The 53,878-nt window shown below is 46.7% G+C and carries 54 protein-coding genes, 1 tRNA gene and 2 rRNA genes; 2 read left to right on the top strand and 55 right to left on the bottom strand.

Going from position 1 to position 53,878, the window contains the following annotated elements; all coding sequences use genetic code 11:
- The 14 genes from NFR98_RS08655 to spoIIE form a co-directional block, all read right to left on the bottom strand.
- Positions 1 to 353: ribosomal RNA gene (locus NFR98_RS08655) — 16S ribosomal RNA — on the bottom strand; the annotation flags it as partial.
- Between the two features lie 395 nt (positions 354 to 748).
- Positions 749 to 2,236, bottom strand: a complete 1,488-nt coding sequence (gene lysS, locus NFR98_RS08650; protein WP_014096545.1) for a lysine--tRNA ligase — start codon at positions 2,234 to 2,236, stop codon at positions 749 to 751.
- A 330-nt stretch (positions 2,237 to 2,566) separates the two neighbouring features.
- Positions 2,567 to 3,085, bottom strand: coding sequence for a 2-amino-4-hydroxy-6-hydroxymethyldihydropteridine diphosphokinase (folK, locus tag NFR98_RS08645; protein WP_017550858.1), 519 nt, complete (start codon positions 3,083 to 3,085; stop codon positions 2,567 to 2,569).
- Positions 3,078 to 3,446, bottom strand: coding sequence for a dihydroneopterin aldolase (folB, locus tag NFR98_RS08640; protein ID WP_014096547.1), 369 nt, complete (start codon positions 3,444 to 3,446; stop codon positions 3,078 to 3,080). The genes folK and folB overlap by 8 nt, the downstream gene beginning before the upstream one ends.
- Positions 3,424 to 4,260, bottom strand: a complete 837-nt coding sequence (folP, locus tag NFR98_RS08635) for a dihydropteroate synthase (RefSeq protein WP_014096548.1) — start codon at positions 4,258 to 4,260, stop codon at positions 3,424 to 3,426. The genes folB and folP overlap by 23 nt, the downstream gene beginning before the upstream one ends.
- 227 nt (positions 4,261 to 4,487) lie before the next feature.
- Complete coding sequence (gene cysK, locus NFR98_RS08630; protein ID WP_014096549.1) at positions 4,488 to 5,414, bottom strand: cysteine synthase A; 927 nt, start codon at positions 5,412 to 5,414, stop codon at positions 4,488 to 4,490.
- Positions 5,415 to 5,748: 334 nt separating this feature from the next.
- Positions 5,749 to 6,630, bottom strand: coding sequence for an Hsp33 family molecular chaperone HslO (gene hslO / locus NFR98_RS08625; RefSeq protein ID WP_017550859.1), 882 nt, complete (start codon positions 6,628 to 6,630; stop codon positions 5,749 to 5,751).
- Between the two features lie 15 nt (positions 6,631 to 6,645).
- Positions 6,646 to 7,416 (bottom strand): type III pantothenate kinase, encoded by a 771-nt coding sequence (locus NFR98_RS08620; RefSeq protein ID WP_017550860.1) that lies wholly within the window; start codon positions 7,414 to 7,416, stop codon positions 6,646 to 6,648.
- A 150-nt stretch (positions 7,417 to 7,566) separates the two neighbouring features.
- Positions 7,567 to 9,579, bottom strand: a complete 2,013-nt coding sequence (gene ftsH / locus NFR98_RS08615; protein ID WP_014096552.1) for an ATP-dependent zinc metalloprotease FtsH — start codon at positions 9,577 to 9,579, stop codon at positions 7,567 to 7,569.
- A gap of 166 nt (positions 9,580 to 9,745) precedes the next feature.
- Positions 9,746 to 10,294 (bottom strand): hypoxanthine phosphoribosyltransferase, encoded by a 549-nt coding sequence (gene hpt / locus NFR98_RS08610; protein WP_014096553.1) that lies wholly within the window; start codon positions 10,292 to 10,294, stop codon positions 9,746 to 9,748.
- Entirely contained in the window at positions 10,278 to 11,714 is a 1,437-nt protein-coding gene (tilS, locus tag NFR98_RS08605; RefSeq protein ID WP_014096554.1) for a tRNA lysidine(34) synthetase TilS, read from the bottom strand. The genes hpt and tilS overlap by 17 nt, the downstream gene beginning before the upstream one ends.
- Before the next feature lie 457 nt (positions 11,715 to 12,171).
- Positions 12,172 to 13,161: a serine/threonine protein kinase PrkT gene (gene prkT, locus NFR98_RS08600; RefSeq protein WP_014096555.1), complete on the bottom strand. Its 990-nt coding sequence runs from the start codon at positions 13,159 to 13,161 to the stop codon at positions 12,172 to 12,174.
- Positions 13,127 to 13,864, bottom strand: coding sequence for a VWA domain-containing protein (locus NFR98_RS08595; RefSeq protein ID WP_013858018.1), 738 nt, complete (start codon positions 13,862 to 13,864; stop codon positions 13,127 to 13,129). Before NFR98_RS08595 ends, prkT begins: the two co-directional genes overlap by 35 nt.
- Before the next feature lie 107 nt (positions 13,865 to 13,971).
- The gene (gene spoIIE, locus NFR98_RS08590; RefSeq protein WP_251459967.1) at positions 13,972 to 16,458 is read right to left on the bottom strand and encodes a stage II sporulation protein E; all 2,487 of its coding nucleotides are present in this window, start codon (positions 16,456 to 16,458) and stop codon (positions 13,972 to 13,974) included.
- A 205-nt stretch (positions 16,459 to 16,663) separates the two neighbouring features.
- On the opposite strand from spoIIE, the gene NFR98_RS08585 reads away from it, so the two are divergent.
- Positions 16,664 to 16,737 (top strand) — tRNA-Met (locus NFR98_RS08585).
- A gap of 174 nt (positions 16,738 to 16,911) precedes the next feature.
- Here the strand turns inward: NFR98_RS08585 and NFR98_RS08580 are convergent.
- The 29 genes from NFR98_RS08580 to metG all read right to left on the bottom strand — a co-directional run bounded on the left by NFR98_RS08580 (position 16,912) and on the right by metG (position 44,060).
- Positions 16,912 to 17,334, bottom strand: coding sequence for a S1 domain-containing RNA-binding protein (locus tag NFR98_RS08580; RefSeq protein WP_207369395.1), 423 nt, complete (start codon positions 17,332 to 17,334; stop codon positions 16,912 to 16,914).
- A 73-nt stretch (positions 17,335 to 17,407) separates the two neighbouring features.
- Entirely contained in the window at positions 17,408 to 17,803 is a 396-nt protein-coding gene (locus NFR98_RS08575) for an FtsB family cell division protein (protein WP_013858014.1), read from the bottom strand.
- A 49-nt stretch (positions 17,804 to 17,852) separates the two neighbouring features.
- On the bottom strand, positions 17,853 to 18,482 hold the full coding sequence (gene yabQ, locus NFR98_RS08570) for a spore cortex biosynthesis protein YabQ (protein WP_207369394.1): 630 nt from the start codon (positions 18,480 to 18,482) through the stop codon (positions 17,853 to 17,855).
- Positions 18,479 to 18,784 carry a sporulation protein YabP gene (gene yabP / locus NFR98_RS08565; protein ID WP_017553419.1) on the bottom strand — a complete coding sequence of 102 codons (306 nt, stop codon included), beginning with the start codon at positions 18,782 to 18,784 and terminating at the stop codon, positions 18,479 to 18,481. The genes yabQ and yabP overlap by 4 nt, the downstream gene beginning before the upstream one ends.
- Before the next feature lie 269 nt (positions 18,785 to 19,053).
- Positions 19,054 to 19,314, bottom strand: coding sequence for an RNA-binding S4 domain-containing protein (locus NFR98_RS08560; RefSeq protein WP_277613379.1), 261 nt, complete (start codon positions 19,312 to 19,314; stop codon positions 19,054 to 19,056).
- Between the two features lie 24 nt (positions 19,315 to 19,338).
- A complete protein-coding gene (locus tag NFR98_RS08555) occupies positions 19,339 to 20,412 on the bottom strand; it encodes a MazG family protein (RefSeq protein ID WP_168985801.1) in 1,074 nt (357 codons plus the stop codon).
- The gene (locus NFR98_RS08550; protein WP_014096564.1) at positions 20,393 to 22,012 is read right to left on the bottom strand and encodes a putative polysaccharide biosynthesis protein; all 1,620 of its coding nucleotides are present in this window, start codon (positions 22,010 to 22,012) and stop codon (positions 20,393 to 20,395) included. Before NFR98_RS08550 ends, NFR98_RS08555 begins: the two co-directional genes overlap by 20 nt.
- Before the next feature lie 186 nt (positions 22,013 to 22,198).
- Entirely contained in the window at positions 22,199 to 22,735 is a 537-nt protein-coding gene (spoVT, locus tag NFR98_RS08545) for a stage V sporulation protein T (RefSeq protein ID WP_014096565.1), read from the bottom strand.
- Between the two features lie 300 nt (positions 22,736 to 23,035).
- The gene (mfd, locus tag NFR98_RS08540) at positions 23,036 to 26,575 is read right to left on the bottom strand and encodes a transcription-repair coupling factor (RefSeq protein WP_251459965.1); all 3,540 of its coding nucleotides are present in this window, start codon (positions 26,573 to 26,575) and stop codon (positions 23,036 to 23,038) included.
- Between the two features lie 144 nt (positions 26,576 to 26,719).
- A complete protein-coding gene (locus NFR98_RS08535; protein ID WP_014096567.1) occupies positions 26,720 to 26,944 on the bottom strand; it encodes an anti-sigma-F factor Fin family protein in 225 nt (74 codons plus the stop codon).
- A gap of 141 nt (positions 26,945 to 27,085) precedes the next feature.
- Complete coding sequence (gene pth, locus NFR98_RS08530) at positions 27,086 to 27,643, bottom strand: aminoacyl-tRNA hydrolase (RefSeq protein ID WP_017550869.1); 558 nt, start codon at positions 27,641 to 27,643, stop codon at positions 27,086 to 27,088.
- Positions 27,644 to 28,153: 510 nt separating this feature from the next.
- On the bottom strand, positions 28,154 to 28,783 hold the full coding sequence (locus NFR98_RS08525) for a 50S ribosomal protein L25/general stress protein Ctc (protein WP_017550871.1): 630 nt from the start codon (positions 28,781 to 28,783) through the stop codon (positions 28,154 to 28,156).
- A gap of 191 nt (positions 28,784 to 28,974) precedes the next feature.
- A complete protein-coding gene (locus NFR98_RS08520) occupies positions 28,975 to 29,937 on the bottom strand; it encodes a ribose-phosphate diphosphokinase (RefSeq protein ID WP_026684016.1) in 963 nt (320 codons plus the stop codon).
- A 13-nt stretch (positions 29,938 to 29,950) separates the two neighbouring features.
- Entirely contained in the window at positions 29,951 to 31,327 is a 1,377-nt protein-coding gene (gene glmU / locus NFR98_RS08515) for a bifunctional UDP-N-acetylglucosamine diphosphorylase/glucosamine-1-phosphate N-acetyltransferase GlmU (protein ID WP_014096571.1), read from the bottom strand.
- 131 nt (positions 31,328 to 31,458) lie between these two features.
- Positions 31,459 to 31,917 carry a hypothetical protein gene (locus NFR98_RS08510; RefSeq protein ID WP_014096572.1) on the bottom strand — a complete coding sequence of 153 codons (459 nt, stop codon included), beginning with the start codon at positions 31,915 to 31,917 and terminating at the stop codon, positions 31,459 to 31,461.
- On the bottom strand, positions 31,914 to 32,522 hold the full coding sequence (locus NFR98_RS08505; RefSeq protein ID WP_017550872.1) for an ATP-binding cassette domain-containing protein: 609 nt from the start codon (positions 32,520 to 32,522) through the stop codon (positions 31,914 to 31,916). The genes NFR98_RS08510 and NFR98_RS08505 overlap by 4 nt, the downstream gene beginning before the upstream one ends.
- Positions 32,519 to 33,613: a DUF1430 domain-containing protein gene (locus NFR98_RS08500; RefSeq protein ID WP_026104554.1), complete on the bottom strand. Its 1,095-nt coding sequence runs from the start codon at positions 33,611 to 33,613 to the stop codon at positions 32,519 to 32,521. The genes NFR98_RS08505 and NFR98_RS08500 overlap by 4 nt, the downstream gene beginning before the upstream one ends.
- Before the next feature lie 520 nt (positions 33,614 to 34,133).
- The gene (locus NFR98_RS08495) at positions 34,134 to 34,490 is read right to left on the bottom strand and encodes a hypothetical protein (protein ID WP_017550873.1); all 357 of its coding nucleotides are present in this window, start codon (positions 34,488 to 34,490) and stop codon (positions 34,134 to 34,136) included.
- A 372-nt stretch (positions 34,491 to 34,862) separates the two neighbouring features.
- Positions 34,863 to 35,156, bottom strand: a complete 294-nt coding sequence (gene spoVG, locus NFR98_RS08490; protein WP_014096576.1) for a septation regulator SpoVG — start codon at positions 35,154 to 35,156, stop codon at positions 34,863 to 34,865.
- Between the two features lie 124 nt (positions 35,157 to 35,280).
- A complete protein-coding gene (locus NFR98_RS08485) occupies positions 35,281 to 35,655 on the bottom strand; it encodes a RidA family protein (RefSeq protein ID WP_035190717.1) in 375 nt (124 codons plus the stop codon).
- Between the two features lie 4 nt (positions 35,656 to 35,659).
- The gene (gene purR / locus NFR98_RS08480; protein ID WP_035183040.1) at positions 35,660 to 36,499 is read right to left on the bottom strand and encodes a pur operon repressor; all 840 of its coding nucleotides are present in this window, start codon (positions 36,497 to 36,499) and stop codon (positions 35,660 to 35,662) included.
- 160 nt (positions 36,500 to 36,659) lie between these two features.
- Positions 36,660 to 37,526 (bottom strand): 4-(cytidine 5'-diphospho)-2-C-methyl-D-erythritol kinase, encoded by an 867-nt coding sequence (gene ispE / locus NFR98_RS08475; protein ID WP_035190721.1) that lies wholly within the window; start codon positions 37,524 to 37,526, stop codon positions 36,660 to 36,662.
- A gap of 268 nt (positions 37,527 to 37,794) precedes the next feature.
- The gene (locus NFR98_RS08470) at positions 37,795 to 37,986 is read right to left on the bottom strand and encodes a small, acid-soluble spore protein, alpha/beta type (RefSeq protein WP_251459963.1); all 192 of its coding nucleotides are present in this window, start codon (positions 37,984 to 37,986) and stop codon (positions 37,795 to 37,797) included.
- A 194-nt stretch (positions 37,987 to 38,180) separates the two neighbouring features.
- Positions 38,181 to 38,432 (bottom strand): biofilm formation stimulator Veg, encoded by a 252-nt coding sequence (gene veg, locus NFR98_RS08465; protein ID WP_013857992.1) that lies wholly within the window; start codon positions 38,430 to 38,432, stop codon positions 38,181 to 38,183.
- A gap of 281 nt (positions 38,433 to 38,713) precedes the next feature.
- Complete coding sequence (yabG, locus tag NFR98_RS08460) at positions 38,714 to 39,592, bottom strand: sporulation peptidase YabG (protein WP_014096581.1); 879 nt, start codon at positions 39,590 to 39,592, stop codon at positions 38,714 to 38,716.
- A 110-nt stretch (positions 39,593 to 39,702) separates the two neighbouring features.
- Positions 39,703 to 40,590 (bottom strand): 16S rRNA (adenine(1518)-N(6)/adenine(1519)-N(6))-dimethyltransferase RsmA, encoded by an 888-nt coding sequence (rsmA, locus tag NFR98_RS08455; protein WP_014096582.1) that lies wholly within the window; start codon positions 40,588 to 40,590, stop codon positions 39,703 to 39,705.
- Positions 40,545 to 41,147 carry a ribonuclease M5 gene (gene rnmV / locus NFR98_RS08450; protein WP_014096583.1) on the bottom strand — a complete coding sequence of 201 codons (603 nt, stop codon included), beginning with the start codon at positions 41,145 to 41,147 and terminating at the stop codon, positions 40,545 to 40,547. The genes rsmA and rnmV overlap by 46 nt, the downstream gene beginning before the upstream one ends.
- Before the next feature lie 18 nt (positions 41,148 to 41,165).
- Positions 41,166 to 41,942 (bottom strand): TatD family hydrolase, encoded by a 777-nt coding sequence (locus NFR98_RS08445; protein WP_179234116.1) that lies wholly within the window; start codon positions 41,940 to 41,942, stop codon positions 41,166 to 41,168.
- 150 nt (positions 41,943 to 42,092) lie between these two features.
- On the bottom strand, positions 42,093 to 44,060 hold the full coding sequence (metG, locus tag NFR98_RS08440) for a methionine--tRNA ligase (RefSeq protein WP_046721639.1): 1,968 nt from the start codon (positions 44,058 to 44,060) through the stop codon (positions 42,093 to 42,095).
- Positions 44,061 to 44,515: 455 nt separating this feature from the next.
- Here metG and NFR98_RS08435 point away from each other — a divergent pair, with 455 nt between their 5' ends.
- Positions 44,516 to 44,878 carry an AbrB/MazE/SpoVT family DNA-binding domain-containing protein gene (locus NFR98_RS08435; RefSeq protein WP_014096586.1) on the top strand — a complete coding sequence of 121 codons (363 nt, stop codon included), beginning with the start codon at positions 44,516 to 44,518 and terminating at the stop codon, positions 44,876 to 44,878.
- 67 nt (positions 44,879 to 44,945) lie between these two features.
- Here the strand turns inward: NFR98_RS08435 and rsmI are convergent, their stop codons facing one another.
- From rsmI to rrf, 12 genes are all read right to left on the bottom strand, one after another.
- Entirely contained in the window at positions 44,946 to 45,830 is an 885-nt protein-coding gene (gene rsmI, locus NFR98_RS08430; protein WP_035190706.1) for a 16S rRNA (cytidine(1402)-2'-O)-methyltransferase, read from the bottom strand.
- A complete protein-coding gene (locus NFR98_RS08425; protein ID WP_026684029.1) occupies positions 45,793 to 46,086 on the bottom strand; it encodes a GIY-YIG nuclease family protein in 294 nt (97 codons plus the stop codon). Before NFR98_RS08425 ends, rsmI begins: the two co-directional genes overlap by 38 nt.
- The gene (locus NFR98_RS08420) at positions 46,070 to 46,816 is read right to left on the bottom strand and encodes a tRNA1(Val) (adenine(37)-N6)-methyltransferase (protein ID WP_035190703.1); all 747 of its coding nucleotides are present in this window, start codon (positions 46,814 to 46,816) and stop codon (positions 46,070 to 46,072) included. The genes NFR98_RS08425 and NFR98_RS08420 overlap by 17 nt, the downstream gene beginning before the upstream one ends.
- 79 nt (positions 46,817 to 46,895) lie before the next feature.
- Positions 46,896 to 47,279 carry a DNA replication initiation control protein YabA gene (gene yabA, locus NFR98_RS08415; protein ID WP_014096590.1) on the bottom strand — a complete coding sequence of 128 codons (384 nt, stop codon included), beginning with the start codon at positions 47,277 to 47,279 and terminating at the stop codon, positions 46,896 to 46,898.
- A 15-nt stretch (positions 47,280 to 47,294) separates the two neighbouring features.
- Positions 47,295 to 48,122 (bottom strand): PSP1 domain-containing protein, encoded by an 828-nt coding sequence (locus NFR98_RS08410; RefSeq protein ID WP_013857981.1) that lies wholly within the window; start codon positions 48,120 to 48,122, stop codon positions 47,295 to 47,297.
- Positions 48,115 to 49,116: a DNA polymerase III subunit delta' gene (holB, locus tag NFR98_RS08405; protein WP_014096591.1), complete on the bottom strand. Its 1,002-nt coding sequence runs from the start codon at positions 49,114 to 49,116 to the stop codon at positions 48,115 to 48,117. The genes NFR98_RS08410 and holB overlap by 8 nt, the downstream gene beginning before the upstream one ends.
- A 16-nt stretch (positions 49,117 to 49,132) precedes the next feature.
- Positions 49,133 to 49,573, bottom strand: a complete 441-nt coding sequence (locus tag NFR98_RS08400; protein ID WP_014096592.1) for a YaaR family protein — start codon at positions 49,571 to 49,573, stop codon at positions 49,133 to 49,135.
- A 15-nt stretch (positions 49,574 to 49,588) separates the two neighbouring features.
- Positions 49,589 to 49,918 carry a cyclic di-AMP receptor DarA gene (gene darA, locus NFR98_RS08395; RefSeq protein WP_013857978.1) on the bottom strand — a complete coding sequence of 110 codons (330 nt, stop codon included), beginning with the start codon at positions 49,916 to 49,918 and terminating at the stop codon, positions 49,589 to 49,591.
- A gap of 101 nt (positions 49,919 to 50,019) precedes the next feature.
- Entirely contained in the window at positions 50,020 to 50,673 is a 654-nt protein-coding gene (gene tmk / locus NFR98_RS08390; protein WP_014096593.1) for a dTMP kinase, read from the bottom strand.
- A 13-nt stretch (positions 50,674 to 50,686) separates the two neighbouring features.
- Positions 50,687 to 52,156 (bottom strand): aminotransferase class I/II-fold pyridoxal phosphate-dependent enzyme, encoded by a 1,470-nt coding sequence (locus tag NFR98_RS08385; RefSeq protein ID WP_251459961.1) that lies wholly within the window; start codon positions 52,154 to 52,156, stop codon positions 50,687 to 50,689.
- Between the two features lie 182 nt (positions 52,157 to 52,338).
- Positions 52,339 to 52,551 carry a sigma factor G inhibitor Gin gene (locus NFR98_RS08380; protein ID WP_014096595.1) on the bottom strand — a complete coding sequence of 71 codons (213 nt, stop codon included), beginning with the start codon at positions 52,549 to 52,551 and terminating at the stop codon, positions 52,339 to 52,341.
- Between the two features lie 1,254 nt (positions 52,552 to 53,805).
- Positions 53,806 to 53,878, bottom strand: a 5S ribosomal RNA gene (rrf, locus tag NFR98_RS15890); the annotation flags it as partial.

Below are 53,878 nucleotides of genomic sequence, written 5' to 3'. Positions count from 1 at the left end.
GTAGGAGTTTGGGCCGTGTCTCAGTCCCAATGTGGCCGATCACCCTCTCAGGTCGGCTACGCATCGTTGCCTTGGTGAGCCATTACCCCACCAACTAGCTAATGCGCCGCGGGCCCATCTGTAAGTGACAGCAAAAGCCGTCTTTCCTTTTTCCTCCATGCGGAGGAAAAAACTATCCGGTATTAGCCCCGGTTTCCCGGCGTTATCCCGATCTTACAGGCAGGTTGCCCACGTGTTACTCACCCGTCCGCCGCTAACCTTTTAAAAGCAAGCTTTTAAAAGGTCCGCACGACTTGCATGTATTAGGCACGCCGCCAGCGTTCGTCCTGAGCCAGGATCAAACTCTCAGTAAAGATGTTTGATAAAAGCTCAAAAAGAATTTGACGTTTCGTTTTGTCCAGTTTTCAAGGAACAATCTGTGTTGCTTTCTAAGCGACTTTAATATTCTACTACAAACGAATACTATTGTCAACAACTTTTTCAAATCTGTATTTCAGTAGGCATTTAATTAGCCAACGAATATTACTATACCATGCATTTGGCACGAATGCAATAGTTTTTCGCCATTTATTTTTCAAACAAGCTGAAGCCTGCTTCCTTTCACCAAAGCAGGAAAAAAGCTTACGGTTGGCCATAACAAACATCCATTCCCAAGAAACTGGCCACTTGAACGTTAATATTATATTAAAATAATGTTTTCAAAAAGCAGCGGTTCCTGCCCCGCTGCTTTTTGTAAGTTTTGCTTTGCTTAATCCCTGCTTTTCATTAATGGGAAGAGCAGCACGTCCCGGATAGACGGGGCATTGGTCAGCAACATGACAAGCCGGTCAACGCCGATGCCGAGTCCTCCTGTTGGCGGCATGCCGTATTCCAATGCTTCAATAAAGTCTTCATCCATTTGGTGCGCTTCGTCATTCCCCTGCTCGCGCTCTTTCAGCTGGTTCACGAAACGTTCGCGCTGGTCGATCGGGTCATTCAGTTCGGTGAAGGCATTGGCATGTTCACGGCCGACAATGAACAGTTCGAACCGGTCTGTAAACCGCGGGTCTTTTTCATTTTTTCTAGCAAGCGGCGAGATTTCGACCGGGTGCCCGTAAACGAAAGTCGGCTGGATCAGTTTTTCTTCTACCCTTTGCTCGAAAAATTCATTGACGATATGCCCGTATTCCATATGTTCCGTGATTTCAATATGGTGTTCTTTTGCAAGTGCCCTTGCTTCTTCCGTGCTTGTCACATTCCAGAAGTCGACGCCCGTATATTCTTTAATCGCATCGACCATATGCAGGCGGCGCCACTCCGGTTCAAGATTTACTTCGTGTTCGCCGTACCGGATGGTGGTTGTGCCAAGTACTTCTTTTGCTGTGTGGACAATCATGTTTTCAGTCAGCTGCATAATATCGTTAAAATCCGCATATGCTTCGTACAGCTCAAGCATCGTGAATTCCGGGTTATGGCGGGTATCGATTCCTTCATTGCGGAAAACGCGGCCGATTTCATAGACTTTTTCCAACCCGCCGACAATCAACCGTTTCAGGTGGAGTTCAATCGCAATCCGCATATAAAGGTCGATATCGAGCGCATTGTGATGGGTGATAAACGGCCGTGCAGCCGCCCCACCTGCAATGGCATGCATCATCGGCGTTTCGACTTCCAAATAGCCGTTCTTGTCCAAATAATTGCGGATGGACTGGATAATGCGGCTTCTTGTAATGAACGTGTTTTTACTTTCTTCACTCATAATCAGGTCGAGATAACGCTGACGGTACCGCTGCTCGATGTCCCGCAGGCCGTGGAATTTATCCGGCAACGGGCGCAGCGCTTTTGTTAACAGAATAAATTCTTTGACTTTGACGGACAATTCGCCCACTTTTGTCCGGAAAACCGTGCCTTTAAGCCCGACAATGTCGCCAAGGTCCGTGCTTTTGAATAACTCGTACTGTTCTTCGCCGACTGCGTCCTGGCGAATATAAAACTGGATTTGCCCTTTCAAGTCCTGGATATGGGCAAACCCGGCCCTTCCTTTCCGCCGTTTTGTCATGATCCGCCCGGCAATGGCAACTGGAATCTCTTTTTCTTCCAGTTGTTCTTCCGTGCATTCGCCGTATTTTTGTTTTAATTCTTCCGTGTCGGTTGTCCGTTCAAAACGCTTGCCGAACGGGTCCACCCCTTTTTCGCGGAGCGCCTCCATTTTTTCTTTCCGGACCAGATACTGTTCATTTATATTTTCGCCACTCATCTTTTTTCCTCCAATCGTTAAAAATGCCGGCCAATATGATAGAAAAGGAAAGACGCCTTTCCTTATTTTCCGCCCTCTTCAAGTATGAAAGGTTCTGCCGCCCAACATTAGCCATTATAGACGTATACCTCTATTATTGTACACAATCTTTCGCGTTCAGACATCCTTTCACCAGGTTTTTTCTTTGTATGTATACAAGCAAGTACTGCCGGGATTCCTCCGGCAGTACTCCGTTACATGGCCTGTCGTTGTTTCCGTACCGGTTATACACCAATCCGTATTTCAGTATAAAGCCGCCGCCGGGTTGTTTAAAATGCCCGGGGGTACCCTTTATGGCAAGAAAGCAGTATCCCCTGTGATCTGTTTCCACAGCCGGACACCATCTTTGTCTGTGCACTTTTTCAGCAGTTCCGCATACGGGGTTTTGGTTACAGGGTCGCAAAGTGCATGGTCCAATTCCGCGAGGGGAACCAAAACAAATGCCCGTTCATGCATGCGCGGGTGCGGAATGGTAAGATTCTCTGTTTTCATATTTTCCTGATTATACAACAAAATGTCAAGGTCTATTGTCCGCGGTCCCCAATGAATTTCCCTTTTTCTCCGTAACTTTTTTTCAATCTCAAGGCAGGCAGCGAGCAGGTCAAAAGGGGATAACCGCGTTTCAATTTGAACAGCCATATTTAAAAACTGTCCCTGCTCGGTGTAACCGACAGGATTGGTTTCATAAATGGATGAAACTTTGCAAACCTTTATGTCCGGGTTGTTTCTAAGTAACCGGATGGCGTGCTGAAGATAATCAAATCGCGGTTCAATATTGGATCCGAGTGCCAAATAAGCGAGATTATCCATTCTTTCTTCTCCTTGTAATTTCGACCGCAACGGACTTGTAATGGCCGGGAATGGGCGGGTCCGGTTTGGTTACTTTGACTGTGACTTCCGCAACTTTTTCGTATAAAGCGAGAATGGAAGCAGCCAGTTTTTCTGCGACAGCTTCAAGGAGCTTGAAAGGCTGCCCTTCAACAATTTTTTTCACGCATGCATAGACATCCGCATAACTGACGGTTTCTTCCAGCCGGTCGGTTTCGCCCGCCTGCTTTAAGTCCAAACCAAGCACGATGGATACACGGAAGCGCTGGCCCAGTTTATTTTCCTCGGGCAATACGCCGTGGTAACCGTAAAATTCCATATCATGAATATAAATTTTGTCCATCCTGTTCCCCTTTTCCGACGAGGGCGTCCATCATTTTCACCATTCTGCTTACAGGTTTTACATCGTGGACACGGACCATATGGCAGCCTTTCATGATGCCAAAGCAGCATACCGCCCCAGTGCCTTCCATTCTTTCGCCCGTCGGCAGCCCGAGCACGCTTCCGATCATGCGCTTCCTTGAGGCAGCAAGCAGAACGGGATAGCCGAGTCCAACAAGTTTGTCGAGGTTTCGCATCATTTCCATGTCTTCCTGAAAACCTTTCGCAAACCCGATACCCGGATCGAGGATGATTTGCCGGTCCTCGACGCCTGCTTTTTTTGCAATCGTGATGCTTTCATACAGGTCGTTCAGACAGTCCCGCATAAAATGTTCATACTGCGGCTTTTCGCGGTTATGCATTAAAATAATCGGAACGTTGTACTGTGCAGCAACATCGGCGATTTCCGGATCCCGTTTTGCCCCCCATACATCATTGATGATATGTGCGCCTGCTTTTATTGCTTCTTCCGCAGTTCTCGCTTTATACGTATCGACAGAAAGCGGCGCCTGGATTTTTCCTGCCACCGCGTGAATGACCGGCAAGATTCTCTCCAGTTCTTCCTCTGCTGACACCGGCTGATGCCCCGGCCTTGTCGACTCTCCGCCAATATCGAGCAGATCGGCACCGTCCTCTACCATCTGATACGCATGTTCCACCGCTTTCTCAGGCTGAAAAAAATTCCCTCCGTCCGAAAAAGAATCGGGCGTTACATTTAATATGCCCATTACATAGGTTTTACGGGTAAAATCGAACGTAAACGAACCACACTTCAACTGCTGTTCTCCCCTTTTTCAGTTCAATAATTATAGTCTATCACATCCGCGGCCATCGATTAATACGGAATACAAAGATGTGGGTCGCTGGAGCAGATCCGGGATCACCCCGGGCGCCCTACTAAAAAAGCTGCCGGATGCCAACTAGAGGCTGGCGTTTCAAACCAGCATAGATAGGCTGTGAAAAGAAAAACCCGCGGGGCGTTTCTCCGCGGGTTTTATCGTTTTTAATCTTCAAACTGGTAAAGCGGGGTGCTCAAATAGCGTTCGCCGGTATCCGGAATGATGGCAAGCACTTTTTTGCCTTTGCCGAGTTTTTTCGCCACTTCAAGGGCAGCGTAAACGGCAGCACCGGAAGAAATCCCGCCGAGAATGCCTTCTTTTGCCGCTGTATCTTTTGCCGCTTTGAAAGCCTGATCCGTTGTGACACGGATAATTTCATCGTAAATTTCTTTATCAAGTGTTTCAGGGACAAAGTTGGTGCCGATACCTTGAATTTTGTGCGGGCCCGGTTTGCCTTCAGACAACAGCGGGGAGTCATCCGGTTCAACAGCATAAATTTTGATACCTGGATAAGCTTCGCGCAGCGCCTGGCCAGCCCCTGTAATCGTTCCGCCGGTGCCGACGCCGGCAACAAAAGCATCGAGCTGATCTCCCATTTGTTCAATGATTTCTTTACCGGTTGTCAAACGGTGGATTTCCGGGTTGGCCGGGTTTTTGAATTGCTGTGGCATAAAATAGCCGTTTTCTTTCACGAGTTGTTCCGCTTTATTTACTGCGCCTTTAATGCCTTCAGAGCCCGGGGTTAAAACAAGCTTTGCCCCGTATGCACGCAGTAGGCTGCGACGTTCCATACTCATTGTTTCCGGCATGACAATGACAGCTTTGTATCCTTTTGCAGCCGCAATCATGGCAAGCCCGATTCCCGTGTTGCCGCTTGTCGGTTCAACAATGGTGTCGCCCGGTTTTAAGCGTCCTTTTTGTTCAGCGTCTTCAATCATCGCGAGGGCAATCCGGTCTTTTACACTGCTGGCCGGATTGAAATATTCCAGCTTCAAATACACTTCTGCATCATTTTCATTTGTCAGACGGTTTACTTTTACAACCGGTGTGTTGCCGACCAATTCAGCAACAGAGTTCACATACTTTGCCAAAATCATCCACCCCATATTCCGAGTATTTTTATTGGTTTAATATCTAAAAATTAACATCTTTTTACGCAATTGTCAACCAAAATGCCTTGCTATTCTATGACAAAGTGCCTAAGAAACAATGCCGGCAATATCGCTTTTTTAGCCACTGACGCTGGGCTTCTTGATCAAGCGACGGCTATTGCAACGGGACGGGGGCAAGCTTCCGTCAATCAAACAGGCCAGCCCCGATTAGACAACTTGGTTAAAAGTTGCCCATTCGCGCTCAAGGGGCCCGCATTCATCTGAAAAGGAAGGCCGTTTTGCCGAAAATCATCCTGCCCTCACGGCTTTCGCCTTACCCCTTTGCTTCTTCCAGCATTTGTTCCAGATCTTCACGGCTAAAATGGTATTTTTCACGACAGAAATGGCAGACGGCTTCAGCTTGCCCGTCTTCCTCGATCATGTCCCGGAGCTCCTGTTTGCCGAGGCCGATCATAGCAGAAGCAAATTTTTCTTTGGAGCAGGTGCATTCAAACCGTACTGCCATTTTCTCCAATATCTGCACATTTTCTTCGCCGAGCAGATTTGCCAATATTTCTTCCGGCGAAAGCCCCTGGCGGATAAGGTCGGAAATCGGGGCGGTATCAGAAATTTTATTTTCAATTTCCGAGATGACTTTCTCGTCTGTTCCCGGCATCAACTGGATGATAAACCCGCCGGAAGCCAGAATCGTGTTGTCGGGATTAACCAGCACACCGACACCGACTGCAGATGGCACTTGTTCGGAAGCGGCAAAATAATACGTAAAATCTTCGCCGAGCTCGCCGGATACAAGCGGAACCTGGCCTGAAAAATTCTCACGAAGCCCGAGATCTTTTACAACGGTAAGCGTCCCATCTGTCCCGACTGCACGCCGGACATCCAGCTTTCCTTTTTTGTTTAAATCAAAATGGGTTTGCGGATTGGTAACATAGCCCCGGACTTCCCCGTGTGCATTCGCGTCTACCAGAATGACACCGATCGGTCCGCCGCCTTCCACTTTGATCGTAATTTTTTCATCCCCCTTCAGCATGGCCCCCATCATCGCCCCCGCTGTCAACGTTCTGCCCAGCGCGGCGGAAGCTGTCGGCCAAGTGTAGTGCCTCCGTTGGGCTTCTCCAACGGTTTCCGTTGTTTCCGCAGCGTATGCCCGGACCTGCCCGTCATACGCTAATGCTTTAATTAAATAATCCGCCAAAAGAAAAATCCTCCTTTAATGCTGTAAGTTTCGGTTATAAATCAAGTGCAACCCTTTTAAAGTCAAAAATTGGTCGACGATATCAATGCTTTTTGATTCTTTTGCAATGAGGGGTGCATGCCCGCCTGTTGCAATGACGACCGGGTCTTTTTTACTTTTTGCTTTCATCCGGGACACGATACCTTCAACCTGTCCGACATAGCCGAAAACAATGCCTGCCTGCATGGCACTAACGGTGTTCCGGCCAATAATATCATCCGGGCTCGCGATTTCTATCCGGGGCAGTTTGGCTGCTCTCGAGTACAGGGCTTCCGCTGAGATGCTGATGCCCGGCGCAATCGCCCCCCCCATATACTGCTTTTCCTCGTTAATATAACAATAAGTAGTCGCTGTCCCGAAGTCGACAATAATTAACGGACTGCCGTATTCGTGGATGCCGGCGACCGCATTGACAATCCGGTCCGCCCCCACCTCACGCGGATTATCGTATTTGATGTCGAGCCCTGTTTTCACCCCTGGGCCGACGATAAGCGGCGAAACGTGGAAATATTTGCTGCACATCCGCTCCAGTGCGTACATAATTGGAGGCACCACAGAAGAAATAATAATGCCAGTAATATCGTTAAAGTGAATGCCGACATGGCGGAACAAGGCTTTCATAGACATGCCGTATTCATCTTCCGTTTTATCCCGGACGGTTTGAATGCGCCAATGATATTTTAGTTCATCTTTATCGTATACACCTAATACAATGTTTGTATTCCCCACATCGATCACCAATAACATTATGCTCACCACTTTGTTTTTCTGTTAGTTTTTATGCAACCATCATACCATAATCTCCGTGATTTAGAGAATGCTTTCATTTGGTTCCCTAGCCATAAAAAAGCACCGCCTTTTTTTCAGACGGTGCTTTTTTAAATGATTTGCAACCTATCAAAGTTGATCATCATCTGCCGGTCTTGATGGTCCCAGTTTCCCCGGCCGTTTTTCATCTGGCATCCCGGTATCCGAATTATTTCCGGCACCCGGATCCACTTCTTTGATGCCGCCCTGCTTCGACTGCAGGTTCACGCGCGGCTCGGTTCCACCGATTTCAGCCGGATCCTGGGATTTCGCAGGCTGTTCAGGCAACGTGCCATGTTCAAACAGATGCTTGATTTGTTTTGCATCCAATGTTTCCACTTCAAGCAGCGTTTTTGCGATCAGTTCCAGCTTATCGCGGTGTTCAAGCAAGATCTGCCGTGCCCGTTCATAACAGGTTTTAATGATATTTTGAATCTCTGTATCAATTTCGTAGGCAATTTTATCGGAATAATTTTGGTCATTGTTAATATCTCTGCCCAAAAATACCTGGCCTTGCGAAGACCCGAACTGGAGAGGGCCAAGCTTATCGCTCATCCCAAATTCAGTTACCATCCTTCTCGCAATGCCGGTTGCGCGTTCAAAGTCGTTGGATGCGCCCGTTGACACTTCACCGAACGTAATTTCTTCGGATACACGGCCGCCGAGAAGCCCCGTAATCTTATCGAGCAATTCTGGTTTTGTCATGAAATAACGGTCTTCTTTCGGTACCATCATCGCGTACCCGCCGGCCTGTCCGCGCGGCACAATGGTCACTTTCTGGACAATTTCCGCTTCATCGAGCACAAGCCCGATAACGGTATGCCCGGATTCATGGAAGGCCACAATATTGCGTTCTTTTTCCGAAATGACCCGGCTCTTTTTCGCCGGTCCGGCAATGACGCGGTCTGTCGCTTCATCAATATCCTGCATGTCAATTTTTTTCTTGGAAGCCCTTGCCGCAATCAACGCTGCTTCATTAAGCAGGTTTTCCAGATCGGCTCCGGAAAAACCTGGTGTCCGTTGGGCAATCGCTTTTAAATCGACGGACGGGTCAAGCGGCTTATTGCGCGCATGGACACGCAGCACAGCTTCACGCCCGTGGACATCCGGTCGGTCAACCGTAATCTGACGGTCAAAGCGTCCCGGCCGCAGAAGCGCAGGATCAAGAATATCCGGGCGGTTTGTTGCCGCAATAATAATGATTCCTTCATTGGCGCTAAATCCGTCCATTTCAACGAGCAGCTGGTTCAACGTCTGTTCACGTTCATCATGGCCGCCGCCGAGCCCTGCACCACGCTGGCGCCCGACTGCGTCAATTTCATCAATAAAGATAATACAAGGCGCGTTCTTTTTCGCGTTTTCAAATAAATCACGAACCCGGCTTGCACCGACACCGACAAACATTTCGACAAAATCAGAACCGCTGATGGAGAAGAAAGGAACGCCTGCTTCACCTGCAACTGCCCTTGCCAGCAATGTTTTACCGGTTCCCGGAGGCCCGACAAGCAGTACGCCTTTCGGGATACGGGCACCCAGTTCGGAAAACTTGCGTGGATCTTTTAAGAATTCGACGACTTCGACAAGTTCCTGTTTCTCTTCATCCGCGCCGGCAACGTCACGGAAACGGACTTTCTTTTTGTCGTCATTGTAAAGCCTTGCTTTGCTCTTCCCGAAATTCATGACACGGCCGCCCCCGCCCTGTGCCTGGTTCATCAGGAAGAAGAACAGAATGAAAATAATCACAAACGGAATAATGGATGTCAGGAAAGAAACCCATCCATTCGTTTCTTTTGCCTGGAGGACATCGACTTTCACTTTTTGATCGTGCGCCGCTTTATCGATCCGGTTCAGCATGGCCTGGTCATCCATAACATACGTAATAAACTGTTTATTGCCGTCTTTCAGCAGGCCCCGGATCTCATAAACGCCCCTTGAAGGCTGCGTTGTTATACTCTTTACACTGCCATTATCCAAATAAGAAACAAATTGATCATAGGATATCGTTTCCGTCGTTTCGCTGCTGCGGTTAAAAAAACTTACGATCCCGATCAGGACGACAAATAATAATACGTAGAAAATTGTATTTCTGAAGATCCGATTCATTCCTTACCTCCTCCAACGGTCTTAAAAAACTATATTCAATAGTACTATAGTGGTTTTTAATTTAACAATATTTTGCACCCGTTTTTCATCTTTTTTTCACAGACCGTTTGCTTTTCCATACATATAGCCTGAATTTCACAATGATAGTCCTCTTTTTTCGGAATTCTTACTCCCCCTCATGGGTATAAACAGCTGGCTTCAGGATGCCGATATACGGAAGGTTGCGGTATTTTTCCGCATAGTCAAGGCCGTATCCGACAACGAATTCATCCGGGACAATGAATCCGACATAGTCAGCCTGGATGTCCGCTTTCCGACCCGATGGTTTGTCGAGCAATGTGACGATTTTAATGGATTTTGCTTTCCGGTAGCGGAACAATTCAACCAGGTAACTGAGCGTCATCCCGCTGTCAATAATGTCTTCGATAATCAGGACATCGCGCCCTTCCACCGAGGTATCCAAGTCTTTTAAGATTTTGACTTCTCCGGATGAAACAGTAGAATTCCCGTAGCTCGATACGTCCATAAAATCCATTTCCAAATATGTATCCATATGCTTGACAAGATCGGCCATAAACATCATGGCGCCTTTTAATACCCCGATCGCAAGCGGAAATCTGCCATCATACTCTTTCGTCAGCTGCTCCCCCAATTCCTTTACTTTTCGCTGGACTTCCTCTTCTGTAATGAGGATTTTTTCAATATCCTGATTCATCTTGCGATTGCCCCCTAGAAGTTGTTTGCTTACAATAGTGCACGACATAGTAGGTTTCATCAGGTAAAATAAGCCCGGATTCAAACTTTGCTTTTTTCAGATTCGGAAGCCACAGGATGTTCCCTTTTGAATCGGTTACAACCGGCCACAAATCCCGCTCCGGCTTTGAAATTTTCTCATCAATAAATATATCTTTTACCTTTTTTGAACCATTTAGTCCTTTTGCTTCAATTCTGTCCCCCGGTTTCCTTGTACGGACAATAAGGGGGAGAGAAGTGTCGTTTATGTGTAATAATAGCATATTCTTTGGCAGGGATGAATATGAAATTTTGCTTTTTACAAGCTTTATCGTATACCCGTTCGGCAGATCAATCTTCATCCCTTCATCCAAGACATATTGATATGCAGAACGGGCGGGGCGGCGCCCAAAAGAAAAGGCCATGCGCCCGTAGTCCCTTACAGCCTTTAAGCCGCCGGGGAGATCGGCGCTCCCGGACGGATTGGAGCCTGAAGCCAGTTTTAAAACGGCATCTGTATGTATCGCTGTGACGTCTTTTATGTCTTCATTGTAAAGATATTTTAATATTAGATGAATCGCCCGCCTTTGTAAAGGCATAGGCATCCCTTTGAACTTCCGGAGATCGAGCGTGCAAGTTCCGGACCCTGTTTCCGCCATCTGCTTTAATTTTTCCTGCGCCAGCCCGTAAAGATAGATTTCATCTTCCAAAAGCTCTTCGCTGAATCTTTGAAAATGCAAATGGGCCCGCGGGTTTTCTTTCTTTAGAAAAGGCAGGACGGACGCTCGAAACCGGTTTCTTGCAAAGTCGGGGGATGCGTTGCTTTCATCGGTGCGTGGTTCGAGATGATAATGGGCGCAGTAATCTATGATTTCTTTTTTGGCCGTGCCCAATAGCGGACGGATGATTTCTCCCTTTGCAAACGGCCGGCGAAACGGAATGCCTGCCCTTCCCTTTCCGCCTGCGCCCCTTGTAAGCCGCATCAGTACCGTTTCCATCTGGTCATCGCCGTGGTGGCCTAATACAACTTTATTGGCGCCGGTTTTCTCCATTGCTTCAGCGAGAAAAGCATACCGGTATTTTCTCGCTGCTTCTTCAATGCCAAGGCCTTCTTCCTTCGCTTTTTCCAGCACCGGGATTTCTGCCGCTTCACAACCGATACGGTGAGATTCGCAAAAGCTTTTGACAAACAAAAGGTCTTTACAGGACGCTTCCCCCCTTAGCATATGGTTAACATGAGCGGCTGTTATCTTTACACGGAAGCGCTCCCTTCGCGAAGTGAGAAAGTGGAGGAGCGCAAGTGAATCCGGCCCGCCGGAAACCGCTACGAGCAAATGGTCTCCCGCCTCAATCAGCCTGTGTTTCCTGATAAAATGGAATACATTGTCCTCAAATGCGAGCATAAAACCTGTCCTTTTCGGTACCGTTTTGTTATTTCCATTGTAACATGGGCGTTTCCAAATTTCTAAACATATTCTGCTTTAAAGAATTTGTGCCGGTGTATTTATCCTGAATATTCATTTCCATCCTTTTGCTTGCATGGACGTTTGCGTAAAATTTGCGCTATAAAAAGGAACTTCAGTTTTTCCATCAAGCCCGACCATCGATTTCTACGAGAACTACTTTTTGCGGCAGGCAACAGAGCGGCAATATTTTGTTCATTTTATATAGCATTTTCATCATAAGGCAAACGGCCGGAAATTTATGCTTTCTTTATAAAAAGGCGCCCGTCCTGAAAAAAGCATAGACTTGCCATCCTTGCCAGTGCTGCGCTCGTTGTCGCTGCGCACTTATTTTCGGCCATGCTGTAATCCCGGATTAGGAGGCCGCCGCATTTTTCCGGCATAAATTTGTGGATATTTAAAAAGGGATGCTGATTTGTCCGTAAGTATAATACCAGTATAACACAGAGATCATCAAGATGATCATCATGGCAGCCATGAACTTTTTAAATTTTCTAAACCTCCGTCTTTTTGCCCGCGACTGTCCGAGTTTTGATTTTTCCGGCCTGTGCGTTGTTTTGGCTTTCTTCTTTTCTCTATGCGAAGTCAGCAGCATAAGCATGTCCTGCCTCATCTCAAAAGCTGTCCGATATCCTCCCCCCAGCGCTTTCCGCAGCACCGCCTCAAATTTGCACAGCCCGGCATGTTGCCTGACCGCCGCCATCAGTTGTGGGAAACCATTTGCCTGTTTTTTTAAAAACCGGTTCGGATAGGCAAGATTGATCATTACCATTGCAACGGAAAACAAATCATAGGAAGGCTCGGCTTTCCGCGATCCCAACCCCCAGTAACCTCTGTCGAAAAACTCCGTAAATTCTTTTACTGAACGTCCGATCTTTGTCATCCCGCCCGGATCAATGCAGCGGATCCTGTTTCCAGGGGTTCCAACCAGCAAGTTTTCGGGCTTCAAATCTCCGAAAATCCAGCCCTGTTCATGCAAATGTTGTAAATCGGAAAGAAGCTGGATCACAAGCACTGCCGCCCAGGAAAAACCTTTCCCGGTGACAAAGGAAAGCAGATCCGGGCCGTCTATATATTCCATGACATAAAAAGGAATGATCTCCCGCCCGCGCTCCCAGTCATCCGCTTCCAAAAAGGAAGGCCCGAGGGACTGCCCCCGGGCCTTGGATATGGTTTTTAGTACGCTGGACTCGGATGCCACCTGGGCAGTGCTCACACCGACTTTTAATGCAACCGGACCGGCCGCCGATTCCGCCAGATAAACAGCGCCATTTGCACCGGCCCCGAGGCGCTTTAGCAATCTGTACCGGTTTTTATGCCATTTCCCCGTCACAACCGTACCAGGCGGATCATTAAATGGATTCTTCAAAGTATTGTCCGTCATCATGCGTATGATATCCCCTCAGCTTCCTTTTCCGGTCAAAATGGCGGATCGCCTCATGAATGGCCGGCCCTGTCGGCGTAATCCCGCCTGTCTGCAGTTTCGGAAATATGGCCGCGAGCGATTCCAGTTTCGGTGTCCAGTCAAGCAGTTTCTCCGTTTCTTTCCTTTTCCCAGGAAATATAAAAACTGAAAATTGGTTATTCCCCATTCGCGCATTCAGGCTTAAAGACAAATCAAGCAAAGCTTCTTTTACAGTCTCGAGCTTCGGTTTCATACTTGCGCTTGTATCGACGAGCACGAGAATGTCCAAATCCACTGTTTCCCCCAGTTCATCTACCACCTCCAACACATCGCCGCGTTTTTCAGGCGGCAGTGCTTCAATGGATCCGTTACTTCCCAAAATATGTTTTAATTCCTTGTTCACGATTCCCTGAATCGTCTGGGTCATCGCTTTCCGAGTGACCATTTGCACGGTTTGCGATAATTGTTTCGTATAGACGATCTGGCTGACGCCACCCCCCGACATGGCGATATTTTGAATTTCCGCTGCCCCTTTTTCATCAATGATATCCCGTTCCATGACGCCAATTACATTAATGGTGATGCCTGCTTCTCTTGCCAATGCCGCAGCTGCAGCCGGATCACCCCCCTGGTTTGAACATCCGTCCGTAATCAGCAAAATCTGTTTTAAAGTGCCTGCATTCATTTTTTCTCCTCCTTGTCATTAACGGCATTTCTTCGTTTTTACCATCATCGACAATCGGGAGAAAATATATACCGTTGTCTTCCGCTTCTTCTATATGGCACGGACATTTAAGAGATCATTCTTTTCCCTTTGCTAACGGGGATGGCCGCCCATTTCGGCGTGTTGTGTTTGATTTTTGCAACGACGACCGTCATATCATCTTCAATTAAACCGGATCGCGAACGGATCACTTCTTCTATGAGCAGGTCGGCAATTTCCTGGGGATTTTCCGTTTCCAGCTCCCGGATTTTCCGCTTAATCCATAATTCCGGGTTTTCAATGTAACGCGGGCCTTCCAAAATCCCGTCACTCATCATGATTAAAATATCGCCGGCTTTCAGCTGCCGGGAAACGACATCCACATCAAATTCCTGGATCATGCCCATCGGCAAATTCCCGGATTCAATTTTGATCACTTTATCGCCGCGTTTGATAAAACTCGGCGTCGATCCGATTTTTAAAAATTTGCTGCTTGCATCCTGCAGGTCGATCATCGCCAGATCAAGCGTGGAAAACACTTCTTCCTGCGTCCTCAGCGCCAGAATGGAGTTCACCGATTTGATCGCAATTTTTTCTTCTATGCCCGATTCCAAAATCTGCCGCAAAAGCCTCAGTGTCTCATTGCTTTCGTGATGGGCGCGCTCGCCGTTTCCCATGCCGTCACTGATGGCAATGGCATACTTTCTTGAGCCAAGCTCGATCATTGAATAACTGTCACCGGATATAAAACCGCCTCCTTTTGCGGCATGCGCCACACCAGTGTCGACGACAAACGCCCTTGCCGAACGGAATGTCACATAGCCAAGCCCGCCCGACTGCGAACCGAACTCTTCTTTCTGGACAACAATTGTTTCCCCTAATATATCGGAAAGCATTGGCGCGATGATCTTTTCGCATTCGCCATAGCCACTGTACTGCGGCAAGGTGATATCAATGTCAATATTGCCCGACTCCAGGCTGTAAATTTCCACCTGGTCAATATCGAGCCCGAAGTCCTGTAATGACTCAAGAATCATTTCTTCCTGCCGCTGGTGGTTCTCGCGCTCCCGCTGAATTTCCTTTGCAAAATCTCCCATGACTTCCGAAACGCCCTGCAGCTGTTCTGCGACAATTTTCCGGCTTTCTTTGATCATTTTTTTGAATTTTTGATTGGCCTGGTAAAATGTCAATTCCTGGTTGATCGCATCTTCCACTTTTTGGGCCCTGACACAATGTTTCTCCAATTCGCGATGAGCACGCCTCGAAACCGCGCCGTCCCTTTCACTCAGGTCCTCCATCGTCATTTTCATCAAATCATACGTCTTATCAAAGTTTTTCGCCCAGCACTGCTCTTTTTTGAAGCAGGTCTGGCATGTCCGTTCCGTGACATTGCTGAAAAAATAATCCAGATCCCGCTCACGGTCCTCCTCTTCTTTCGTATGGTCATACTGCGAAAAGCTTTTGGAAAGCGCCTGGAAAACGGACGAGAACTGCTCCACGCGGTGAACCGTCACATCGCGCACTTTCCTTAAATACTGCTGCTGCTCCTTCATATATTCGGCTGTCCCCGGGATATGCCGCGCCATTTTTGCCGTAAACGGGGACGGCGTTAAAAAGAAAAGGGCAATGCTCACGCATGTTTCATACAGCGCGGCGCTTAAAGACGCCCCGGACTCGCCGTACATCGTAATCAGCAGGGTCGCAACAAGCATCCCGGCAGCCGCCCCCCCGCGCTTCCCTTCCTTTAACAATCCGCACAGGAGCCCTGCGAACGCAAGCAGGCTCATTTGATAAAAGCTGGACACGTTGGCAAGGCTGAAAATGAGACCGGTCACAACCCCGACAGTGGAACCGACCGTCGCGCCGCCGACAAACGCAAACAGGAGGACAAGATAGCGCGAAAAAATATGCTCAACGGACAACCCGTTCACCGTCCAGCCGATTGTCCCGGTCAAAACGGACGCGAGCACAATGATGAGACTGACGACTTCCTCCGTTTTTAATGTTTTTTTTCGTCTTGTTTGTGATAAGATTGGAATGCTTTGCATAAATATCATGGTAAGGATAAAGGTTAAGCACGATTCCACACCCGCCATCAGGCCGTCATAAAAAGAGAGCTGGAACTGCTGCTGAAGATAAAGGTAAGCGCATTTTGAAACAAGCGAGACAGCAAAGATGTAAAAGGGCAGCACCCGGGTTTCCTCTTTATGGTATTTGCCGAACAACCTGAATACAAGAATAAAGAGGATGGTCGATGCGAGCGTGTACATCCCGTTCGCAACAGATAATGTTAATCCGCCCGCAGTGAGCCCGAGCAGCGTGATGGGCGCCTTATCCCGCTTCATCACATAGACAGCTGCGAAAAAGGGCAATGCAAACGGCGTAAAATGGGACAAAATAAGGGCCCTTCCCAGCAAAAAGCCGATGATCAAAAGGCTGATGCCTTTTTGGATAAACAACGATTCAAATTTCCCCCGGAGCTGCTTCCACCCTTTCGCAAACTCTTTTTTTGTTTCCTCAAGATCCACATGGCCCCCCTGCTCGATCATTCCCCGCTCAACTTTCCCCAAATTCATCATAAACTCCCCCTCATCACTTTGATACAAGCAATTATAAAAGGACAAGTTTTAAAAGTTTGTCAAAATTCCAATGCAACACCAAAGAAAAGTTCGACTTTTTCCACAAATATGCGATGCATTTTACAATTTTTTTCAAAAAGAGAAGTTGACAAATGGGTGCAGTGCCGTTATTATAGAAAATGTGCTTTTTCATTTAAGCCATGGCGGCGTAGCTCAGCTGGCTAGAGCGTACGGTTCATACCCGTGAGGTCGGGGGTTCGATCCCCTCCGCCGCTATATTCGTTTTGAAAAAACCGGCCCGTTAAAGGCCGGTTTTTTTCGTGTGATTCGGCGATTTTTGTCCGAAACAGCAAAAAGAAAAAGCGGATCCGACAAACATTTCTGTTTGAACCGGTTCCGCCCTCCAATGAAAAGCAATGATACGGATATATGAGTCAACTAGACAGCAAGTTAGCCTCTTCTCGCGCCGCGGCCGCCGCGTTTCGATTCTGTATTTCGTTTGAGCGAAGACAGGCGATCTTCACTGTCTTTCAAAAAGCGCGCCATTTTGGATTCAAAATCTTCTTTTCCGCGGTTATTTCCCCGGCCATGCCTTTGCGGCCGATAGGAATGGGACTGGGATTGGGATTGCTGCGCCTGGTCTTTCGCCTTGCGGATCGACAAACCGATTTTCCCGTCTTTTTCGACATTCAGCACCTTTACTTCAACGATATCGCCGACTTTTAAATGGTCATGAATATCTTTTACATAGTTATCAGCAACTTCACTGATATGAACCAGCCCGGTTGAGCCGTCCGGCAATTCGACGAAAGCCCCGAAATGCGTGATGCCTGTTACTTTACCTTGTAACTTGCTGCCTGCTTCAATTGACATAAAAAAAATTTTCCTCCTTAAAAGATAAAAAAATCAACCTTTAACATATTATAACGAACATGAAAAAAGAGTGTCAATAAGACACGTCTTCTTCTTGGGCATTCTTTTTGGAATCAGGCAGATTAAAGATGATCTCCCCTTTTTTGGAAAGGAAATATTCGCTGCGGGCGAGTTTTGCAATATAGTTATCATCTTTCAGTTTCTTAATCTCGCTTCTAAGCATCGCCTGCTGCTTGTCAATGTCCCTTACCTGGTGCTCCAGCTTTGCTTTTTGTTCTTTTTTTGCAGCGAGCTGTGCGTTCCGTGAGACCAGGGTAGAGACGAGCAGTGCGGAAACAAGCACTGCCATAACACCGAAAAGCGCCAATCGCCGGAAAAGCAGCTTGCGCCTTCTTGCCAGTACTTTTTCTTTGACCGATTGCTGTTTCGTATAAGCATTGTCCATTGAAGCAATATTGCGTCCCAACATACTCCCTCCTAAAAAGCCCTAGGCAGAGCGGAAAGTACAGCCACCGGGCTTATCTTTTAAAAAACTTGCCGATCCGGTTTTTCAGTTTGATAAACTTATTCTGGATTGTTTTCCAAAATCCTGCCGTTTTCATAAAAAAACGGTCAAAAGAGACGCGCAGCGGATTGATGCGCCATAAAAAAACACCCAGTGCGGAAAACGGTTTAAGCCCGGTCTTTAATAACCATATTACCATTTTTGCCATCATTTTTACAATCGTATAAAGCAATCGCCCCGCGCCGAGAAAAAGGGCAAACAAAAGAAGGACAAATCCTTTGGCCGGGCGGAAAACAAGAAGCCGGAACATGCCGGCTGTAAACCGGCCAGTGCGGCATGCTGCCTGGATGCACCATTCCAAAAGCTTCAAGTAACCGTTTTTGAATAATGCCTGGTAAGCGGCAAACCCGCACAAGAGAGCGATAAAAATATAAAACCGGACTTCCCCGGCGTTTACCAGGAACAGGACATAAAACAGCAGCAGGCTCTGGAACAGCCAAAAAAGGACATCATGGACAAAGACAACCCAGCGCTTTCTGTTCCGCCTTTGCAAAAAACGGTTATACGTATCAAGGGTGCCGCCAAAAAAGCTTCCCATCGCGATCATGGCAAGCATCGTATAAAATTGCACGCTCAGGCTCATCTAAACAGCTTGCTAAAGAGTCCCTTAGCTTTCTCCCCGTGATGGTCATCCAAATAAACAAGATCAAACACTTTCCCTTTTATCGAGACGACCCCTTTGTCAACATCCAGGTTTTTCATTTGCAAATTCTGCCCGCGGATGGCGAGAAAACCCATTACCGTTTCCAGCAAAAACTCCTCATTGTCAAAGCTTTCCACCTGTTTCACGCCGGTAATATCCAGCAGCTTGCGGCCGCGCATCATCACATCGTGTTCCTGGAGAACCGGTTTGCTGCCTTGCGGTGTATTATAAAAGTCACTCATCCTGATCCCCACTTTCCTTGTCCAAACTTTGTACTATACTATGCCCGTCCGGACAAAAAAAGACCAAAAGGGAACGGCACACGAAACGGAAGCACGGCCATGCGGAATTCGCGCGGCCCTCCGGAAACGCCTTCCCGCAAAGCTTCCATTCCGCAACTGCATCGGGCGTATGGCCCATCTCCCGCATATCCCGGGGGGCGCGTTTCTGCCAGAAAAATAAAAAGAGCGCCCATAGCCGGTTCACAGCTTCGGGACACCCTGAAACATTTTTATTCGTTGACCCGCGTTTCACTGATCATCGTGTACATGCCGGCGGCGTCTTCTTTTTTTGTCGACTCCCTTAAGTTCTCCACTTTCACCTTGACCACTTTCTGGCCGAAACGGATGGTCAGTTCATCCCCCGTTTTCACGTTTGAACTGGCTTTTGCCTGGACGCCGTTGATCTGGATTCTGCCCTGGTCGGCGACTTCTTTTGCAAGCGTACGCCGTTTAATCAGCCGCGAGACTTTTAAAAATTTATCGAGGCGCATTGTCGTGTTTTCCATGTCCATCCCTCACTCCCGTTTTTCCTGTTTTTCGGCGGCTTTTATCCGCTCCCAGTTTTGCGCGACTTCTTCCGCGCTTTCGGCTTTCACATTGCCAAACACATGCGGATGGCGCCGGATCATTTTTGAAGCAAGCCCTTCTATCACATCTTCCATCGTAAACATGCCTTCCTCTTCGCCAATTTGCGCATGCAGCAAAACCTGGAGCAGCACATCGCCAAGCTCTTCAACGAGATTGTCCTCATCTTCATTGTCAATCGCGGCAAGCACTTCCTCGCACTCTTCAAGCAAATATTTTTTCAGCGAGAGATGGGTTTGTGCCCGATTCCATGGACAACCATCCGGCGCACGCAAAGCCGCGATGATTTGCCGCAGCTCGGCGAAATCCCGCAAATCCTGCTCTTTAAGCGGCGGAACGTAGACGCTCGTTAAATTATCGAGCTCAAATCCACGGTCCAGTTCATACAGCTTCAGCCATTTAACAGCTTCATCCGTACTGCCGGCAGCGCGGACGATGGCCACCTGGTGTTCATCCGGATATTTTTCCATGAGGGCCAGCTTGACTTCAGAAGCCGTCAACGTATCATACACCTGCCCGACTACCAAATGCTGGTTCGTCCGGATGTCGTGCGATTTTAAAGCAGTGCCGTTCATGAGCTGGAAGCCCTCAATCGGATCCACCCTGACAGAAGCGAACAACGCATCGATAAAACTATGCCCGCCTGCGATTTTGATTTCCATCTGTTTAGCCGCGCTTTGTTCGAGCAGAAGCTGGACTGTCCGTTCCGCCACAAACGGATGGCCAGGTACGGCATAAAGAATATCCTCCTGTTCCGCTTCCCGGAAAAGGATCTCCACAATTTCTTCGTATACCGCTTCAAATTGATCGTGGCGCTCGTATACGTCATCAAAAGCCGTATACTTCATCCCTTCCCGTTCAAGTTCCGACACGGTCGGATGTTCTTTTGTCCGCAGAAAAATTTTCCGGTTTGCTTTCAGCTGTCTGTATACACCGAGCGGAAGCTGGCCCATATCCCCGGCCCCGAGACCGGCAACAGTGATGCTATGTTTTTTGTTTTCCAATCCAATTCTTTCCTTTCAGGCCGGCTAATTTTGTTCCAAAAGGCACAAGCCCCCATTCTTCATCCGTCAGCAAACGCAGCCGGGCGGCACAAAATAGAAAAACAGCCGCACCGATCGCCGTCCCCCCCAAAGCAGCCGGGACGCTTGCTGCCCTGCCCGAAAGCCCGTAGGCAAACAGGCGGAGCCAAAGCTGCAAACAAGCGGACATGGCAAAAAGGGAGAGAGCGAGCTTGCCGAAAAATAGAGCCGGCAGCATTTTAACATATGCTTTACCCAATTTTATCATCAATATAAGCGAAATAAACCCTAAAGCGGCGACGGTGGCAGCGGAAGCGCCCATCGTCCCGAAACGGGGAACCCACACCTCGTTTAACCCATATTTCAACAAGACGCCTGCTGTAATGGCAACTGCAGGGGTGTACACCTTGCCCATTCCCTGCAGGATGCCTGAAAAGGTTAAAATCCAGGTGCTGAATAAGATGGAAACCGAAAAAACAGACAGCACAGCTGTTCCCGCGCTGCTTTCAAACAACATCGTATTGGCAAACGGCATGATCCCAATCAGTCCAACTGCAGCGCCCGCGCCGATCGCCGTGCTGATTTTTAAAGCAGCCTGTACCTGTTTTTCAAGGCTTTTTCGCCTGCCCTTCTTATATTCAAGTGCAATTACCGGGACAAGGTTCAGGGCAAAGGAGGACGCTGCCACTGTTCCAAGCTGCAAAAACGGCTGTCCGCGGTCGTAGATGCCTTTCAGTTTTTTTGCCGCTTCCGCCCCCCAGCCGGCGTCTTTTAACAACGCGTAAAGATGGAGGGAATCGACAAATTGGAACAAAACGAGGACAAGGCCGCTGATACAGACCGCAATCCCGCTGCAAAACAGGGAGCGGGCCGCCTGCTTTACGTCGTTCCATTCAAGGAGCTGGGCTGCCTTTTCCTGTCTGCCGCCCTTTACCAGATAAAATACAAGCACTGCCGCAGACACCGCACCTCCCAGCACGGAACCGAACACGGCCCCTTGTCCGGCTGCATAAAGCGAAAAACCGCCGCGGACCAGCCAAAAGGAAAGAAGAAGAATGGCCGCAACCCGGACCGTCTGTTCGAGTACCTGGCTGAGCGCAGTCGGCACCATCCTTCCCTGTCCCTGATAAACACCCCTGATCGCGGAAATCAACGGCATCAGCAAAAAGGAACAGGAAACCGTCCGGATAAGCGGAGAAAGACGGGGATCCCCCATCCATGCCGCCAGCTTCCCTGCAGTGAAAAAAACGGCAAGAAACAATCCGGCACCGAATAAACCGAGGATGAGGAACACCGCGTTTAAAAATGTGCGGTGGCTGTTTTCGCCCGCTGCTTCCCGTTCCGCCACCATTTTGGAAACGGCAACCGGAAAACCGGAAGAGGAGAGTGCCATCACAATCCCGTAAATCGGATATACTTGCTGATAAATATAAAAACCGACATCGCCGACAATATTTTGGAACGGCACGCGGTAAACTGCACTGAGGATTTTTGTAATGACGGATGACAAGGTTAAAATCAGAATGCCTTGAAAAAGCTTTTTTGACTCATGATCCTGCTGCACGTCTTTTCTGCCTTTCACACGGCCGCCACACCGTACGTAGAATAAAATCGAATGTATTATACCATAAAAAGGGATACAAGACGCGCCTTACAGACAACCTGCAAAAAAACAGATCAAAAAACGCAGACCCTTTGCCTGCGTTTTTTTGGCGTACGTGAAAATAAATGATGACAAAAGAGTCGTGGAAAAAACGGGAGAAAAGCCTTATTGTTCCATCTGGCGGGCCAGGAATCCGGCAGCCGTTTCCGCCGATTTCTGTTCCACTTCCCCGAGCGTGCGGTCTTTAGAAAAAATGGCGACAGCACCGATCGGATCGCCGCTTGCGACAATTGGAGCAATCGTATAAGAAGCCAGTTCCTCCTCCACACCGTCCACCAGCGCCGTTTTTCCTTTTTCTTTTGATAAAACCGGCATTCTGTCCTCCATGACTTTTTCGATCACTTCACCGTTTCTTTTATTTAAATATTCTTTTTTTGAACCGCCGCTGACTGCAATCACGGCATCCCGGTCACAGATCAGGACAGGGCTCGTTAAACTGTCATACAGCGCTTCGGCATACTCCTTGGCAAAATCACTTAATTCACTGATCGGCGAATATTTTTTCAAAATGACTTCCCCGTCGCGGTCCACAAAAATTTCAAGCGGGTCCCCTTCACGGATACGAAGCGTCCTTCGTATCTCTTTCGGGATGACAACTCTGCCTAAATCATCAATACGACGAACAATACCAGTTGCTTTCATTTAAAGTTGCCCTCACTTTCATCAGATGATTTTTTTCCATCCTCAGATGGCTCTTGAATCCTTTACCTGCGTTGACATTAGTATCTTTCATCTGGCAAGTTCTATACATCATGAACGTTTTTTGTACAATTGCTATCGATTGGATTGATTTCCAATTCTTCTCTATCTTTTTCCCAAAAATTTTCCCTGGCAAACCTAAAGAACCGTAAAAAGCACGGAACAAAAGAAACCATTGTTCCGTGCTTTTACAAACGGGCCTTTACCAAAAAACCGCCAGCCCTTTAGTTTTTTGCTTGCATCTTACCGGGAAGCGCTCGTCGTTTCGGCCCTTAGAAAGGCGCCCCGCAGTTCCCGGATCATTTCCGTGCAGGTGTAAAGCCACTCATGGCCCTTGCTTTTTTTAATATCCAGCGTAATTTTCAGCTGATTGCCTTCCATGCCGAATCCGGCTGAACGCCCGTATTGTCTCACAATGTCCACGACTTTCGGGCCGTTTACCTGTTTCGAGCCTTTTTCGGACATTAAAATCGTGATCAGTTGTTTGTTTTGTTTAATCGATGAAAGCATTGCTTCTTTGGCGTATACTTTCATTTCCGCAATCGTAAACAGGTCGCTTACCTGCTGCGGATAATCGCCGAAACGGTCAATCATCTCTACTTTTAATTCTTCGATATCTTCAAGCGTCTCGATGCCCCTGAAACGTTTATACATTTCAATTTTCTGGTATCCGTCTTTTATATAGGCATCCGGAATATACGCATCAATTTCGAGTTCGACTTCAAATGGCGGCAGTTTTTCCTCTTCGCCGTCTGCCCCTTTCCGCGCTTCGATCGCTTCCTTCAACATTTGCGAATACAAATCGAAACCGACTGAATCGATGAACCCGTGCTGTTGTGCGCCCAGCAAGTTGCCGGCGCCGCGGATGGACAAATCGCGCATCGCAATTTTAAAGCCGGATCCGAGTTCCGTGAATTCTTTAATCGCCTGCAGCCTTTTTTCCGACGCTTCCGCCAGCACTTTGTCTTTTCTGTACGTAAAATAAGCATATGCCACCCGGTTGGACCGCCCGACACGCCCGCGCAGCTGGTATAACTGCGACAGTCCCATCCGGTCCGCATCATTGACGATCAAGGTGTTGACATTCGGGATGTCCACGCCCGTCTCAATAATTGTCGTCGTCACAAGCACATCGTATTCGCCTTCAAGAAAACCAAAAATGACCGATTCGAGCTGAGATTCTGTCATCCGGCCGTGGGCATACGCCACGCGCGCATCGGGAACAAGCCGTGCAATTTCTTCCGCCTTCCGCTCAATATCTTCAATCCGGTTATACAAAAAGTAAACCTGCCCGTCCCGTGCCAGTTCACGTTCGATCGCTTCCCGCACCATCTGGTCATTATACTCCAGCACGTAAGTTTGTACCGGGAAACGGTTCTCAGGCGGCGTTTCAATTACAGATAAATCGCGTACGCCGACCATGGACATATGCAGCGTCCTTGGGATTGGTGTTGCGGTCAAGGTCAGCACATCGACATTCGTCTTTAATTTCTTGATTTTTTCCTTATGGCTGACACCGAACCGCTGCTCCTCGTCAATGATCAAAAGGCCCAGATCATGGAACTGGATATCTTTTGAAAGCAGCCGGTGCGTCCCGATCACCATATCAATTGTCCCGTTGCGCAAGCCTTTTATTGTTTCATTCTGCTCTTTACGCGTCCGGAAACGGCTCAACAGCCCGACTTTTATCGGATAGCCATGGAACCTTTCCGTGACCGTTTCAAAATGCTGCTGGGCAAGGATGGTGGTCGGTACAAGCATGGCCACTTGCTTGCCGTCCATCATTGCTTTAAAAGCGGCGCGGATCGCCACTTCTGTCTTGCCGTAGCCGACATCCCCGCACAACAGACGGTCCATCGGCTTCTCTTTTTCCATGTCCCGCTTGATTTCCTGGATCGACCGGAGCTGGTCTTCCGTTTCTTTATATGGAAAAGCCGCCTCGAATTCACGCTGCATATCCCCATCCGGAGAAAAGGCAAACCCTTTTGATGCTTCCCTCTCCGCATACAATTTGACAAGGTCGTCCGCGATATCCTGGATGGATGACTGGACTTTCCGTTTGACCCGTTTCCATTCGCTGCCGCCCAGCTTATAAAGTTTCGGCTCTTTTCCTTCCGAACCGACGTATTTTTGGACAAGGTCGATCTGGTCAACCGGCACATACAGCTTATCCGAACCTTGGTACTTAATATGGAGATAGTCTTTATGGACGCCGTTGATTTCAAGCGTCACAATCCCTAAATATTTCCCGATCCCGTGGTTGACATGAACCACATAGTCCCCAACATTCAGCTCGGAATAGTTTTTAATCCGCTCAGCATTGGACAACTTTTGCCGGCGCGTTTTTTTCTTCGCCTTTTTATTAAAAAGTTCTTCTTCCGTAATAACGGCAAGCTTGCACATTGGCAGCTCAAAACCGGTGTTCAGGTTCCCTTCCGCCACCTGGATATGCCCCGGGATAAGATCTTCCGCCACGTAAGCAGCTTCAATCTCATAATCTTCCAGCACACTTTGGATTTTTTCAGCCCGGTTTTTGTCCGCACCAAGGAAAACTACCGTAAAACGGCCTTTCTTCCAACGTTCGATTTCCGCTTTCAGCACATGCATCTGCCCGTGGAACGACTGCATCGGCTTGCAAGCGATATTCACAATGTTTTGCGGATTTGTATTTTGAATATGACGCAAAAACAGTGACAAATAGATTTTCTTCCATTTTTTTCCCGACAGCAGTGTATCTAAGGCGTGGGAAACGGCCAAATCATAAATCATTTTGCCTTCTTCCACCATCGCCGTATACCACTCAGCTTCTTCTTTATCGAGGCGCTCCTGCATTTCCTGAATCCGGCCGAACTCATCCAAAAATAAAATGCCGGCTGTTTCCACATAGTCTAAGAGACTGGCAGGCTGGTCATATAGAATCGATAAATATTTAAAGATTTGATCGGGTTTTTCCCCGTTTTTCAGCTTTTCAATGTCAAAACTAATATTTTGGGCAAGCAGTTGTTTTACCTGATCATCTTTAATTTTTGCAAGTGTTTTGCTGAGCCCTTCTTTTACCGTTTCAGCCGCTTTCATAAGCGAAAGACGGTCTGCCGGATATTCCGTCGCCGGTCCGATGGAGACAGCAGAAAGTTTATCCCGGGAACGCTGGTCGTCAGCGGAAAACGTCCGGATGGAGTCTACTTCCGTATCAAATAATTCGATCCGGACGGGGTCTTCTTCTGTCAGCGGGTATATATCAAGAATCCCGCCGCGCACACTAAAATCTCCCGGTGAATCGACCATATCCGACCGGGTGTAACCCATTTCCACAAGCATTCCCAATACGTGATCAAGCTCAATTTCTTTTCCTGTTTCGACGTGCAGCTGGTACTTTTCCCAAACCGTTTTCGGCGGCAAAATTTTCCGCAATCCGGCCATCGGGACAACGATCAGGCAATTTTTCCCCGATAGCAACGCATTCAGCACCTCTATCCGCTGGGCCATCAGCTCGGGGCTTGCCACACCCAATTCGGCCGCAATCAGTTCATTTGCGGGATACAGAAATAAGGCGCTTTCATCCACAAATTGCAGGAGATCATCATACAACTTTTGCGCCTGTAATAGATTATAAGTTAACACAATGGCCGGCTGTTCCGTTTTTTGATAGACCGAAGCAATAAAAGCGCTACGGGCGGAACCGGACAACCCGGAAACAAGCTGCTCTTTCAGGCCGGCCGTTGTACCGCTTATGACCGATTCTGCTTCCTTGTGTTCAAGGATCATTTTTTGTATTCCGTCCAAAAAGGGCCAACTCCTCTCTTGATCCGATTTCCCTTTCTCTACTATTCACACTGTTTTGTAAAATTTAAACAGGAAGGGGCTGCAGAAAGCATAAATGTTCCTGCAGCAAAACAGAAAAATGCTTTGGACTCCTTCCAAAGCGGATTATTGGATTAAATAGCCGTATTGATGAAATGCGGGTTCGCGTTCAAATGAATCCTGGCATTCTTCGCAAATTGACTGGATGCGGACGCTCCCGTCTTCTTGAGGAAGTACCATTTCCTGCCGCTCCTCATCCGTCAAAAAGAAAAGTCCCATCCGGTCTGCTTCGATGTCCGTGATGGTGCCAATTTTTGTGCCGCAGTGCCGGCAATAGTAATGAACGGCCATCTTCCGGCCCCCTTTTTCATATCGTCCTTATATAGTATGGGCGCAACGGGAAGGGGTTATTCGTTTTTTTATAAAAACGGAAGAAATGGCCGCGGAATTTCGCGCAGATTCCCCATATTCCGCATCGATACGACTCAAGACTCAATTATAAAGGTTCATCACGACCGGGAACGGTTTTTTCAACCAGGCTTCGCAAGCATCGGCGCTTTTTTCAACCGCCAGCTGCATTTTCTCCCGGTCCTCTTTTGAAAAACGGCCGAGCACATAATCCGGCATATAGGCATCTCTGTCCGGCCGCCCGATACCGATGCGAATCCGGTTAAATTCCTGGGTTCCAAGATGGTGGATGATGGATTTGATTCCGTTATGGCCGCCGGCGCTTCCTTTTTGCCGCAGGCGGATTTTGCCGGGCGGAAGATCAAGGTCATCGTAGACGACGAGTAAATTTTCGGTGCCAAGGCGGTAATAATCCATGACTGCTTTGACCGACTCACCGGATAAATTCATATAGGTCATCGGTTTTAAAAGCAGCACTTTCCCGCCGTTTACAGTTGTTTCTGCACACAGCCCTTTGAATTTCGACTGTTTAAAAGGGGCCTGCAGCCGTTCTGCCAGCAGATTGACCACTTCAAAACCGATATTATGCCTTGTATGTTCATATTGGGCTCCCGGATTTCCAAGCCCGACAATACATTTCATATTCACACCCCGATTGATTCATTCCTTGCTGAAATGAAATAAGCTGTTGAGGAAAACCGTCTGTAGCGTTTTTAAGGGACAGCAAGACCAGGCATCATGTATACCGTGATGCCTTTTTAGCAAACAGGCAGTTCGTTTCGGGCAAAAATAAGCGCACCCGTTTTCTTCGTGCCGGTTTCTCTATACGTAAAAACCCTATTTTAATTATCCACGAAGACAGATAAAAGTGCAAGCAGGCCGGACTACGGGCATATGACAAGTTTTTCCCGGAATGACGGGAACAATGCAAGACATGATCTTCCATGCCCTTGAAAATAAAGGAACGGAACAAGTGGCGCATTTTTGTGCCCCAATCATTTCCCCCGGCAAGCTTGCGCTGTGCTAAGGGAATGGCAAACTTTTTAAAAATTCACTCATAATAGGCCGGGTGCATTGCTTTCTTAGCAAAGGATTTGGCATAACGGCAAAAAAAGGCGTATCCTCATACGCCTTTTTTCATAAACCCGGATGTTATGCTTCGCTTGTTTCCCGTCCTTCAAGATTTTCAGGCGTCCCTGACTCCTGCTGTTCGCCAGTGCTGATTTCTTCTTCCTGACGAGGCGGCAGAACGGAGCAAATCGTTTCCGTATCTTCATGATTGATGGTAAATCCATACTGTCCGCGGATGTCCGCAACCGTAATGTTTTCATTCACTTGCAAATTGGAAACATCCACCGTAATGGCATCAGGAATTTCATCCGGTTTTGCCGTAATCGACAATTCATGCAGTGCCTGCTGCAGTACGCCACCGTCTTTTACGCCGGCACTTTCTTCCGTAAGGACGACGCGCACAGTAGCATCGACATCTTCCGACATATTTACGGCAAGAAAATCGACATGAATGATTTTATTTTTCAAAGGATCGGTTTGTACTTCATGGACCATTACATTCCGCTGTGTCCCGTTCACATTCAAGGAAAGCACCGCATTTCTTCCGTTTTCACGCAATAATTTTTCAAACTCGGTGTCATTGACATAAACCGGTGTATTTTCCGTCTGATAGCCGTAAACAACGCCCGGTATGTAGCCGTTTCTTCTTAACCGGCGGCTGGAAGAATGGTGTTTATCCTCTCTTTTTTTTGCTTCAAGTACCTCTGCCATAAATGTTGACCTCCTAATGTTTAAGCAAACATCAAATATATCTTTACCCTGTCATTATCCATTATAAACCTATTTTGAAAAAATAGCTTAAAATTACCGCTATAACGCAGGCTTTTCCCGATTTGCAGGATTGCGTGCTCTTCTTGTGAAAACTTGGACTGCTTTCTGAAATAATTTTCGCTGGAATGCTGTCAAATATCGAACAGCGGGCTTACGGACTGGTCTTCATGCACACGGATAATCGCTTCACCCAAAAGCGGAGCTACAGACAATTCAACCAGTTTTTCACTTTTTCGTTCTTCCGGAATGTTAATGGAATTGGTCGCCACCAGTTCTTTAATCGGGGAATTGTTAATCCGTTCAATTGCCGGCCCGGATAAAACCGGATGTGTGCAGCTGGCGTACACTTCTTTTGCGCCGCTTTCAATCAACGCTTTTGCCGCAAGCGTAATCGTGCCTGCCGTGTCAATAATATCATCAATAATGATGCAAATTTTCCCGTCCACATTTCCAACAATATTCATCACTTCGGCCACATTCGGGCGCGGGCGGCGTTTGTCGATAATGGCGATCGGCGTTTTTAAACGTTCAGCCAGTTTGCGCGCACGGGTGACACCGCCATGGTCAGGGGAGACGACCACGATATCTTCCGCCTGAAATCCTTTATCTTCAAAATACTTTGCAATAATTGGAACGCCCATCAGGTGGTCAATCGGAATGTCAAAAAACCCTTGGATTTGCGGGGCGTGCAGATCGAGGGTAATGACCCTTGTTGCACCCGCTGTTACGAGAAGGTTCGCCACCAGTTTTGCGGTAATCGGTTCACGTGCACGCGCTTTTCTGTCCTGCCGTGCATATCCGTAGTAAGGGATCACAAGATTAATGGTCCGCGCCGACGCCCGTTTTAAAGCATCAACCATAATTAGAAGTTCCATCATATGTTCATTGACAGGATCGCTTGTCGACTGTATCACATAAACATCGCAACCGCGGATGCTTTCTTCAATATTGATCTGGATTTCCCCATCGCTGAATTGTGAAACGGAACATTTTCCAAGTTCAACTCCGACAACGTTGGCAATTTCCCTGGCAAGTTTCGGGTTGGAGTTCAGGGTGAAAATCTTTAAATTCGGATCTAAATACTGGTTAGACATGATGGACCTCCAATTATTGTTGTTTATGTTTTAACTTCTGGACATAATTTTCCTTGTTCACCTGGCGTGCGCGCGCAATCGACAATGCTTCGCCCGGTACATCGTCTGTAATGGTCGAGCCTGCTGCAATATAAGCATTTTCCCCGACCGTAACCGGCGCAATCAGATTGGAGTTGCACCCGACAAACGCGCCGTCTTCAATAACCGTTTTAAATTTATGTTTCCCGTCATAATTCACTGTGATCGTGCCGCAGCCGATATTGACACCTGCCCCGACTTCCGCATCGCCGATGTACGTCAAATGGGATGCTTTGCTGCCCTTGCCGACGGTTGATTTCTTCACTTCCACAAAATTGCCGATCTTCGCTTCATCGGAAATCGAGGAGTCCGGCCGGATATGGGCGTACGGGCCGACATGGACAGAAGCGCCAATTTCACTATTTTCCGCAACAGACTGCCTGACTTCTGTTCCGTTTCCGATCACGCAATCTGTAATGTCGGAATTCGGGCCGATTTTGCAGTCTTCCCCGATGACCGTTTTGCCGGACAGCTTTGTCCCCGGGTAGATCACCGTATCCTGCCCGATTTCAACATCCGCTTCAATGTAAGTTTGCCGAGGGTCGAGGATGGTCACGCCGTTTCGCATATGGCGTTCGTTGATGCGCTTTCTCATGATCCTTTCCGCTTCCGAAAGTTGCACCCGATCATTGACACCTAACGTTTCTTCGATACTTTCTGTCTTGTAAGCCACAACTGTTTCCCCTTGCGATTTTAAAATGCCTACGACATCAGGAAGATAATATTCGCCTTGAGCATTGTCGTTTGAAACATGTTTCAATGCTTCAAAAAGCGCCCGATTGTCAAAGCAGTAAACGCCTGTATTGATTTCCTTTACCTGCTGTTCTTCGGGGCTCGCGTCTTTATGTTCGACAATTTTTTCCACGAAGCCTGCCGCATTGCGGATGATCCGTCCGTATCCGGCAGGGTCGGGGGCCGTTGCTGTTAAAATGGTCACTTTTGCCTGTTTCCGTTCGTGTTCCTCAAACAGAGCCTTTAAGGTTTCCGCCTGAAGGAGCGGCGTATCCCCGCAAACCACCAAGGTAGTCCCGTCCTTGTTGCCGAGAACCGGTTCTGCCTGCAGGACGGCATGCCCTGTGCCCAGCTGTTCTTCTTGCAGGACAAAAGCGGTTTTTCCTTCCAGGCAGGAGCGGACCTGTTCTGCACCATGCCCGATAACCGTCACAATCTTATCCGTTTCAAGCTGTAAAACTTGGTCTGCAACATGTTCAACCATGGGTTTCCCGCAAACAGGATGCAGCACTTTGTACAATTTCGACTTCATGCGAGTACCCTGGCCGGCAGCCAAGATTACAGCGAATCTGTTTGTCATTTATGATCCCCCAATAAACCTTATTATCCATAAAAAAATATATCGTAAATAAGGGCATATTTCAAGGAAAGGCAGCAAATTACAATTATTGGGAATGTTGGAGCAAGGACGGGGGGAATTGTTAGCCCTTTCTATTCATTTAAATCCCATACTTTGTTTGCATTCGAAAATAACGTTTTCAAGTCTTCCTTATTTTCCATAATGACTTTCTTGGCTATCGCGTCACTTTTATCTACAGGTTCCAGTTTTTCATTCACATAAATTTCATAGGCTTCTCCATTTTCTTGCAACCGAACCCCGTATTTATAACCGCCTGTCATGGTTGGCCAAATGATCAAATCTTCCATTTTATCTTTTTGGTCCTCACGGGAAACAGCCAGGTTCCCAGTGAAGCTTAAATAATTTGGCTTTTTCACGCTGTACGTATAGTTGCCTTTCCGCATCGCGTGCGTCCCCCATTTATTTTTCGGTACGGCTTTAACATATTTATGATATTGGATGGTCGTGATCGTGAACCAGCATAAATTCCATAATACAAACAATGTAATGACGATGATAAAAATATATTTTAATCGAAATTTCCTTTTCATAAATTCACCACCCTGTTGCCTTGTTTTTTTAATGTTTCATCGTGCGTCACAAGTATAATGGTTTTACCCTGTCTATTCAGTTGCTTTAAAATGTTTAATACAGCTTCTGCATTTTTCTTATCAAGAGAACCAGTCGGCTCATCGGCAAGGATGATATCGCATTTTTTTAACATTAATCGTGCCAGAGCTACCCTTTGTTGTTCTCCTCCAGATAAAGTAAAGACTTTTTGATTTATTTTATTTTTTAATCCGACTAACGCCAAAGCTTCTTCCATTGATAGGTTCGTTTTGCAATCTTTGCGAATCAGTTTCAGATTATCTTTGACGGTTTTATGATCAACCAATGCAAAATTTTGGAATAAGAAGCCAATCTTGGTTCTAAAATAATGCAGGTGATTCTTCTTATTTTTAATGTCAATCCTGTCAACGATAATCGTGCCGCCGTCAAATTTTTCAATTGCCCCAATCATATTTAGTAAAGTTGTCTTTCCGCATCCGCTCGGCCCGGAAACGATGACAAAATCGCCGCTTTCAATATCAAGATTGAAATTTGAAAACAAGGTTTTTTCATTGAATTTTTTTGTTAAGTTTCGTATTTGAATCATATATTTCCACCTTTTAGGATCGTTTGTATTTTTGCATTTTCCACCCTTCGTATGTTGAAGGAAATTAAAAGCAATTCTAAAATGAGAATGATGATGCCACCTGCAATCATATATCCAATGCTGCCAAGGTTTAAAACGATTGCACAAGTGGCTGCCGTTATGATGCTTAATAGTGACGTAACAAAGGTAATAAGAATCATTTTCCTGTTTTTCTGAAATAAGCTATATCCAAACACTTTTTTCAGAGCGTGTTCAATAGCGTTTACTTCATACTCCAATTTAATAATGGTATGAATAATCATTCCTTCTAATAAAAGTACTAAAATACTAAAAATAAAGTTCATAATTAAAATTCTTTTGATTAATTTCCAATTATGTTCGAATTTTTCCATGACATTTGTTTTTGATACGATCCCATTGGTCAGATGATTATTTTTCACAAAAGTATTAAATTCTTTGTCCGAGATTTTGTACATAATATCGTGTACATAAGTTAATTTTGAAATGACATTCGCTTCCTGCTCTTTTTTCAGTTGTTCTGGCGAAATATTATGGTAAATAATAATGGGATTATGAACCAGTTGACTGCCATAGAGTGCATTTTCATCAATACTGATCAGACTTGTCTTTTCGTTATAATATAGGACGCCGTAGTCATATTTTTGTTCCTCCCCCTCATAAAATTGTGTATGGCCTTTTAATTGTTCAATCAAATGAGGATTATCTTTCATTTTGACAGGGACAATAAAATAAATTTCTTTTTTCAATGGTTTGTCTCTTAATTCTGTAATTTGACTTGATAAATAGTGAAAAGCATTGCTGTTGGCTAAAATTCCCGGGTAATGTAAAAGGTTTGAAATATCTGCCAATAAAGTTGCGTTGAATTTATCATAAAATTGTTTGTAGAACTTATATTGTACACTCGCACTTTTTTCCAGCGTATTATCGGAAGAACTATTGTTATCAGTAATTTTATAATCCAGTTGGGTGTAATAATAGTCACGATGACGCTCAAAAAATGGTTTTTGTTTGTAATATTGATAAGCGTCATACACCACAGCAATATTGCTGGAAATGATAATGATTGTCATGACCGTAGTTGCTAATTTTAAGACATAATTCATGGATAATAATTTTACGGACCCATGGCGTTAGAAAAAGCTTCCTTTAAATTGAAAAAATATAAATTGAAATAAATCAGGGCATTCAATATAAGTAAAATCATAAACATGAACAGGGAAAGGCGAAACATAAAGAAAACACATGTAAGTTTGGAGAGAACAAAGTAAACTAACAGAAATAATAATATATAGAAACATGTATCTATCACGATATTTTTCCAAACCATACTGCTTATTTTTTCTCCCAAAGTAAACCGGATGATATTTTCTTTTTTCTGCAACATGCAGTCATAAAAAGTTAGCAATAATATCACACTGATCACGAGCAACCATATGAGCAGGGCTTCATTCCTTAATTCGTTGCTTTTAAAACCATCTTGGGGAAAGTTGCCGGCATATTTGTCAATTAAATCGATTTTAAACTACTTAATATTTTTTTTGCTTCCAATGAGATAAAATGGATTGAAACGATCAATTCCGTTGATATTTTTCAGATGGCGAAAATGGAACACCATATCTTCAAGAAATAGGCTTTTGTATTTTTTTCAGATATGTTGAGATGACGTTTTATGTATGGCTGGACGCCGGTCGTTCCGTAAATATCAAATTCAGTAAGAAAAGTAGTACGAGGGGAACTGGTGTAAGTAAACACTTCAACATGATTACGGTTGGCGGAATCGATGATATCGTGTATCATTTCTTTCTCTGTTGTGTTCGGCTGCAAATACAGGGTCGTATGATCAAATGGGGTGTAAAAATCATTCAGATAAAAGACGTGACTTTCACTAATGATCATCATGCCTGTAAATAGCAGAAAGAAGCTGATCGTAAATTTAACCGTTTTCAAAACTACCCCTCCGTAGCAATAAATACCAACTATTCATTGTTGAACCCGAAGTTGTACGAGCTGATTCATCTATCCTTTTGTTGCGCTTGATCTTTAGGCTGCGGGGAAGGGCTTGTTGCAGACTGGCTCCGTCCAGTGTACGCTTAGAGTCTGATTGTAATGTTATCAAGTACCCGTCCATCACAACCAGAACAATAACCCGTACAGGCTCATTTATCATTTGGCTGCCTCTCCTTCTACCATATTAACATACATATGGAAATATTTAATCAGTTATGTAAAAATCCTATTCGTCCAAGGCTGCCAAATAGGTCAACGAGGGCAAAAAAGAAGAGCCTTACTGTTGAAGTAGGCTCTTGTTGCAAAAATCTATCAGGACGCGCCAGCTTCTTCAAATTCCACTTGGTCCAATTCCCCTAAACGGTGATATTCCGACAAGACTGCATCATGAATCTTACTGCGCGTACCCGAATTAATGGGATGGGCAATGTCTCTGAATTCGCCATCCGGCGTCCTTTTGCTCGGCATTGCAACAAACAAGCCATTGTTGCCATCAATCACCCGGATATCGTGAATGACAAATTCGTTGTCCATGGTAATTGATGCAATCGCCCTCATCCTGCCCTCCGTATGGACACGGCGCAGCCTTACATCCGTCACTTCCATTCTTTCACCACCTCAAAAGATTTAGGATCATCTTTATTATTCAACACCCTTTTAAAATTTCCTTCTTTTTCAGGAAAAAATTCTAAAATTTTTCATAAGGTGAAAAAATGGAAGCGCATAAAGATCACGGAATAAGCGCAATCACTTCAATTTCGACGCCGGCATTTTTCGGAAGCCTTGCCACTTCAACGCAGGAACGCGCCGGTTTATGGTCCGTAAAATAGGAGCCATAGACATCGTTTATTTTGGCAAAATCGTCCATGTTTTGAATAAAAACTGTCGTTTTGACAACCGTATCAAAAGAGGCCCCGGCTGCCTCAAGCACCGCTTTTAAATTTTCCATTACCTGGCGGGCCTGCGCTTCAATGCTGCCTTCCACAAGCGTGCCGTCCGATCTTAGCGGAATCTGCCCCGAACTGAAAAATAAATTTCCTGCTACAACGCCCTGTGCATACGGCCCGATTGCCGCAGGCGCCTGATTTGTTGAGATGGTTTTCATTCCTTTAATCCCCTCCGAACAAGCTGACTTTTGAAAAATAATTCCCTTCCACTACTTTGATCTGCTGACTGCGGACATCGACATCCCTTAATTTCACAAGCGACACATAATCATCGACAAGCCGTTCTTTCGTGTCTTCCGATTCAACCAAAACGCCGATGCCCGAAACGGAAGCATCGAATTCTTTCAACAAGTTGATCATGCCGTTAATCGTTCCGCCTGCTTTCATAAAATCATCGACAATTAAAACGTTTGCGCCTTCCCGCAGGCTCCTTTTCGAGAGGACCATCGTCTGGATCCGTTTCTGCGATCCGGAAACATAGTTAATGCTGACAGTCGGTCCTTCCGTCACCTTGCTGTCATTGCGGACAATCACAACCGGAACATTTAAATAAGCCGCTGTTGCCATTGCAATCGGGATTCCTTTTGTCGCGACCGTCATAATCGTGTCAATCTCCCTGTCCGCAAATGCGGTTGCCAAAAGCTTCCCGACTTTGCTGACGACCTGCGGGCTGCCGATCAGGTCTGTCATATACAAATAACCGCCCGGCAAAAGCCGGTCCGGATTCTCCATCAGCGTGCAAAGTTCGCTGATGGCCTCTTTTGCTTCCGCCCTGTCTGTGCGCGAAATAAATTTAACGCCACCCGCCGCGCCGGGAACCGTCTGCAAAGTCCCAATGCCCCTTTTCTCGAATGTTTCTTTGATAATCGTCAAATCTTCACTGATGGAAGATTTTGCAGACTGATAACGATCGGCAAAAAAACTGAGGGGAACGAGAATCCTTGGTTTTTCCAACAAATAATGTGTCATATCTACAAGACGTTCACTTCGCCGAAATTTCACGTCAAAAACCCCCGTCACAATCCGGTCTGTCAAAAATGCCGGTCCCGCTCTTCTTCGTACCAAATCGCACGGCGGCTCCGGAAACACGGATTCAATAACATTAATATACCGCATTTTTTTCTTTTTGAAAACAAAAATCCGTACAATCACTATTTTATATTTAAAATTGTTCGCGTTCTCCAATCATTCTGACAGCAAATACCTGGCCGCAAAATCCCCGGAGGCCGTTATAAATCCGCTGCAGCCGCGAATCGTGCCGCACAAGCCCGAATACTGTCGGGCCGCTTCCGCTCATTAAAACGAGATCCGCTCCGAAACGCTGCATCTGTTTTTTGATTTGCGCCACTTGCGGGTACACCTTTAATGTGACACTTTCCAGCACATTTCCCGCATGCTTGCATATGCCGGCATAATCACGGGTATAGAGGGCAGCGATCATGCCGGGAATATCTGGATGCACCACTTCATTTAAGTCCAGTTGGCGGTAAATTTCTGCTGTCGACACGCCGATGGACGGTTTCGCCAAAATGACCCAGCAGTTTGGCGGTGCTGGCAGCTTTGTAATATTTTCTCCCCTTCCTTTTGCGAGCGCAGTGCCGCCGTATACGCAAAACGAGACATCCGACCCGATTTCGGCGCCGAGTGTTGCAAGTTCATCTAAGGAAAGGCCGAGATTCCAGAGCGTATTCAGGCCGCGGAGAGTAGCTGCCGCATCACTGCTGCCCCCCGCCAGCCCGGCAGCCACTGGAATGACTTTGTCAATCGCAATCTCGACCCCCTGCCTGACGCCGCACCGCGTTTTCAGAAGCCTTGCAGCCTGGTACGCCAAATTTCTCTCATCATCCGGCACAAACCGGTTTTGCGACACAATTTTAATCTCCTGATCGTGCCGCTCCGAGAGCTCGATATGATCTGCAAGGTCAATGGTTGTCATGACCATTTCCACCTCATGATAGCCATCCTCCCGTTTGCCAAGCACATCGAGCGATAAATTAATTTTTGCCGGTGCCTTGACCAACAACTTCAAATCCTTCACCTACTTCCAACATCCAATCCAGCCGTATTTCCTGCTTCATTTTTCTTATTCTAACATAACGCCCAGCAAATATTTACATCAAAACGCAAATTTCGTAGAACAATAAAAATCGAAATATTGCCTCATGCATCATCCAAAATATGCAAAAGCTGTGGAAATTGTGGTAAAGCCGCCAACTTGTTCAAAGGACGAACATTCGAATATGCAAAAAGCCGGGGAAATTCCCCGGCCCGGCGCCATGCAGTAGTCGCAAAGATTGTCAGGAGTTGCCCGATTGTTTTTCCGAAGCAAGGTGCGCTTCAGCCAGTTCAATGGCACGCTTTACCATATTCCCGGCATCCCGGGCTTTGATGCCGCCCCAACCTTCTTCTTGGACGACATCATAAAAGCCGAGGTCTTTCGCCAGTTCTTCTTTAAAACGTTCAGACATAATCCCTCTTCTTCGGCCCATTAGATAAATTTCCCCCTTTGACGGGAAAGGCAAAAAAATCCCCGCCTTCCCTTTCATTTGGTTGTTATATCCCTGCATGCGCCTCTTTGTAGTATGTACGAAACAAGGTTAGAATATGAAAAAAGCAGCAGCAGGATCATTCCCGCTACCGCCTATAAAATAGAAAACAGCAAACATATGTCTGCTGCCGCTCATCAAACCTCTTGTTGTTTATCCATAAAAACAAGCTGTACTGTTTCTGTCAGGACATCTGCATAGCTGTAGGAAACACGTTCAAAAGCATTTTCCTCCTGGTCTAATTCGATGACAAAAACCGCTGGGTAAGTTTCTGCCAAAACACCGGAACGTTCAATCGTCTTTCTCCTGCCACCATTGGCTCTTAACATTAATCTTTTTCCCAAGTTTGAATCCAAGGATCTTTTAATGTCTGTTAACGTTTTTGGCATTTCGCTCCACCTCACTAGTCTCAATTATAACACAGCTTGCGCTTCCGGTCAAATAAAACATATATTTTATCAGTGATCAAGCCGGTCTGTCAACCATTTTTCATTGCTTCCCTGCCGTTTTTCCAAGGTGAAGGTTTGCATGTTCAGTGTATGGGGCTGCCTTGGGGAAATGTACCACTGATCCAGGCCCATATTCTTATCAATAGGATATGCCAAATGCAATCGAATTATGTAAAATTCTGCAGCCCGGCCCATTTTTAAGGAACCGGGATGGGGCCCCGTCAGTCCTCATCCATTGGCTTATACGGCATCCCGGTCCGCAGCACGCCCTTTGTTTCCACGCCTCCCAGTCCTTTTTGCCCTGTCAGTGTATTGCGGAGCACATCCCAAACATTCACTTGTTCCATAAACGAGGTGTAACAGATCTTGGCCACAATATAGACCGGATCAAGCGCATGAATATTCACCCGGAGCGGAGAACTGGCAAAATTGGCGCCGGCCTGGATGAGCGATTCAAAATGGGACTGGCATGCGCCTGCAAAAATGACGAGCTGATCCAAATTCGGCACCTTTTTCCTTGCTTCCATCACGGTTCTGACAAAAGATTTTGAATGGCGGTATGCATTTAAATCTGCTTTTTTCCCCTTTGATTTGGAATAGGCATCATGGCCGGTAATCACCAGAATATTCGGCCGGTATTGGTCAAGCAGCGCATGGATGCGAACCGGCATTTCTTTTTCGTAACAATGGACGCCGTAAACTGTCACGCCGATTTTTTCATACAAGTTCATGCATTTTTTTAAATAATGAGGATCGCCGTCCAAATGCAAAACTCTTCCCGGTAGCTGGAAATAACTCAGTTCCTCTTTATAGCCGTGGGTGGCCTCGTACTCGCGTTTTTCCTTCATCAGTTCGATGTCCTGTTTAAACAGTTCAAATGACTGTTCTTCCAAAGAACGAAACGCCTGCGTAATTTTCGATCTTTCCGCAGGGCCAAGGGTGACTAGGTCTTCAAACGGGGCATCCGCGATCAGCCGGACGTCCTCCCCGTACAAAACAGCCACTTTCCGCCCGTTCTGCTCCTGTATATCAATGACCCGGAATAAAATATCACAATTGTAAGACTTCCTTCCAACAATTGCGTTGAGCCTTGCTTCCATTGCCGTCAACTCCATTTGTATCCATCTCTCGCCTGCATAACACTATATATGCACTGCCTTCGGAAATGGTGAAAAAGCCGGGGGAAGCGCTCCCCCGGCTGATGCGACATTTAGGATGATGTGTGAAAAATGGGAAACAAGGCATTGCTTAATGCGGCAAATTCCTCGAGGCTGAGCGTTTCCCCCCTTCTTGACGGTTCAATTTTAAGCTGCTCGAGTACGGAAAGGAGTGTCTCTTTCTTGTCTTTTCCGCCGGGAAGGCCAGCAGTCAAATTATTGATCAAGGTTTTCCGCCGCTGGGCAAAGGAAGCTTTTGCCACCTGAAAAAAGAACGCTTCATCTTTAACCTCGACTTTCGGTTTGTCCCTTTTCACAAGCTTTACCACGGCGGAATCCACATTCGGCTGCGGCATAAAAACCGTTTTCGGCACAATCATCGCCACTTCCGCCGTCATATAATACTGGATGGCAATGGAAAGCGTGCCGTAGTTTTTCGTGCCGGGAACCGCCGAAATCCGGTCGGCCACTTCTTTTTGCAGCATCACGACCATGCCGCGGATCGGATACAGGCCGGTGACAAATTTTAATATGATCGGGGTCGTCACGTAATACGGCAGATTGGCGACAACCATGATATCGTTTATGCCGGCAAATTCCGTTTCCAGCACTTTTCCAACATCGGCCTTTAACACGTCTTCATAGATCACGTTTACATTCGGGTACGGCGCCAGCGTATCTTTCAGGATCGGGGCAAGCCTTTTGTCGATTTCAAAGGCCACGACTTTTTTGCTGCGGCGGGCGAGATGTTCCGTGAGCGCACCAATGCCGGGACCGATTTCAACAACGCCGGACTCTTCCGTTAAATCCGCCGTATCCGTAATATTCCGCAGAATGTTCGGGTCAATTAAAAAATTTTGGCCCAGGCTTTTTTTAAACGAAAATCCGTACCGGTTTAAAATCGCTTTTGTCCGGATGGGGGTGGCAATGTCTTTTTGCAAGTTGATTCCTCCTGTAACACTTTCATCAGAGCATCCCGGAACGTTTCTTTATCGATTTGGAACACCATCAGCCGCTTATGGAGCTGCTTGCCGTTCGTGTATCCGATTTTTAAAAGTTCCCCGATTCTTGCCCTTCTTTGTTTCGCCAGCGGGCCGGCAATCAGACCGGCAGCCATTAAATCATCCCTTGTGATGACTTCCGGCACGGCTTCCTCCATTTGATGCGCCTCCCGTAGCGCTTGCCGGATCGCCGCAGGGTGGGCATGTTCAACCCCGATTCCCCGGTCCTCGGGCGCCCGTGCCTCCTGTTTGGCCAAAAATGCGTGTTTGCAGCCGGGCACTTTTTCCGCGATCGTTTTGCGGATTTTTTCGCCGGGAAAATCAGGATCGGTGAAAATGATGGCGCCCCTTTTTTCCTGGGCAAGGCGGATTTTTTCAATCGTACTTTCCGAAATGGCCGACCCGTTTGTTTCAATCGTGTCGGCATCGAGCGCCCGCTTAATGGCCGCTGTGTCGTCTTTGCCTTCCACGACAATAACCTCTTTTAATTTTGCCATGCGGATAAAACTCGCTTTCTATGCATGATCTTTTATTCTAAACAATTTTTCTGCATTTAACATCGTCTGTTCGGCAACTTTTTCAAAAGGAATGCCTTTAATTTCCGCAATCTGCTCAGCGACCAGTTTCACATATGCCGGCTCATTGCGTTTCCCGCGGTACGGATGCGGGGCAAGATAAGGGCAGTCCGTCTCAACCAAAAGCTTTTCAAGCGGGACCTCGGCAGCTACTTCTTTCGGTTTTTTTGCATTTTTAAACGTCACCGGGCCGCCAAGTGAAATGTAGAAATTCATTTTGATGCATTCTTTCGCCGTTTCCGGGCTGCCGCTGAAACAGTGCATAATGCCGCCTGCTTCCTGTGCATTTTCCTCTTTTAAAATTTGCACACAGTCTTCTGTCGCTTCCCGGTTATGGATAATAATGGGCAAATCAAGCTTTTTGGCGAGCCGGATTTGCCGCCTGAACACTTCCTGCTGTACCTCTTTCGGCGATTTATCCCAATGATAGTCCAGCCCGATTTCGCCGATCGCCACCACTTTCGGATGATGGGCAAGAGATTCAATCCAGTCCAGGTCTTCATCTTTCATGTCAATCGCATCAACCGGGTGCCAGCCGATCGCTGCATACAGAAACGGGTATTGGTCAATCAGCGCCATCGCTTTTTGGATGGTCGGCCTGTCAAACCCGACGACCGTCATCTTTTCCACACCGGCTTCCCGTGCTCGCGCGATGGTGGCTTCTAAATCGTCTTTGAACGCTTCATCATTGATATGCACATGGGTATCAAATAACATCTTTTTCACCTCAAATTCTTCACGTTTGTTTTCACATATGATCGGGAAAAACATCTATTTTTCCTGAAAAGTAAAAGAAAAACATAGAGAGATCCGTCGAAATTTGTTCCACGTGAAACATCTCTATGTTTTTCATCTCATCTGGTCCCTTTATTTGACAATCGCGCCGAGCGGCAGGCTTTCATCAATGGTTGCCAATGACAATATGCCGTCTTTTTCGCCTGCGAGAATCATGCCTTGTGACCATTCACCGCGCAATTTGACAGGTTTCAGATTGGCCACGACAATGACTCTGCGCCCGACCAGTTCTTCCGGTTTGTAATATTCCGCAATGCCGGAAACAACCTGGCGCTGTTCATCTCCAAGGTCAAGCTGCAGTTTCAACAGTTTGTCGGCTTTTTTTACCGGCTCACAAGCGGTTACTTTTGCGACACGTAATTCCACTTTTGCGAAATCATCGATCGTGATCCCGGCTTTTGTGTCTTCCGCTTTCGCTTTTTCTTCTTTCGTTTCTTCTTTTTTCGGAGCCGCACCTTGCATTTGCGATTTGATAAACTGAATTTCTTTTTCCATATCGAGACGCGGGAAAATCGGCTTGCCTTTTTTCACAACCTTTGTGCCTTCCGGAATGCTGCCGAATAAGGACAGGCTTTCCCATGTATGCAAGCTCTCATCCGTAATGTTCAGCTGGTCAAAAATTTTCTTTGGCGTTGATGTCAAAAACGGCTGTAAAAGGATGGCGATATGGCGCAGCGACTCCGCCAAATGGACCATCACTTCGGCAAGATCCGCCCGTTTGGTTTCATCTTTTGCCAATGTCCACGGAGTTGTTTCATCAATATATTTGTTTGTACGGCTGACAAATTCCCATAAAGAAGCGAGTGCAACCGAGAACTGCATGTTTTCCATCGCATCTTCGTATTTTTTCACAGCCTCTTTATATGCGGTCACAAGCTGGATGGAATACGGATTGTGCGAACCGGCAAACGTTGGAATGACACCGTCAAAATACTGGTTCATCATCGCAATCGTACGGTTCAGCAGATTGCCCAGATCATTGGCGAGGTCAAAATTGATCCGTTCCACAAACCCTTCCGGCGTAAAAATGCCATCCGCCCCAAACGGCACTTCACGCAGCAAGTAATAGCGGAGTGCGTCGAGCCCGTACCGGTCAATCAAAGTAACCGGGTCAATGACATTCCCTTTTGATTTCGACATTTTTCCGTCTTTCATAAGGAGCCAGCCGTGTGCAAATACTTTTTTCGGCAGCGGAAGGCCAAGCGCCATCAGCATAATCGGCCAGTAAATCGTATGGAAACGAACGATTTCCTTGCCAACAAGATGGACGTCAGCCGGCCAGTATTTCCGGTAGTTCGAATCGTCATCACTACCGTAACCGAGTGCTGTAATATAGTTAGTCAGGGCATCAATCCAGACATAGATGACATGTTTCGGATCCCCGGGCACTTTTATCCCCCAGTCAAACGTTGTCCGCGATACAGCAAGATCCTCAAGCCCCGGTTTGATGAAGTTATTGATCATTTCATTTTTCCGGCTTTCCGGTTGAATGAAATCCGGATTTTCCTCATAGTATTGCAAAAGCCGGTCGACATATTTCCCCATTTTGAAAAAGTACGATTCCTCTTTTACTTTTTCTACTGGTCTGCCGCAGTCCGGGCATTTGCCGTCCACAAGCTGGCGTTCCGTGAAGAAGGATTCACAAGGCGTACAGTACCAGCCTTCGTACTCTCCCAAATAAATATCGCCCTGGTCAAGCAGCTTCTTGAAAATCTTTTCCACTGCCTTTTTGTGGCGGTCCTGGGTCGTGCGGATAAAATCATCATTGGATATTTCGAGTTTTTTCCATAGATCCTGGATGCCGGCGACAATTTCATCGACATATTGCTGCGGTGTCACGCCTTTTTCCTTTGCTTTGCGCTGGATTTTCTGGCCGTGCTCATCCGTGCCGGTCAGGAACATGACGTCAAACCCGCGCAGCCTTTTATAACGGGCCATCGCATCGCCTGCAACGGTTGTATAGGCATGGCCGATATGTAAATTTCCGCTCGGATAATAGATCGGCGTTGTGATATAAAAAGTTTTCCGTTTCTCTTCCAAACCAGCCTCCACCTTTCGATAACATTAGACATTTCTTTTGCACATTTCGCGCGCTGCTTAGAACTTCTAAACAATAAGTATAAAACTTTTCGTGAAAATAAGCAAAAACGTGGATTTTTGAAAAAAAGGCCCATATGTTCAGTATACCGCATCAACAGGATGCCTTGCATCTTCATGGCGCCCGGTACAGCGCATTATTCATTATAGACGGCATACCGCCGGTTTAACCGGTGCAAGGGCCATGGCTTTTATCCTTGTCGAAAAATATTTTAAACAAATTTGTTTTTTTATTCCAATTTATCTTCTATAATACAATTAGATAGGTTGTATAGTTTTTGAAGATTCAGGGGTATTCGCCAGTTTTCGATAGATATAGAAGGTCAGCATTTGCGCAACCGGGTTTGGTATCAGGGTTTTGTACAGGTTCACATTTACTTTAAGGGAGGAAAGCGTTAATGAAATCAACAGGCATTGTACGGAAAGTCGACGAGCTCGGCCGTGTTGTCATTCCAATTGAATTGCGGAGAAATCTTGGCATTGCTGAAAAAGATGCATTGGAGATTTATGTCGATGATGACAAGATCATTTTGAAAAAGTACAAGCCCAATATGACCTGTCTCGTCACCGGGGAAGTCTCGGATGACAATCTCCGGCTGGCAGGCGGAAAAATTGTTTTAAGCCGTGAAGGCGCAGAATTGCTGATGAAAGAAATTAAAGAAAATTTTCATTTGGAAGATCAACCGGCTGAAAATGAACAGGCAAAAGACGAAGCAGATCCATTCGCATCCAAACCTGAGCCGGAACCGGAACCCCGCTGAAACGCGGGGTTTTTTTTTAAGCCTTGGACAGATCTTTGTTGCTAAATATCCTCCTCAGGTTGTTGATTTACAGTTCGTGATAGATTTGGTAGACTTCCCTTTTTGGCAGTTTCCGGTCTTTTGCCGCAAGCTTGATCGCTTCTTTTGCCGGCAGCTGTTTTTGCTTCATATAGGCTTCCACATGTTCTTTGACGGATAGCGCCGTCCACCAGAAATCGTCGTCTTCTTCCCCTGTTTCAGGGCTTCCTTCCACAATTAGGCAGAACTCGCCGCGCACTTCATTGTTTTCGACCCATTCCACCGCTTCCCGAATCGTCCCCCGCAAAAATTCCTCGAATTTTTTCGTCAGCTCACGGCTGATGGAAATTTGTCGCTCACCCAGCACTTCCGCCATCATCTGCAGCGTATGTTTCAGCCGGTGCGGCGCTTCATACAAAATGAAGGTGGACGGGATTTTTGCGAGCCGTTCCAGTGCCGTCCGCTTTTCCTGCTTTTCCCGTGGCAGAAAACCGTAAAACGTAAACGGCTGCGGTGCAATCCCGGAAGCAATTAACGCCGTAAGCGCCGCGTTTGCGCCTGGAAGCGGCACAACAGGGATCCCTTCGCGAATGCAGGCAGTGGCAAGCTCATAACCCGGATCCGAAATGCACGGCATGCCTGCGTCGCTTACAAGGGCAATCTTTTCGCCGCGCGTGAGCCTCATGATTAAATCACGTGTGCTTGCTTCTTTATTATGTTCGTGATGGCTTACAAGTGGCGTGTGAATATCGAAGTAGCTGCACAACTTTTTGCTGTTTCTCGTATCTTCAGCAGCAATCAAATCGGCTTCTTTTAAAATGCGCACCGCCCGGAATGTCATATCTTCCAGATTGCCAATCGGGGTCGGGACCAAATAGAGAATCCCTTTATTTTTTTCATCCTGGAAACTTTGCTGCCTGTGCAAGGTCGACACCTGCCTTCTCCAAAAATCGCTCTTTTTCCCGGCGCGAAAGCTTTTTAAAAGCATATTCCGCTTTCATGGCCCCGCTTTTTGTCTCATATTCCTGAAAATACAAAAGCTTGACCGGTGTCCGCGTTCGCGTATACTTGGCGCCCCGGCCTTCGCTGTGTTCGCGGAAGCGCCGTTTTAAATCAACGGTATACCCGCCGTAAAAACTGCCGTCACAGCATAGAAGCACGTAAAAATATGATTTAGTTTTTGTTTCCATACAGCAGATCTTTCACTTCTTCCGTATATTCGCCATCCTGCCCGTACACGAACAAGGGCGGGAGAATCTTTAAATCCGGTTTTCCGTCTTTTATGCCTTCAACCAGAATCGTATTCGCTTCTTTGCCTGCTTTCGGGTAAACAAACCGGAGCCGTTTCGGTTCGAGACGGTGTTTTTTCATCAACGTAATCAAGTCGACCAGACGTCCCGGGCGGTGCACAAACGCCGCTTTGCCGCCCTGCTTGAGCATCCTGCTGCTGACTTTTACGACATCTTCCAATGTACAAAAAATTTCATGGCGGGCAATCGCAAAATGCTCATTTTCATTTTGAATATTCTTCGTCTGCGAAGGAAAATAAGGCGGATTGCACGTTACCACGTCAAATTTGCTGCAGCCGAGCACATCCGGCATCTCCTTCAAATCGCCGTGAATGATCCGGATCCTGTCCTCAAGCCCGTTATAAGCGACGCTTCTTTTTGCCATATCCGAGAGGCGTTCCTGAATTTCGACCCCGGTAATCTCCGCTTTCGTACGGTTGCTTAATAAAAGCGGGATTACCCCGTTCCCCGTGCACAAATCAAGCACTTTCCCTTTTTGGATCGGCAGCCATGCAAACTTTGCCAGAAGCACCGCATCCAATGAAAAAGCAAACACGGACGGGCTTTGCACAATCCTTAAATTTTCCGCAAGCAAATAATCCAATCGTTCGTCTCCTGATAATGTCACCATACCCTGTAGCCTCCAAAAACAACGGCTGCATAAAACAGCCTTCCCGGTAAAAGGAAGGCTTTTCATCTTGGACCGTTCGTTACTTCTTGTTCAAAAAGGAAAGGCAGAACAGGCAATCTTCCCCGTTGCGTGGGCTGCCGAAATGGACATTGCAAATATGGAAGCCTTCCTGATAAAGGCGGGCCAGATTGTCGTACCCTTCGCCGATATCAAGAAGCGTCTGCGGCACGCCCTTTTCCTTGATTTTCCGGACAATCTCGGCCGGTTCCTCATGCGAATCTGTGCCTTCCCCGCCGGATTCGGGCTGCAACTGGCGCCTGAAATAGTCATTCTGGATTTTCAAAATGCTGTTTTCTTCAATGACTTCCGTTAAATCCCGTTTCAGTTCCCCCAACTTTTCCTGGAGCGCCCCGATCTGCACTTCCATTTGCTGTATCGCCTCAAATAATTCTTTCCTATCCATCAGTTCTCCACCTCATTAATCCGTGGATTGAATTGACACAACATCCGCACTTAAAAATTCTTCCATCGTATACTCAATCGTACGCCCCTGGCTTTGTAATTCAATTTGCAAAACGCGTTCCAAAATGTTCAGGCCGGTCACTTTTCCGGTTCCGTAAGGCGTTTTCACCATTTCCCCGACATCCGGAAACGCTTCTTTTACCGCTTCATATTCATCATTCTCATATTTCAGGCAGCACATGAGACGTCCGCAAAGCCCAGAAATTTTCGCCGGATTTAATGACAAATTCTGGTCTTTTGCCATTTTGATCGATACCGGCTCAAAATCACCCAAAAACGTGGAACAGCACAGCATCCTGCCGCAAGGACCGATGCCGCCAAGCATTTTGGCTTCATCCCGCACCCCGATTTGGCGGAGTTCGATCCTTGTCCGGAAAATGGACGCCAAATCTTTTACGAGCTCCCGGAAATCGACACGCCCGTCAGCGGTAAAATAAAAAATAATCTTATTCCGGTCAAATGTATACTCCACATCCACCAGCTTCATCTCAAGCTGGTGTTCCGCAATTTTTTTCATGCAAATCCCATATGCTTCTTTTGCTGCCGCTTTATTTTCATCCACTGTCATATGATCTTTCTGGTCGGCAATCCGGATGATTTTTTTCAGCGGCAACACGACATCATGTTCCCCGACAACTTTGGGATTTGTCACAACAAAGCCATACTCAATGCCGCGCGCAGTTTCGACGATGACGGCATCATTTTTTTTAACGGGAAAATCGCCTGGGTCGAAATAATATACTTTGCCGGCTTTTTTAAACCGGATTCCTACTACGTTAAACAAAGGCCGTTCCCCCCTGCAAATTTAAAACAAGCTGTTCCATGAGCAGCTGTTGATTGACATTGGCACCCAATTTCTTTTTTGCATCAAGAATGGCTGCCAGTTTTTCAGCCAGAGAACGCGGGGAGCAGGAAAGAATATCTGCAGAAAGACGGTTTAGCTGATCGGGATAAACGACATCTTCCTGTTTTCCCAGATGGATGGAAAGAAGATCTTTATAAATCCATATCAACAGATCCAACCCGAGATCCAGTTGATTTTTTTCTTTAAAATGCCCAAACCACGCTTCCTGCAAAAAAACCATTGCGTGGGAAGGTGATTTTGAAAGGGTTGTATACAATTTTAACACGATTTTTCGGGCTTGTGCAAACCACTCATCTTTGCTTAAATCAAGCGCTTCTTCCAAGTGGCTTGTCATATGGGAAAGAAGCGGGGCCAAATCGGGGCTGACCCCGTTTTCAATCAGCTGTTTTTTCAGTATGGCGGGTGGGACCGGCTTGAATGAAACAACCTGGCAGCGGGATAAAATGGTCGGCAGGATCCGGTGCAGCTGGGTTGTCATCAGCACAGCCGTCGTACCAGGATTCGGCTCTTCCAGAAACTTCAGCAGGCTGTTGGCGGCGCCTGTTGACATTTTTTCAGCGTCTACAATCATATACAGTTTCCGTTTCGACTCCACTGCCCGTTTGGAAAACTCCTGCTGCAACGCTTTAATCTGCTCCTTCTTGATCGAAAGGCCGTCCGGTTCAACCAGATGAACGTCAGGATGGGTGCCGTGGCTGATTCTTAAGCAATTCGAACAGCTTTCGCATGGGAAAAAATCATCCACAGGCTGCAGGCAAAATAATGTTTTCGCCAGTAGCTGTGCAGCTTCTTTTTTCCCTGTGCCGCGTCCGCCTTCAAATAAATAAGCATGCGCCATCCGGCTGCGCCTGATGCTGTGTTTCAGCAAAGTTGCTGCAACAGGCTGAATACTTTCAAATGCTTCCCATGTCATGGCTTCTTCCACTCTCTTAAGTATATAAATTAATCAGCAAACCTTTTACCTCGCCGATTTTCCCCAGTATATCGAGAGCGGGCTGCTCTTTTCTGAGACAGGCGTCGGTAAGATCCGCCAGTTTTTTGTCTATGGTTTCCACTATATTCAATTTGCGGCTTTCCCCGAACCGGTCGAAGCTTTGTGACTGTTTATTTTTCATCCCGTATTCGACAGTTTGCTTCACAAATTGTTTTACAAGCGACTTGAATTTGGACAAATCTTTAAGATTGCGCGAACGGGCAAGTCGGCTGCCGGCTTCGTCAATTTGCGACAATAGCTGGTGAAATTCATTCATTTGCAGCTTTTCCCTGCTTGTGTCCATCATTTCGGCAAAATTTGTTGTGCCCGTTACCATGCTTTTTGCTTCGCGGGCCGTTTTGTCCAAACCAATACGCAAATCCTGTTGTATTTTCAATCCCTTATTCCCCCGTTAAAACTGGTGAAATTCATCTACTGGCAGGACAAATACTGTCGCGCCCCCCACTTCGATTTCGACCGGATACGGGATGTAGCTGTCGGCATTTCCGCCCATCGGTGAAACCGGGGTAATAAACTGTTCCCTCGATTTGCAATTTTCCTTAATGACCTGCAGCGCTTTATTGACACGAATTTCTTCCGTCCCAATCAGAAAAGTCGTATTGCCTGATTTTAAAAACCCGCCTGTTGATGCAAGTTTTGTCACACGAAAATTATGATCAACCATGGCTTTCATCAACCGGTTGCTGTCCTGGTCCTGTACGACTGCGACGATCAGTTTCATTTTTTCCCCTCCTGAATTTTCAACCGTATATTTATCCCTCATTATATCATCTTCCATTTACCGTTATATATGAAATTCTGCTCCTGTATGTGAATTTCCTTTTATCCGGGGAAATTTTTCCCGTAATGTCGGAAAATGGCGTCCAGCACTTTTTGCAAAGCGGTATGATATATATATTCTACCTCTTTATTGGCATCAATGGCATGTATTCTCTCCGGAAACCGTTTCAACAATATTTGGAACCCTTCTCTTACCTTTCTATGGAAGTCGATGGCTTCCAGATCAAGGCGGTTTACTTCACGGTTGTGATTTTTGGCAATCCGGCTGAGGCCTGTCTCTGCTTCTACATCAAAATAGAGCGTCAAATCCGGCAGCAGCCCGCCCGTTGCAAACTGATTGATCCGGTATACTTCCTCTATCCCGATTCCTCGCGCATAGCCCTGGTACGCGAGCGAACTGTCAATAAACCGGTCACACAGGACAATGCGCCCCTGTTCTAGTGCCGGCAAGACCTTCTCTGCAAGATGCTGGCGACGGCTTGCCGCATACAGCAAAGCTTCCGTCCGCGCATCCATTTCCGTATTTTCCGGGTTCAAAATGATGTGCCGAATCTGCTCGGCAATTTTAATGCCCCCGGGTTCCCGCGTCAACACAACGGGATAGCCGTTTTCCTTTAAGTGTGCGGCAATCATCCCGGTAATGGTCGTTTTCCCCGCACCCTCCGGTCCTTCTGCTGTAATAAAAATTCCTTTCATGTTCTCTCCCTCTCTATTTATAAACTGCCAGCCTGTTTTCAAAAAACGGAGCATCCGCGTGAAACCTTGCCCCGCAAGCGCGCAGTTGTTGGATTTGGTAAATATGGGCGTCTCTAACCTGTTCACCCGGCACAAGAAGCGGCACACCGGGCGGATACGGCGTAACCATTTTTGCCGCAATCCGCCCCTTCGCTTCTGCAAATGATACCCATTCTACCTCTTTTTCTTCCATTTCATCATAAGCAAGGTGGAGTTCCGTTAACCCATGCAGGACGTCCAAGCCTGCTGTTTCCATCCGGCTATATCCGGACGCCTGTTTTTGCTCCACCCGTTTCAGCAGGGATTCATTCTCGGCTTGTGGAGATACTCCGGACAGTGCTGCTTCGATCCGCCCGGCAGCATCCTCATACGGAAAAGGCATACCGTTTTTTAAAAGCGGCAGCACAAAGACAACCCGTTGTAAATCCGCCATTTCTGTGTACACACCGGCACCTTCAAGCACGGACTGAAGTTTGAACCCGGAGAGGCCGGGAAATGTCGCCAGCAATTTCAGCGGATCCTGCCCCTCCTTTTTCTCCCATTTTAACATCTTGCTGAGCCGCGCGGAAAATTGCTCCCTTTGTGTCAGGGTATAGCAGATATCTTCACGGCTGAAATTGGCGGCATACCACCTTGCGTAATCGAGCGACATCATAATGGGATACGACGGGCTGCTCGATTGCAGTGCCGATAAATAGAATCCAAGTCTTTCAAACGGAAAATGCGGCGCACGGATATGTAAAAAAGACCCCATTGTCATAGCCGGCAGCATCTTATGGGCAGACTGGACAGCGGCATCTGCCCCCTGGTGAAGCGCCGTCTCCGGAAACGGGGAGCCAATCTGAAAATGCGCACCATGGGCTTCATCCACCAACACATAAGCGCCGTTTTGATGTGCGATGTCAGCCACAGCCCGCAAATCGTAGGTGATGCCATAATAAGTCGGATAAGTCAAAATACACGCTTTCACGTCCCGGTATTTCCTGAACGCCTGTACAAATAATCTTTCTGAAAATCCTGCCGGCATTTGGAGTTCCTCATCGATTTCAGGAAAAACAAAAACCGGATTTGCCCTGGCAAGCCTGAGGGCATGCAAAACCGATTGATGGCAGTTCCGGTCCACAAGCACACGATCCCCCGGCCGGCACACAGAAAGGATCATGGCGAGGTTGCCAACGGTGCTTCCGTTTACGAGAAAATAGCTCTTTTCACTGCCGTAATAAGCAGCCAGCAAATCCTGTGCTTCTTGAATGGCTCCTTCAGCATGGTGCAAATCATCCAGCCCGGACAATTCTGTTGCATCATATTGTAAAAAAGACGCGCTTTCTTTTAACAACGGCTCAATCAACAAGCCGTTTTTATGCCCCGGCACGTGGAACGAAACGGGATTTTTATGTTGATAGCGGCATAGCGCTTCAAATAATGGCATTCGATTTTGATCCATCTCCGTACCCCTTATCATACGGAGCCGCCTGTAAAAACCGGCCCCGAGTTTACTTATTCTATTTTACTATAAACGGGTAAAAGCGGGCAGGAAATGGGTGATTGAAGTTTTTCCGATTGTCTGAGTATCTTTTCATAGAGTAGCATTTACACGGGCAGAACAAAAAAATAACCAAGCCTGTTTTAATATGCTTGGTCATGTATACATTTTGGGCTTTGAACTGCTTTCAACTGTCGGACAAAATAGGAATAACGCGGATCTCCCGTATCGGTACGGACCATTTCCTTTTCGCAGTCACTGCAGATAAATGATGTATAAAGATGGATGCCGTTATGTTTCAATTTCTCACAAACAATGCACATTTCCGGTTCATGTCTCAGGGCACTCCGATCCATCTGCTCCACCCCCTGCTCATTATAATTGCCATCATTTCCGCGGACTATTCACAATCAAAGAGATTTTTTCAAATGTTGCAACGAGAAAGCGAAATGATGTATGGTATCGTATGCCGGTTTTTCAGGTGTGTGTATGTCTCAAAAGAACGCGATAAGAAAGAGCTTGCTGACAAATTGGGTACAAACTCAGAATCGGATTCTTTCAGCAAACCTTAACGAAGACGGGCTTTATGTGAAGGAAGAGACTCGTTTTTGTTTGCTTCCTTGACGTAGACGGGCTATATGTGTCTTTTTTGCTTGCTTTCTTAACATAGACGCGCTCTATGTGAAGGAGGGCCCTCAATTTTCCGCGCTTCCTTAACGTAGACGCGCCCTATGTTAAGGAAGGCCTTCGTTTTTGCTTGCTTCCTTAACGTAGACGCGCCCTATGTTAAGGAAGACCTTTGTTTTTGCTTGCTTCCTTAACATAGACGGGCTCTAAGTGAAGGAAGACCTTCGTTTTTGTTTGCTTCCTTAACGTAGACGCGCCCTATGTTAAGGAAGACCTTTGTTTTTGTTTGATTCCTTAACATAGACGCGCTCTATGTAAAGAAAGACCGCCTTTTTTCCGCGCTTCCTTAATGTAGATGCGCCCTATGTTAAGGAAGACCTTTGTTTTTGCTTGCTTCCTTAACGTAGACGCGCTCTATGTAAAGAAAGACCGCCTTTTTTCCGCGCTTCCTTAACGTAGATGCGCTCTAAGTGAAGGAAGATCTTCGTTTTTGTTTGCTTCCTTAACGTAGACGCGCTCTAGGTAAAGAAAGACCTTCGTTTTTCCGCGCTTTCTTAACGTAGACACACTCTATGTGAAGGAAGACCTTCGTTTTTGTTTGCTTCCTTAACATAGAGGGGCTCTATGTAAAGAAAGGCCTTCGTTTTTCGACGCTTCCTTAACGTAGACGGGCTCTATGTTCAATTTACTTTTTGCACTTTTTGAGATGTTTTCTTAATTCCTTTCGTTACTCTAAAAATTCCCGTTCCTGTACGTAATATCATATCCATGGGAAACCTCTCTCTAGATGTTCATTTCAAGGTGTACATTTAGATAATAGAGTGTCTTCCCATTTTTTCACTTATCTGCCCCTCCGAGTAAAATTTTACATATACTCGGCATTTATCTTCCCTTATCGTTGGGCTACGTCCTTCATACGATTGAAGCGAGGATGGTAAAAGAAATAAAAAAACCACAGACCATTTGTCTGCGGTTCTCTTTTGGCCCGGCAACGTCCTACTCTCGCAGGGGGAAACCCCCAACTACCATCGGCGCTGGAAAGCTTAACTTCCGTGT

It is taken from the genome of Weizmannia agrestimuris, from assembly GCF_943193165.1.
Taxonomy (GTDB): Bacteria; Bacillota; Bacilli; order Bacillales; family Bacillaceae_C; genus Weizmannia; species Weizmannia faecalis.
This window is presented reverse-complemented; position numbering and strand designations above follow the sequence as displayed.

Bases quoted from the DNA above. Each gene is read 5' to 3' on its own strand.
- NFR98_RS08575 (WP_013858014.1), bottom strand. From the start codon at position 17,803: ATGTTGGGACGCAATATTGCTTCAATGGACAATGCTTATACGAAACAG.
- NFR98_RS08560 (WP_277613379.1), bottom strand. From the start codon at position 19,314: ATGCGCCTCGATAAATTTTTAAAAGTCTCGCGGCTGATTAAACGGCGT.
- NFR98_RS08445 (WP_179234116.1), bottom strand. From the start codon at position 41,942: ATGTTATTTGATACCCATGTGCATATCAATGATGAAGCGTTCAAAGAC.
- spoIIE (WP_251459967.1), bottom strand. From the start codon at position 16,458: ATGAATTTGGGGAAAGTTGAGCGGGGAATGATCGAGCAGGGGGGCCAT.
- NFR98_RS08620 (WP_017550860.1), bottom strand. From the start codon at position 7,416: ATGTTATTGGTGATCGATGTGGGGAATACAAACATTGTATTAGGTGTA.
- NFR98_RS08510 (WP_014096572.1), bottom strand. From the start codon at position 31,917: ATGAAAAGGAAATTTCGATTAAAATATATTTTTATCATCGTCATTACA.
- hpt (WP_014096553.1), bottom strand. From the start codon at position 10,294: ATGAATCAGGATATTGAAAAAATCCTCATTACAGAAGAGGAAGTCCAG.
- spoVT (WP_014096565.1), bottom strand. From the start codon at position 22,735: ATGAAAGCAACTGGTATTGTTCGTCGTATTGATGATTTAGGCAGAGTT.
- NFR98_RS08385 (WP_251459961.1), bottom strand. From the start codon at position 52,156: ATGGATCAAAATCGAATGCCATTATTTGAAGCGCTATGCCGCTATCAA.
- rnmV (WP_014096583.1), bottom strand. From the start codon at position 41,147: ATGGCAAAATTAAAAGAGGTTATTGTCGTGGAAGGCAAAGACGACACA.
- NFR98_RS08485 (WP_035190717.1), bottom strand. From the start codon at position 35,655: ATGAAAACCATCTCAACAAATCAGGCGCCTGCGGCAATCGGGCCGTAT.
- veg (WP_013857992.1), bottom strand. From the start codon at position 38,432: ATGCCAAAAACGTTAACAGACATTAAAAGATCCTTGGATTCAAACTTG.
- NFR98_RS08435 (WP_014096586.1), top strand. From the start codon at position 44,516: ATGAAATCAACAGGCATTGTACGGAAAGTCGACGAGCTCGGCCGTGTT.
- NFR98_RS08470 (WP_251459963.1), bottom strand. From the start codon at position 37,986: ATGGGCCGAAGAAGAGGGATTATGTCTGAACGTTTTAAAGAAGAACTG.
- NFR98_RS08505 (WP_017550872.1), bottom strand. From the start codon at position 32,522: ATGATTCAAATACGAAACTTAACAAAAAAATTCAATGAAAAAACCTTG.
- yabP (WP_017553419.1), bottom strand. From the start codon at position 18,784: ATGAGTGACTTTTATAATACACCGCAAGGCAGCAAACCGGTTCTCCAG.
- NFR98_RS08580 (WP_207369395.1), bottom strand. From the start codon at position 17,334: ATGTCAATTGAAGCAGGCAGCAAGTTACAAGGTAAAGTAACAGGCATC.
- holB (WP_014096591.1), bottom strand. From the start codon at position 49,116: ATGACATGGGAAGCATTTGAAAGTATTCAGCCTGTTGCAGCAACTTTG.
- pth (WP_017550869.1), bottom strand. From the start codon at position 27,643: ATGAAATGTATTGTCGGGCTTGGAAATCCGGGAGCCCAATATGAACAT.
- NFR98_RS08380 (WP_014096595.1), bottom strand. From the start codon at position 52,551: ATGGATCGGAGTGCCCTGAGACATGAACCGGAAATGTGCATTGTTTGT.
- folB (WP_014096547.1), bottom strand. From the start codon at position 3,446: ATGGACAAAATTTATATTCATGATATGGAATTTTACGGTTACCACGGC.
- lysS (WP_014096545.1), bottom strand. From the start codon at position 2,236: ATGAGTGGCGAAAATATAAATGAACAGTATCTGGTCCGGAAAGAAAAA.
- NFR98_RS08525 (WP_017550871.1), bottom strand. From the start codon at position 28,783: ATGGCAGAGGTACTTGAAGCAAAAAAAAGAGAGGATAAACACCATTCT.
- tilS (WP_014096554.1), bottom strand. From the start codon at position 11,714: ATGCTCGCATTTGAGGACAATGTATTCCATTTTATCAGGAAACACAGG.
- folK (WP_017550858.1), bottom strand. From the start codon at position 3,085: ATGGATAATCTCGCTTATTTGGCACTCGGATCCAATATTGAACCGCGA.
- prkT (WP_014096555.1), bottom strand. From the start codon at position 13,161: ATGATGACGGACAATACTTTGAAGAATCCATTTAATGATCCGCCTGGT.
- yabA (WP_014096590.1), bottom strand. From the start codon at position 47,279: ATGGATAGGAAAGAATTATTTGAGGCGATACAGCAAATGGAAGTGCAG.
- glmU (WP_014096571.1), bottom strand. From the start codon at position 31,327: ATGACAAACAGATTCGCTGTAATCTTGGCTGCCGGCCAGGGTACTCGC.
- NFR98_RS08420 (WP_035190703.1), bottom strand. From the start codon at position 46,816: ATGGTGACATTATCAGGAGACGAACGATTGGATTATTTGCTTGCGGAA.
- NFR98_RS08500 (WP_026104554.1), bottom strand. From the start codon at position 33,613: ATGACAATCATTATCATTTCCAGCAATATTGCTGTGGTGTATGACGCT.
- yabQ (WP_207369394.1), bottom strand. From the start codon at position 18,482: ATGAGCCTGAGCGTGCAATTTTATACGATGCTTGCCATGATCGCGATG.
- NFR98_RS08520 (WP_026684016.1), bottom strand. From the start codon at position 29,937: ATGTCTAACCAGTATTTAGATCCGAATTTAAAGATTTTCACCCTGAAC.
- spoVG (WP_014096576.1), bottom strand. From the start codon at position 35,156: ATGGAAGTGACGGATGTAAGGCTGCGCCGTGTCCATACGGAGGGCAGG.
- tmk (WP_014096593.1), bottom strand. From the start codon at position 50,673: ATGAAAGGAATTTTTATTACAGCAGAAGGACCGGAGGGTGCGGGGAAA.
- NFR98_RS08535 (WP_014096567.1), bottom strand. From the start codon at position 26,944: ATGGCCGTTCATTACTATTGCCGGCACTGCGGCACAAAAATTGGCACC.
- NFR98_RS08425 (WP_026684029.1), bottom strand. From the start codon at position 46,086: ATGGAAACAAAAACTAAATCATATTTTTACGTGCTTCTATGCTGTGAC.
- darA (WP_013857978.1), bottom strand. From the start codon at position 49,918: ATGAAACTGATCGTCGCAGTCGTACAGGACCAGGACAGCAACCGGTTG.
- ftsH (WP_014096552.1), bottom strand. From the start codon at position 9,579: ATGAATCGGATCTTCAGAAATACAATTTTCTACGTATTATTATTTGTC.
- yabG (WP_014096581.1), bottom strand. From the start codon at position 39,592: ATGGAAGCAAGGCTCAACGCAATTGTTGGAAGGAAGTCTTACAATTGT.
- NFR98_RS08595 (WP_013858018.1), bottom strand. From the start codon at position 13,864: ATGAATGCAGGCACTTTAAAACAGATTTTGCTGATTACGGACGGATGT.